Source organism: Oceanobacillus sp. M60 (genome assembly GCF_053839645.1).
In genome coordinates, this window is record NZ_JBSSNH010000006.1 from 346,028 (window position 1) to 392,262 (window position 46,235).

A 46,235-nucleotide genomic window follows, 5' to 3' on the forward strand; every position below is an offset into this window, starting at 1 on the left:
TATGGACTCCCAAATGCATGCTACAACCATATTTGCGGTGCAGCATAATGGAAAATGTGCCATGAGCGGTGACGGCCAGGTGACACTTGGCAATGCCGTCATTATGAAGCAAACCGCAAAAAAAGTGAGAACTTTGTATAATGGAGAAGTTCTGGCTGGGTTTGCCGGATCTGTGGCAGATGCCTTCACATTATTTGAGAAATTTGAAGGTAAGCTACAAGCATTTAATGGCAATTTGACAAGAGCTGCTGTCGAATTAGCAAAAGAATGGCGTTCTGATAAAGTTCTCAGAAAGCTCGAAGCTATGCTGATAGTCATGAATAAAGAAAATATGTACCTTGTATCCGGCACAGGAGAAGTTATTGAGCCGGACGACGGGATACTTGCTATTGGTTCTGGAGGCAACTATGCGTTAAGCGCCGGCAGAGCATTGCTTCAAAAAGCACCGCAGTTATCTGCTGCTGAGATTGCGCAAACTGCGTTAGAAATTGCAGGAGATATTTGTGTGTTTACGAATGATCAGATTACGTTAGAAGTACTGGAATAATCGTTTCTTTCTTTTTGAATGAACGCTTTTAATGAAGTCTTGACAAAGGAGGATGCTTTTGATGACGGTGGATTTAACGCCAAAGCAAATAGTGAATCAATTAGACAGATATATTATAGGGCAAAAGCAAGCGAAAAAATCGGTGGCAGTAGCTCTGAGAAATCGCTATAGGCGAATGAAGCTTGATGAAGAATTTCAAGATGAGGTCGTGCCCAAAAATATTTTAATGATTGGTCCGACTGGTGTAGGTAAAACAGAAATTGCCAGACGGCTTGCAAAGCTGGTCGGTGCACCGTTTGTTAAAGTAGAAGCTACAAAATTCACAGAAGTTGGTTATGTCGGCAGAGACGTGGAATCAATGGTTCGTGATTTAGTGGAAAAAGCTGTACGAATGGTGAAAGAAGAAAAGATGGAAGATGTCATGGAGCGGGCGGAGCAGGAAGCAAATCAAAAACTTGTTAAACTGCTTGTACCACAGACAAAAACTAAAAACTCCGTGAAAAACCCTTTTGAAATGTTGTTTCAAGGCTCTGATTCAGATGAAGATCAAGAAGATGATGCTTCGAATGAAGAATCAGAGATAAGGACCAAAAGAAAACGAACAGCTCATCAGCTGGCATTAGGTGAGTTAGAAGACCATTATGTTTCTATTGAAGTAGAAGAAATTCCGCCTTCAATGTTTGACATGCTGCAAGGTTCGGGAATGGAACAAATGGGGATGAACATGCAGGATGCTTTTGGTCAGTTCATGCCCAAAAAGAAGAAGAAAAGGAAACTAACCGTTTCTGAGGCAAGAAAAGTGTTGACCCAGCAAGAGGCGCAAAAGCTTGTCGATATGGATGAGGTCACTCAAGAAGCGATTAACCGCTCTGAACGAACAGGTATCATTTTCATTGACGAAATTGATAAAGTAGCAGGCAAACAAGAAGGCTCTGCAAATGTTTCCAGAGAAGGTGTACAAAGGGATATTCTGCCGATTGTGGAAGGATCAACGATTGTCACCAAGCATGGAACCTTGAAGACGGATCATATCCTATTTATCGCTGCAGGAGCTTTTCATATGTCGAAACCTTCTGATTTGATTCCTGAGCTGCAAGGCAGGTTTCCAATTCGCGTAGAGTTGGAGAAGCTTACAATCAATGAATTTAAGCAAATTTTAACAGAGCCTTCCAATGCCTTATTAAAACAATATAAGCAAATGCTAGAAACAGAAGGTATAAAACTTAAATTTACGGACGAAGCTATAGAGAGACTTGCGCAAATTGCTTATGATGTGAACCAGGAGACCGACAACATTGGGGCTCGCAGATTACACACAATCTTGGAAAAATTATTAGAGGACCTATCCTATGAAGCTCCTGATATTTCAATGACAGAAGTTGAAATTACAAAAGGGTATGTTAATGATAAGCTTTCGACAATTGCTCAAAACAAGGATCTCAGTCAATTTATATTATAATTTAAAATACCAAAATGGAGGAATATCAAATGGATTTATTAACGAGAGCAAGAAAAATTAATGCAATGTTACAAACGGCAACAGGAAAGTCAGTGAATTTCAATGAAATGTCAGCATCATTGCGTGATGTGATTCGCGGGAATGTATATATTGTCAGCAGACGCGGAAAATTATTAGGTGTCGCAGTGAACCAAGAGGTTGAAAATGACCGTATGAAATCTATGCTTGAAGAAAAACAATTTCCTGTAGAATATACAGAAGGATTACAAGAAATCCGTGAAACAACTGCAAACTTGGATATTGAAAACAAACACACAGTATTCCCTGTAGAAAATAAAGAGTTATTCAAAGACGGCTATACGACTATTGTTCCAATTATCGGCGGAGGAGAACGCTTAGGAACGTTAATCATCGGCCGTGTGAACGAAACATTTAATGATGATGATTTATTGTTGGCTGAATACGGTGCAACGGTAGTAGGCATGGAGATTCTTCATGAAAAAACGGAAGAAATTGAAATGGAAGCTCGAAGCAAAGCTGTTGTACAAATGGCAATCAGCTCTCTGTCTTACAGTGAACTGGAAGCAATCGATCATATTTTTGAAGAGTTAAATGGAAAAGAAGGCTTATTAGTAGCAAGTAAAATTGCTGACCGTGTAGGAATTACCCGTTCTGTTATTGTTAACGCACTTCGCAAGCTGGAAAGTGCAGGAGTTATCGAATCTCGTTCTCTAGGTATGAAAGGAACGTATATTAAAGTATTAAATGATAAATTCTTAGTAGAATTAGAAAAAATCCGTACACGCTAAAAAGTAAATAAACTTAAAAATGCTGTGAGGGAAATATTTCTTCACAGTTTTTTTTATGTGCGAATAAGGAAGGATATTGCGTTTTATAACATATTTTCTGTCGGTGACTAACTAAAGTCCCGATTTTTTATGTTCAGTAATAATAGCAACGGAAAGTCTGCGGTTCTAGCAGGCTAATTTTATTTTGGCGACTTTTTGAACAAGAACGATTAGTAAATTATATTTAATAAATATTTTTAATGAGTATATTGAATTCCTTTATTTTAAAAGGTAGAATGGAAATAAGGTCTAATGACCTGTTTTTCTATGTATATTTGGTTATGGAGAATGTATTATAGAATTTGCAGCTGATACAAAGCTTGCGAGGGCATTTGTGGAAAACAACAAATAAAAATCATTTATAGGGCCTTTTGGTCTAGTAAAAATGAATGATTTTTTAATTTGTCAATAATAATGTAGAAATTGCATAGACTTTGTCTATCACTTAATTTAAAATTAATTCGTATAAACAATGTAATTTATGGGTGTTTATGAAAAAAAAGAGGTGTAAAGAATAAAATGGATTTATTTAGCGGCACGATTGGTAACTTAGAAAATTCGATACAGTACGCTTCTGCAAAAAATAATGTTATTTCTAATAATATTTCAAATGCTGATACACCAAATTATAAAGCTGATAAAGTAAGTTTTAAATCCGCTTTAGAAAATGAGATGTCTGGACTTCAAGCTAGAACAACCAATGAACGTCATTTGAACTTTGGTGAAGAAGAGAACCGTCCGTACCGTATTGTGAAGGACGCGTCAACTACATATAATCACAATGGGAATAATGTCGATATTGATAGAGAAATGTCAGAACTGGCTAAAAATCAAATTTATTACAATAGCCTTATCGATCGTATGAATGGAAAATTCAGCAGCTTACAATCTGTCATTCGAGGAGGTAATTAAAATTGTCTATCTTTCAATCAATGGATGCCAGCGCAAGCGGTTTGACCTCACAGAGATTACGTATGGATCTGGTGTCCTCTAACTTGGCAAATGCACAGACAACCAGAGCAACCCAAAATGCTGATGGAGAGTTTGAACCGTATCGCCGGAAAATGGCAACATTTGGCACAGGGCAGCCTTCCTTTAAGCAGATGTTAAAGCATGCAGAAGGAAATAATGCCTCTGGCGGCGGTGTGCGTGCAACTGGAATAGTAGAGGATCAGACACCGTTTGAACTTGTATATAATCCGGAGCACCCCGATGCAAATGAAGACGGCTATGTAGAAATGCCCAATGTAGACCCGTTAAAAGAAATGGTTGATTTAATGAGTGCTTCCCGCTCCTATGAAGCAAATGTAACTGCTTTTAATGCGAGTAAGGGAATGCTTATGAAAACATTAGAAATTGGACAATAAAAAGGTAAAGGTGGTAGAACAAAATGAATACGATTGGAACTTATCTCCCTCCAGTAAACCCGGTTGAAGAAGGGCAATCTTCGCGGTTAACTCCAAGTCAAGCACAAAGTAATTTCTCTTCCATGTTAAAAAATGCTATAGAGGATTTAAATCATATTCAATTAGAATCTGATAATAAAACGAATGGATTAGCAAATGGCAGTGTGGAGAATCTGCATGATGTGATGATAACTGCTCAAAAAGCAAGCGTCACACTGGAAACAGGTGTCCAAGTACAGAGTAAAGTAATCGATGCCTACAATGAGATTATGCGGATGCAGGTATAATGATAATAATTAAGCTGAAAATGTTTGTTCAAAAAAGTACAAACAAAGAATCAGCTTACGGCTTGGATAGGGTGATGCATTATATCCGAAAAATATTCCAATGCAGGAATTACATGATGCAGCTGCTCTTAACATAGAAAGTTTTTATGATAAGTTATTTTAATTGGACTTTTTGAACAATCTTAAGTGTACAGAGAATAGTTTTGAATTTAGTGAGGGTAGTGTATATGAAAGAGAAATTACAAAAATGGAGAGAATCCACTTTTACTTTTTGGAAATCCAGATCGAAGGGGCAAAAAGGGACGATGATCGGCGGAGCAGTATTAATCGTTTTGTTAATTGCTGCGGTAACTTTTTTTAGTTCCAATTCAAACTATGTTCCTTTGTATAATAATTTGTCCATGCAGGAAGCCGGCCAAATTACAACGGAGTTAGATACCAGAACAGTGCCATATGAGCTTGAAAATGGCGGAACTACCATTCTGGTGCCTGAGGAGCAGGTTGATTCGTTATTATTAGAATTTGCTTCTATGGGGCTTCCAAACAGCGGGAGTATAGATTATTCTTTTTTTAGTGAAAATGCCTCATGGGGTATTACGGAGAATGAATTCAGTGTCATGAAACTAGATGCGATGCAAACAGAGCTCGGGAATTTAATTTCAGGAATTGAAGGTATACAAGATGCAAATGTCATGATAAACATGCCTGAACAGCCTGTGTTTGCCGATGAAGCAACAGGAGAAGCCAGTGTTGCTATTATGTTACATACACAGCCGGGATATCAATTTGAGGGAAATCAAGTAGACGGTCTATATCATCTGGTGTCAAAGGCAATCCCTAATTTAGATGCAGAAGATATTATTATTATGAATCAGTACTTTGAATATTATGACCAGGAAACGCAATTAGCCGGCGGTCAGGATACATACTCAAATCAGCAAACCATTAAAAAAGATGTAGAACGTGATATTCAGCGCAGGCTGCAGCAAATGCTCGGAACAATGGTAGGAAATGAAAATATTGTTGTTTCCGTTACGGCAGATATTGATTTTTCACAAGAAAACCGTACAGAAGAATTAGTGGAGCCTGTTGATCTTGAAGCAATGGAAGGAATACCGGTCAGTCTGGAGACGATTCAAGAATCTTACACTGGTCAAGGAGCCCCGGATGGCGTTGCAGGAGCCGGGGAAGAAGATGTTGCGAACTTTCCTGCTGAAGAAGGGGACAATGACGGGGACTATGAATTAGATAGAGAAACAATCAATTATGAATTTAACCGTATCCGCCGTGAGATAGTGGAAAGCCCTTATCAAATCAGAGACCTTGGCATACAGGTGGCAGTTAACAGCACAAGACAAGGAGAAGATGGAGAAATAGAATTTTTAAACCAGCAGGAACAGACAGATGTGGAAGAAGGTGTGGAATCCATTTTGAATTCCATCATAGAAACATCGGTTGACGGAGATTTACAGGATATGGAGGAAGAAGCTGAACCGAATACCTCGATTGTGTTTCAGGAATTCAGCACTTCAGTCGGGGAGCAGGAAGAACCGTCAGGAGCAGGAATCCCTATATGGCTTTATATTGTTGGCGGAATTTTACTAATTGTCATCATTATTTTACTCTTTATGCTCAGAAGGAACCGTACAGAGGAAGAATGGCTGGAAGAGGAAATTGAGGAAGAGCAGCCGTTAGCTTCTGTAGCAGATAATGAAGAACCAATTATTCCTGAACTTCCTAGAGAAGATACAGAAGAAGTTATCAGGAGAAAACAATTGGAGAAAATTGCAAACGAAAAACCAGAAGAATTTGCGAAATTATTACGCAGCTGGATGAATGAGGATTAGGAGGTTTTATTTATGGCAAGAAAAAATACACTGACAGGCAGACAAAAAGCAGCCATTCTTTTAATCTCATTAGGTCCGGATGTATCAGCACAAGTGTATAAGTATCTATCAGAGGAAGAAATTGAAAAGCTGAGCTTAGATATTTCCTCTGTTAAAAAGGTAGATTCTAATTTAAAAGAAGATATATTAAATCAGTTCCATCAAATTGCTGTGGCACAAGACTATATCTCTCAGGGAGGGATTGGATATGCTAAAACGGTGTTGGAAAAAGCATTCGGGAAGCAGGAGGCATCCAGTATTATTAATCGCCTGACTTCTTCCTTGCAGGTGAGACCGTTTGATTTTGCGAGAAAAGCAGACCCGCAGCAGGTTTTGAATTATATTCAGGGAGAGCATCCGCAAACTATTGCACTGATCCTCTCTTATCTGGATGCGGAACAGAGCGGTCAAATCCTTTCTGCACTGCCCAAAAATGTACAGGCGGAGGTGGCCAGCAGAATTGCTACGATGGACTCCACCTCTCCAGAGATTATCAGTCAAATAGAGCAGGTGCTGGAGAAAAATATATCTTCATCCATGACAGAAGATTATACACAGACGGGCGGTATCCAAACGGTGGTAGAAGTACTGAATGGAGTCGATCGTTCTACAGAAAGAACGATATTAGAAGCTCTGGAGTCACAGGACCCGGATTTGGCGGAAGAGATCAAGAAAAGAATGTTTGTATTTGAAGATATTGTTACATTGGATAACCGGGCGATTCAGCGTGTTATCAGAGAAGTTGACAATGATGACCTGCGATTATCTCTCAAAGTAGCAAGCAATGAAGTGAAGGACATTGTGTTCCAAAATATGTCTGAACGGATGGTGACCACCTTTAAAGAGGAAATGGAATTTATGGGGCCGGTGCGTCTAAAAGATGTGGAAGAGGCACAAACAAGAATTGTCAATGTGATACGCGGTCTGGAAGAAAAAGGAGAAATTGTTGTGGCACGAGGCGGAGGAGACGATATTATTGTCTGATGTAAAAAAACAAATATCGATTAAACCAATTGAGTCTATTGTTACACGAGCCAATGCTCCTCAAGATGACGCAAAAGAAGTACACCAGCAATTAACGGAGGCGATTTCCTGCCAAAAACAGGAATTAGCTTCCATTGAAGAAAAGCAGAAAAAGCGGGTAGAAGAAGCGGATAACCAGATAGAGGAAGCACGGAAAAAATGGGAAACAGAAAAGCAAGAGCTAATAGAGCTTGCCCGGAAACAAGGATTCCACAAGGGTTATGAGGATGGAAAACAAGAAGCTTATACACAGTTTGAATACAAACTGCAGGAGGCAAATCATATCGTTGATATAGCGAAAGAGGACTATCATCAAACATTGGAAAAGCAATCAGAAAGTATTGTAGAAATAGCCATGGCGACAGCGAATAAAGTTTTACATAATGAGCTGAAGGAGCAGCCGGATTATATTAGAACATTAATAAAGGATGCACTTGATGAAGTGAAATCTCAGCCAATTATTAGCATTGTTATCCACCCGGATTATTATGAGGAGGTTCATTCCTATCAGGAAGAACTGCAGCGCATAATCGGGGATGAAACGAAACTTTCTATCCACGCTGATATGAACATTCAGCCGACAGACTGTATTATCCAATACCCGCACGGTCAGATAGAAACAAGTGTGAATACACAGCTTGAAAAAATCCGGGAAGCATTAATGGATTATGTCATGGAGGATGCCGAATGAATAAAGAGGCCTTGATTTCAGTCATAGAGAAGACCATTCCATATAAACGGTATGGGAAAGTGATTCGTGTTGTAGGTTTGATGATTGAATCGGAAGGACCTGCAGCAAACATCGGCGAGGTTTGTTACATTCATACGAGCTCTGATAAGGGAGAGCCTATTTTAGCAGAAGTGGTAGGGTTTCAAAATGAAAAAATCATTTTAATGCCTTATCGGGAAGTAAACGAAGTGGGTTCAGGCTGTTTAGTAGAAGCTACTGGAAATCCATTAAACGTAAAAGTTGGCCGGAGCTTGATAGGACATGTGCTGGATCCGTTGGGAAAACCACTTTTAGACGGCGAAGCACTGCCTAAAGGCTTAACAGGATATCAGACGGAGAGAAAGCCGCCGAATCCTCTTTCCAGGCCGACAATCAGGCAGCCGCTACAGGTTGGCGTCCGGGCAATTGATGGTTTTTTATCAATGGGTATAGGACAGCGTGTCGGTTTGTTTGCCGGGAGCGGAGTAGGAAAAAGTACATTGCTGGGAATGATTGCAAGGAATAGCAATGCGGATGTGAACATTATTGCTCTTATCGGTGAACGAGGAAGAGAGGTCCGGGAATTTATTGAGCATGATTTAGGAGAAGAAGGACTGAAAAAATCCATTATTGTTGCAGCAACCTCTGATCAGCCTGCACTTATGCGGATTCGCGGGGCATATACAGCAACGGCAATCAGTGAATACTTCAGAGAACAGGGATTTAATGTGAATTTAATGATGGATTCTGTCACCCGTGTTGCAATGGCACAAAGGGAAATTGGTTTGGCTGTTGGAGAGCCGCCAACGACAAAGGGGTATACTCCGAGTGTGTTCTCAATCTTACCCAAGCTTTTAGAGCGGGCTGGGACAGATGAAAATGGTTCGATTACGGGTTTTTATACCGTGCTCGTTGACGGCGATGATATGAACGAGCCAATTGCTGATGCAGTAAGAGGAATATTGGATGGCCATATTGTTCTGGATCGGAAAATCGCAGAAAGAGGCCAGTATCCTGCAATCAATGTGTTGAAGTCAATCAGTAGGGTCATGAATGTGATTACAACAGATGAGCATCAGCAAATTGCTACAAAATTAAGGACGCTTCTCGCTGTCTACGAAGAAAATAACGAATTAATCTCTATCGGCGCATATAAAAAAGGAACAAACCCTGAAGTGGACTTAGCTGTGGCATCATATCCAAATATTGTTTCTTTTTTAAAACAAGGGGTCTATGAACAAGTTAGTTTTGAAGAAACCGTACAGATGATGAAAAACCTGGTTCAATAAAGGAGTTGTTTTAAATGGCTAAGATATCCAGTTTAGCTAAAATACGGGATTTGCATGATAATGAGAAGCAAGTAGCTCAGCGGGCTTATGCGGAATCCCAAGAAACATTTGAGAAAATTGCCAGAGAATTATACAGCTTATTGAAGAAAAAAGAAATGGCAGAAAGTACCTTTGAAAATGCGATTCAAGCATCTACATCTATTGAAAAAATAAAAGAACAGTCTGCTTATATAGAAAAATTGACCAATCAAATTCAAACGGTGCAGCTGCTAGTACAGAGAGCAAGAAATGACATGAATTCCAAGCAAACGAAATTATCGGAAGCTTATATTGAGTATAAAAAATACGATAAGATGATTGATTTAAAAAAAGAGGAAGCTAAAGCCGTATTAAAAAAGCAGGAAGCTGCGTTTATGGATGAAATGTCCATGCAACAATATCTGAGACAAAATCAAAGGTGAAAATAATGAAAAATAAAAATAAAAAACAAAGTGAAACGGAACCGGAAGTTAAGAAGTCTCCAGGTATCTTTATGAAGCTGTTTTTAATAGCTATGCCACTTTTTATCCTGGCTGTTATTGTCGTCTTTGTTTTACATATTGCCGGATTTAATACATTAGATTGGCTGAAGGAACGAGGTCAATCCATTCCGGTTGTCGGAGAAATGTTCACAGACGAATCAAATGAAGAAATAAGTGAATTGAATGATTTACAGGCATTGCAAAATCAATTGGAAAGCAGAAATGAAATCATCAATAATAAAGATGAACAAATCCAAGAGCTTGAAGAAACAATTGCTGATTTAGAAAGCGAGATTAGCAGTTTGGAAGAAGAACAGGAAGAAAACGAAAATAACGAGGATACAGAACAAAGCGATGAGCAGCAAGGCGGGGAGCAAGCGCAAGCTGAGGCTGGTGCCGTTTCAGAAAAAAGTTCGATGACAAGAACATTGGAAGGTATGAAGAGTAAGGAAGCAGCTGCTATTCTAGAAAACCTGGAAGCTGATTTAGCCGTAACTATTTTAGAAGAAATGTCTACTGGGGACCGCGGTGATATATTACAGCAAATGAATGTGGAAGCGGCGACGACCTATACGCAAATGTTAATGGAGTAACAATATAAGAAACTTGAAAGGAGGTGAAAAAGTGAATGCGATGAGGCTGAATATAGCTGATCTTATGTTTTCCAATCAGGCGAGTATCAAGTCAAGAACACAGCAAGGCTCCCGTTTTGGTGATTTATTATTACAGCAATCAGGGTCACTACCTGCCAGGGGGGATATAAAAACCCCGCTTCAGCAAAATCAGAAGCAGCAGTTAGCAGATGTGTTTGAACAGGTAGGAGAATCACTTCCTGATGAAGTACTTGCTATTTTGAAAGATAATGATGTTTTGCAGGAAGAAATCGTTGCTTTGTTAATGGAAAATGCAGTAACTCAGCAAGAGAGTTCTTTAGAAAAAAATGGTGATCAGCAAAGATTACAGATAGAGAATCTGCTTAGCCAATATCTATCTTCAGCGCTTGCGGAGCACCCAGAAATATCCTCAATGGCAGATTTACAGCCTGCGATAGACATTTATAACGAAATAACCAAGCAGCTGCAAGGAATAGAACAAACTGCAGATATACATGATACATCCAGCTTATTAGCGCAATTGCTGCAGGATTGGGAGCAGTTTTTTAAAGAAAATCCTGAGATAGATAAACAGGAAGTGCTGGACGGTATTTACCAGCAAATGCAACATGCTGATTCCTCCATTTTTGAACAGACTGTACGTCAAATGGCGTATCAAATGCTTGAAGCTGGCTTGCGGGAAGAAGAAATAAATGATGCTGACGACTTTGAAAATGTGGAAGTAATCAAGGCTTTGCAAGATTTTAATGAATTTATGCTGAGGGCCGATGGGGCAACAGCGGAGCAAATAGAAAAAAAGATAGATGATTTATTGATTGAAGCCGGTTTAATGACTGAAGAGCAGATGAAAGGCAGTTGGGTTGAGGCTGAACAAGCAGAGCAGCAAGCCAGAATACAACAATTCATCCAAGGTATAAGCCAGCAGCTCCAAATAGCAGATTCCTCCGTTTCTAGTCAGATAGTAAATCAAATTGCACATCAATTGCTGGCCGCCAACTTGCCAGAAGAACAAATGCTAAACAACCGTAAAGCAAATTCTGCGGTGGTCGAACAGACCGATAAAACCGGACTAGATGCAGAAGGATTACAGCGTGTGGAGGCTAGAATTGCAGGGTGGCTGCAATCCATTTTTAAAGAAGTATCTCCTGGAGTTATCAAGCAGAATAACGATGTCCAATTAGTCAGGCAGACAGCTAATGAAACAGGTTACCACCAGCCAGTAAAAGCGGAAGCTGAAGTTGTTCCTCGGATCGAGCCGAAAATGGCAGCCTGGCTGCAAACGTCATTCCAAGATGCATCGCCGGCTGTTTTTAAGCAGGATAGTCTTCCTATCTCCAAGATAGAACAATTTATTGTTCAGATGGGGCAGACAGATTCATCAAAAGGCCTATCAGGTAAAGAGCTGATCGAGAAAATTGAAACAATTGTACAAAGTCAGCGCCTGCAAAATTTTGTGCGGGGACAAAATCCCATCTCCATCCAATTGAGACCGGAGAACCTAGGTGATATGACGATACGTTTTATACAGACAAATGGAGAGTTGACAGTACAGATGCTTGTTTCTTCTAAAGCGGTGAAGGAAGTATTGGAATCGAATCTGCACCAGCTGAGAAATGTGTTTTCACCGCATCAGGTATCGGTTGAGAGGCAGGATAATGTGAATGCTTCGCAGACAGATGCATCGAAAAATGCGAAAGAAAATCAAAGTGAGCAGCATTCAGAGCACCAGGAAACAGCTTCTGACTCCAATGAACAGGATTCGTCTTCTGAAACAGAATCCTTTGAATCATTTATGGAGAAACTGCTATCGCAAAATATAGAGGAGCAAGTTTAATAATAACCACAGCTGCACAAAAACGTAGCCGGAATTTGAAAGGCGGTGACAACGATCACTTCTATAGATCCATCTTTATACTTAAGTAATCAGCCAAAAACAAGAGAGCCTTCTTCTGAACTGGGAAAAGACGAATTCTTAAAATTATTGATTGCCCAAATGCAAAACCAGAATCCGATGAATACGATGGATGAATCAGAATTTATAGCGCAAATGGCATCATTTTCTTCCCTGGAGCAAATGACGAATATGTCTAATTCGATGGAACTCTTAGTAAATAATCAGCTCGTATCTCCGGCTATTCAATATAGCCATATGATTGGAGAAACGGTAAATTATAGAACCTTTGATAAAGAGACCGGAAGAGAAACAGGTGTGGAATCAGGCAAAATTATTTCTGTATCTCAACAGGATGGATGGGCTGTTTTTCATTTAGAAAATGGCCAAAAAATCTATGCTGATACCGTTATTGAAGTAGGAGCATCCGGAGAAGAAACTGATAATGAATCAGAAAATGAGGTGACAGACCCTTCGGAAAATGAGGAGGGAGAAGAATAATGGTTCGCCCCATCCAACCAATCGTACCACCTATATCACAGGAACAGCATATACAAAAAGCGGCACCGAAAAAAGGAGCAATTTCCTTTAGAGATATTCTTCAAAACCAGCAAGAGCTGACAATCAGTAAGCATGCCGCAGAACGGATGCAAGAGCGGAATATCCAGCTTAGCAATCAAGAATGGCAGTCTATTCAAGAGAAAGTAAAAGAAGCAAAACAAAAAGGTGTAAAAGATGCATTGGTCGTAATTGATGGCAATGCAATGGTAGTCAGTGTCAAAAATAATACAGTGATTACAGCGCTAAACCAATCAGAAGCAGATAAAAAAGTATTTACCAATATTGATGGAACAATTTTATTGTAAAAAAGGCCGGACCCTTTATGGGAAGCCTATTGCCGCGGAATGACAGAAGCGGTCAAATGAAAATAAAAAGGGGAAATAATCATGTTACGTTCAATGTACGCAGGTATTTCAGGAATGAAAAATTCACAAACAAAATTAGATGTTATCGGTAATAATATTGCAAACGTGAATACATCAGGCTATAAGAAATCGAATATTAATTTTCAGGATATGCTGAGTCAGACAACCTCAGCAGCACAAGGACCGGGAAATGGACGTGGCGGGATTAATGCATCTCAAGTTGGTCTTGGTTCACAGGAAGGTGCCATTTCAAATACACATACTCCAGGTTCCAGACAAACAACGAATAATCCATTAGATTTTGCGATCCAAGGAGATGGGATGTTTGTCGTACAGGAGGGTGATACAAATTACTATACCCGCGCAGGCAACTTTTACTTAGACGCTGGCGGGAATATCGTTAATGCAAACGGATATTATTTACAGGCTGAAGGAGGAGGAAATCTTACCATTCCGGAAAATGCCGAGAGTTTCAGTGTGCAGCCGGATGGAACGGTCACCTATACGGATGCTAATGAGAATACAGAAGAAGTAGGACGAATCGCATTAGCGAAGTTTTCCAACCCAGCTGGATTGGAAAAAGTTGGTGGCAGCTTGTACGCCGCTACAAATAATGCTGGACTAGTTGGTACAGGTCTAGAAGGTCCGGGAGCAAATGGAACTGGTGAAATAATCAGCGGTGCATTGGAAATGTCCAACGTTGACTTATCCGAAGAGTTCACAGAAATGATTACAGCACAGCGTTCATTCCAGGCAAACACGAGAATAATTACAACGTCTGATGAAATTTTACAAGAGCTTGTTAATCTAAAACGATAAGCAAAGGGGGAAGGGGACTGACCTGAATGGACATCAGGTTAGTCCCGATAACGTATGATTCGATTAACCCGATTAAATAATGAACCTTTTGTTCTGAATGCTATCATGATTGAGCAGGTACAGGCATATGCCGATACAAGCATTTCTCTATTAAACGGAAAAAAGGTGTTTGTCAAAGAAAGCGAAGAAGAAATTATTGAAAAGGTAACAGCCTTTTATCACCAGATTGGGTTTCCCGCACTCCCGTTAAAGGCAGGTGAAAAGAATGAGTAAAATAGTAAAAATAGCTATGACATCTATTATTACATTACTTGTTGGCGTTGTAGCAACGCTTATTATCGTTATCTATGTTAATGAGCCGGAAGAAACTTCTGGAGAGCAATCGATTGATGAGATGGTAAGCCATTCTTATGAAACGCCAGAGGTGACTACAGATATTAAGGACGACCGATATGTCCAGGTTCAATTTCAAGTTATTACAGATGATAATAAAGCAGTGGAAGAATTAGAAAAACGGGGCTTTCAAATTACGAATTTATTAATTAAAGAATTGGCCGTTATGGAAGTGGATGATTTTCAAACAGGTCTGGACGAGCTCGAGGATACATTGAAAACAGATTTAAATGAAATGATGACAGAAGGAACGGTTACCGAAGTATATACCATTAAGAAAATACTTCAATAGATTCTATCATGTCAGGAGGTGACCAATGTTTATGGATGAGGTATTATCGCAAAATGAAATTGATGCCTTGCTTTCAGCGATAACATCAGGAGAAATGGATGCGGAAGAATTGAAAAAAGAAGAAGATGAAAAACGCATTCGTGTTTATGATTTTAAGAGAGCGTTACGTTTTTCAAAAGACCAGATACGCAGCATTTCAAGACTGCATGAGAATTATGCAAGGTTGCTGACAACTTTTTTTGCTACACAGCTCAGGACATACGTGAATATTAATGTTACCTCTGTCGATCAAGTGCCTTATGAGGAATTTATACGCTCTGTACCGAAGCCGACCGTACTTAATATTTATAGTTTGGAGCCATTAGATGGCAATTTAATCATGGAAATCAATCCCAATGTAGCATTTGCATTATTGGAACGATTACTTGGAGGAAAAGGTTCTACTGGTTCGAAAACAAGCAGTTTGACAGAAATTGAAAAGATTTTGCTCACACAATTATTTGAGAAAGCAGAAGTCAGCTTAAAGGAAGCTTGGTCATCTGTTACAGATATCGAACCCATTTTAGAAGAATTCGAGGAGAATCCCCAATTTATGCAAATCGTTGCACCCACAGAAACGGTGGTAGTTGTTTCGTTAACCGCTATGATTGGAGAGGTATCCGGGATGATTAATATATGTATTCCGCATATTATCTTGGAGCCGATTATACCAAAGCTTTCTGCAAGCTATTGGATGCAGACGAATAAAAACAAAGATGAAAAAAGTCTGCAAAGAATGTCGAAGTATCTTCAAAATACCGATGTAGAAGTAAAAACTGTTCTGGGGGAAGCATCCATCAATATTGATGAATTTTTGAAGTTCTCTGTCGGCGATGTGATTGCGTTGGATCAAGCAATTGATGCACCATTAAAAATGGCTGTAAATGATGAATTTAAGTTTCTTGTACAGCCGGGAAAGTATCGGCATAAAATGTCTGTCCAAGTATTAGAGGAATTGAATGGGGTGATGGAAAATGATGAATGACGGCAAGCTGTCACAAGAAGAAATAGATGCCCTGCTTAAGGTGCCTGCAGATGAACAGGAGGATGACCAGCAGGAGCAGACGGCGGACGAAGCATTTTTAACAAGTATCGAAAAGGATGCTTTGGGGGAAATCGGTAATATTTCCTTTGGAAGCTCTGCTACTACACTGTCTACACTGTTAAACCAGAAGGTAGAAATTACTACACCGGCTGTCACGGTGATTGGCAAGGATCAATTAGAAGAAGAAGTTACATTTAAACCTGTGAGTGTTCAAGTTAATTACATAGAAGGCTTTACTGGCAATAATGTGTTTTTCATTAAATCAGAGGATGCGGCAGTAATCGCAGATATCATGCTTGGCGGAGACGGGACAAACCCGGATAAAGAACTGAACGAAATGCACCTAAGTGCCGTTCAAGAAGCCATGAATCAGATGATGGGAGCAGCTGCTACCAGCATGTCTACTGTATTTAATAAGAAAATAGATATTTCACCGCCTGAGATTATTCATGGACTGGAAAATCAAAAAAAAGAAGGTTTATTTAAAGACGAAGTGTACGTTAAAGTATTTTTCAAGTTAATGGTTGGAGATTTAATAGATTCCAATATGGTACAGCTGGTTCCGTTGGATTTTGCTAAAGAATTAGTACACCAATTAATGAATCCGGCTCCTGAAGCTAAAGAAGAGCCTTCTGTCAAAGAGGAACCAGAAACAGCAGTAAGTCAGACTGCAGCAAGTGTAAATACGCATTCAGCAGTTGCTGCTGCGCCGGTAACTGAAGAGAAACAGGCTGAACAAGAACAACCTGTCAGGCCTGCTGGAAATACAGGAACTACGAATCAAAAAAATGATGAGATTTTAGGAAGACCAAGCTCCCAGGAAGCGGATGTCCAGGAAGCAGCATTTTCTGAATTCGAGCAGGCTCCGCTCAATTATCAAGGGCAGCGGAATTTAGATATGTTAATGGATATTCCATTAAGAGTCACTGTGGAATTGGGCAGGACAAAGCAGTCTATCAAGGAAATATTAGAACTGGGAGCCGGCTCTATTATTGAATTAGATAAACTGGCGGGAGAACCTGTAGATATTCTGGTAAATGAAAAATTAGTTGCTGAAGGAGAAGTCGTAGTTATTGACGAAAACTTTGGGGTTCGTGTAACAGATATCGTCAGTCAGCATGATAGAATCCAGCATTTAAGAAAATAGATATGCATAATTAGGTATATTGAAGGAGAGAGAAAAAATGGGCCAAAAGATTTTAATAGTAGATGATGCAGCTTTTATGAGAATGATGATCAAGGATATTTTAACAAAGAATGATTTTGAAGTGGTTGGAGAAGCACAGGACGGCAACGAAGCTGTTGAAAAATATAAGGAACTTCAGCCTGATTTAGTAACAATGGATATTACGATGCCGGAAAAAGATGGATTAGCAGCATTAAAAGAAATTCTTCAGGTTAATTCAAATGCAAAAGTCATTATGTGTTCAGCTATGGGACAGCAGGCAATGGTTATTGATGCTATCCAGGCCGGAGCAAAAGACTTTATTGTTAAACCATTCCAAGCAGATCGTGTCATTGAAGCAATTCAAAAAGCACTCGGCTAAATAGACTTCAATTTAAAAAGTGAGTTGACGAGATTGAAGAAGCAATTATGGCGTATATATGCGTTGGGGGCAGGGATTCTATTATTTCTGCTGCTCCCAATCAGCGTAGGCGCAGAAGCAAATGTGTTAGACTGCCTCGAAAATGAAGAGGAGTGTAATGAAGAAGAAGTAAATTTAAATAATGAACAGCCGGATGTAAACGATGAAGATACAATCATAGACAATAACAATGAATTTTTAGTGGAGGACGAAGCTTCTAATTCATCCATGGGCTGGCAGATTGTGCGTCTGGTTATTGGTCTGGCACTCGTATTAGGTTTAGTTTATGTCGTATTAAAGTTTTTAGGAAAGAGAAACGGGTTTAATCAGCAGCCGGGTCTCTTAAGAAATGTAGGCGGAGTATCTGTCGGAGCAAATAAATCTGTTCAAATTATCCGTGCAGGAAACAAATATTATCTTATTGGCGTTGGAGATAATGTGGAGCTTTTAGAGGAAATCGATGATCCAGAAACAATAGAACAGTTACTTGATCAGTCAGCAGAGAAGGGTTCAGATCCATTATCATTCTTTTCAAGAGAAAAAAATGATAATGGGAAGAAAGCGTCTGGCAAGTCTTTTGATCAATTACTTACCAGAGAGCTGAAATCGATTCGTAAAAATCGCCAGAATCTAATTAATAAGCATAAGGACGATTCAAATGAATGATTTTATAGATATCTTTTCTAGCTCTGACCCGACGAATATAGCCACCTCTGTGAGGCTCCTGTTATTATTAACGATTTTTTCCTTAGCTCCGGGAATTTTAATTTTAATGACGAGCTTTACACGGATTATTATTGTTTTATCCTTTGTACGTACATCATTAGCTACGCAGCAGATGCCCCCAAATCAGGTACTCATCGGTATTGCTTTGTTTATGACGTTCTTTATCATGGCTCCTACCTTTTCGGAAGTCTATGAACAAGGATTATCTCCGCTTTTTGAAGAGGAGATAACGTTGGATGAAGCATATGAAAATGCAAGTGTTCCGTTAAAAGAATTTATGGCGCAGCATACAAGGCAGAAGGATTTGCAATTATTCTTGAGTTATACAGAGGCAGAACCGCCGGAAACGGTACAGGATATTCCGTTAACCACTTTAGTCCCTGCATTTGCAATCAGTGAATTAAAGACGGCATTTCAGATGGGCTTTATGATTTTTATTCCATTTTTAATTATTGATATGGCTGTCGCAAGTATCTTAATGTCCATGGGGATGATGATGCTGCCGCCGGTAATGATTTCATTGCCATTTAAAATATTATTATTTGTGTTGGTTGATGGGTGGTATTTGATTACGCAGTCACTGCTCGGTGGTTTCTAGTAGAGCCGTATTGAAAGTGGTATTGGAAGTGGAAGGAGTATAATTAATGAGTAGTGAATTAGTATTAACCCTGGCTGAACGGGGAATCTTTACAATTTTATTAATAACGGTTCCTGTATTGCTGCTGGCTTTGGCCGTAGGTTTACTTGTAAGTATTTTTCAGGCAACAACACAAATTCAAGAACAGACACTTGCATTTATTCCAAAAATTTTGGCGGTACTACTTGGTCTCGTATTTTTTGGACCTTGGATGTTAACAACCATTGTTGAATTTACTTCCAGTCTATATATGAATATTAACCAATACATAGGGTAGATCTGATGATTGAAATGATAAATTGGAACCTTGTTCCTGCGTTCATGTTAATATTTGTCCGGATTATGGCTTTCTTTGTCATTATGCCTCTATTCTCTTATCGGTCTGTTCCTGTTCAATTTAAAATAGGAATCAGTTTTTTTCTGACATTCATTTTAATTTCTACGGTAGATATCAGTAATGTTGCGCTGAATGATTTATATTTATTCCTGCTGTTTAAGGAAGCTCTCATTGGAATTTGTATCGGATTGATTGCTTTTATTCTTGTTTCAGCTATTCAGGTTGCCGGGGGATTTGTTGATTTTCAAATGGGATTTGCGATTGCCAATGTGATAGATCCGCAAACTGGGGCGCAAAGTCCGTTGACAGGCCAGTATTTCTATATTATTGCTCTGTTATTTCTATTATCCGTAGATGGCCATCATATGATTTTGAATGGGATGATGAACAGTTTCACATATATCCCTTTAGATCAATTTATTCCATTTGGAGAGGAAAGCATTGTTGAACTTGTGCTGACAACGTTTAACACAATGTTTCTGATTGCTTTCCAAATCGCAGTTCCCATTGTAGGCTGTTTGTTTTTAGTGGATGTTGCCTTAGGGATTGTGGCTCGGACAGTACCGCAGATGAATGTGTTTGTCGTTGGGCTGCCATTAAAAATCCTTGTCAGCTTTGTAGCAATTCTTGTATTTCTAGCACTTTACATCGGCTTGCTGCAATCTGTTTTTGAAGCAATGTTCCGTGTAATGGAGCAGTTAATGGCTTTATTTGGAGGTGTTTAATGTGAAATTGACATTAGACTTACAATTTTTTGCAGGGGAAAAAACAGAAAAAGCAACTCCAAAGAAAAGGCAGGACGAACGTAAAAAAGGACGTGTTGCCAAAAGTCAGGATATCAATACAGCTATCCTGCTGCTCGGCTGCTTTATCGGATTGTTTGTTTTTGGCGGTTATATTCTGGAATATATGACGAGCTTTTACAGAAAATCATTTACAGAATACATTCATTGGGATGTGACGAATCACTCGGTTCAAATGATGTTTAATGATTCGTTCCTTCAAGCGGTTTTAATGGTTGCCCCAATTATGGTGATAGCCGTTATTTCCGGTGTAGCAGCAAATCTGCTTCAGGTCAAATTTCTGTTTTCAACAGAGCCGTTAAAGTTTGATTTGAAAAAAATTGACCCGATTAAGGGAGCTAAGCGGATTTTTTCTATTCGGGCATTAGTGGAATTTTTGAAATCATTATTGAAGATCGCCTTGGTTGGGACGGTCACATTTACCGTCATTTGGATGAATAAAGATCAGATGCTGATGACTGCATTTTTAGATGCTGAAGGAGCGTTGGGCTTTTTTGCACGGGTTACTACCATCATGGCATTCTCGGCTATTGCTTTATTGATTTTTTTAGGAGTGCTAGATTATTTATATCAAAAATACGATTTTGAAAAAAACATTCGGATGTCCAAGCAAGACATTAAAGACGAGTATAAAAATGTCGAAGGGGATCCGTTAATTAAATCAAAAATGAAAGAAAAACAAAGACAGATAGCAACCCGAAGAATGATGAGCGAGGTTCCGGGAGCGGATGTCATTATTACCAACCCGACCCACTATGCCATTGCCATTAAATATGATGAAGCAAAGGCAGAAGCACCATTTGTTATTGCGAAAGGGACGGACAGCATTGCACAGCGCATCAAGGAAATTGCGAAAGAACATCATGTTCAAATGGTAGAGAATCGTTCATTGGCAAGAGCGCTGTATGCTGCAACTGAAATCGGCGAAGTTATTCCGGAAGAATACTTTCAGCCTGTAGCAGAGGTTCTTGCATATGTATATCAAATGGAGAAAAAAGCGTAAGAAGTTAGGAGAGAATGGAAATGAAATTCCGGGATATTGCGGTTCTCATAGGCGTTATACTGGTTATTGTTATGCTGGTTATCCCGTTGCCTGGAGAATTTTTAAGTCTTCTCATATTAATTAATATAATACTTGCATTGGTTGTTATTTTAGTAGCCATGAATACCACGGAACCATTGCAATTTTCCGTATTTCCAACACTGATTTTGTTGTTGACATTATTTCGGTTAGCTTTAAATGTGTCCACAACCCGTGCCATTCTCTCGGAAGGTAATGCAGGAGGAGTTGTAGAAACATTCGGCTCCTTTGTAATTGGAAATAACCCTTTAGTCGGGTTTGTTGTATTTATTATTTTAGTTATTATCAATTTTATTGTTATTACCAAAGGGGCAGAACGTGTATCGGAAGTTGCTGCCAGGTTCTCCCTCGATGGGATGCCCGGGAAGCAGATGAGTGTCGATGCGGATTTAAATGCCGGTTTAATTACAGAGAGCCAGGCGAAAGAACGGCGGGAAAAAATTGAAAATGAAGCCGACTTTCATGGATCCATGGACGGGGCAAGTAAATTCGTTAAAGGAGATGCTATCGCCGGGATTGTCATCGTTCTGATCAATGTACTTTTCGGAATGATTATCGGGGTGGCTCAAATGGGCTTGTCTTTGTCAGAGTCCGTTGAATTATTTACACGTCTTACTGTTGGGGACGGACTGGTCAGTCAAATACCTGCTTTGCTTATTTCAACGGCAACAGGGATTGTCGTTACAAGGTCTGCCCGGGGAAGTAATTTAAGTTCGGATGTAACAGGTCAGCTGCTGCAATTTCCGAAGCTTTTATATATCGCAGCAGGAACAATCTTTCTGCTTGGTCTGACTCCAATCAACTTTTTCTTAACGACGCTTCTGGCCGCTTTTTTAGCCTTCAGCGGGTACTGGATGGAGAAGAAAAGTGTGGAGCCGGAACAAGTTACTGAGGAAGAGGAAGAAGAAACCGAATCGACCGCTCTCAAACAGCAGGAAAATGTGGTCAGCCTCTTGAATATGGATCCGATTGAATTTGAATTTGGCTATGGATTAATTCCTTTAGCGGATACATCCCAGGGAGGAGACTTGCTGGACAGGGTCATTATGATACGGAGACAGCTGGCGATTGAGCTTGGACTCGTAATACCTGTAGTAAGAATCAGGGATAATATCCAGCTGCAGCCGAATGAATATCAATTAAAGATAAAAGGAGACAAGGTTGCCAGCGGTGAATTAATGCTGGATCATTATTTGGCGATGGCTCCCGACTTTTTAGAGGATGATATAGAAGGAATTGATACAAAAGAGCCTGCATTTGGGCTGCCTGCAAAATGGATAAGTGAAAATGTAAAAGACGAAGCGGAATTATCCGGTTATACGGTCGTTGATCCTCCTTCTGTTGTATCGACTCACCTGACAGAAGTGATTAAAAAACATGCATTTGAGCTCTTGGGAAGAGAGGAAACAAAACAGCTGATTGATCACTTAAAAGAAACAAATCCGATTTTAGTCGAGGAAGTAACCCCGGAACCATTGTCCGTCGGCGATGTTCAAAAAGTACTGTCGAAGCTTTTAAGAGAAGGTGTATCTATCCGGAATCTGCCGGTAATCTTTGAAACATTAGCTGATTTTGCCAGATTGACTAATGATACAGATGTGCTGGGAGAATACGTCAGACAAGGGTTAGCATCACAAATCACAAAAAGCTTTGTAAAAGATGATAATGCGTTGAAGGTGATTACGATATCCGGAAAGATTGAAAAAGCAATTGCTGACCATGTTCAACAGACAGAGCACGGCAATTACTTAGCGTTAGACCCGGATCAGCAGCAGGAAATTGTGCAGGCGATTCATAAGGAAGCGGAAAAAGTATCCCTTCAGGAAGAAACAACGATTATTATATGCTCGCCGGCAGTGCGGATGTATTTAAAACAATTGTTAGACAGGTTCTTACCTCAAGTTGTTGTATTATCATACAATGAACTAGAACCGACTGTGGAGGTACAAAGTGTTGGGGTGGTGAATATCGCATGAAGATAAAGAAATATAAAGCGCCGTCTATGCCGGAAGTAATGAAGCAGGTAAGGAAAGATTTTGGCACAGACGCAGTTATTTTACAATCCAGGCAAATTAAATCAGGCGGCATGTTGGGGCTTTTTAAAAAGAATTATATAGAGGTAGTTGCCGGCTATGATCCGGAACCGGTTCAGCCTGTTAAAAAAGCAACTGTCAAAAAAGAAGCTCCTGCACTGCAAAAGGAGAAGACTCCGGAAGCGGCAGCAGATGTTTCTTATTCTAAAGAACTGGAACAGGTTTATAAACTCCTGGAAGCGCAGAACAGACAGCTCCAGCTCAGGTTAACGCCGGATGAACAGCTGATATATGACCGCCTGACAGCGCAGGAGGTTCTTCCTGATATTGCTTTGGAGCTCATCAAGGAAGGGGGGAATCAGACTGCTGCCCTCCAGCAAAGAATCCATGAAGAAATAGAAAAGCGCTTGGAAGGGCTGCAATTAGGCTTTACATATCACCATAAAGTGATTCAATTTGTCGGCCCGACTGGTGTAGGAAAAACAACTACGATTGCAAAAATCGCCGCCCGCATGCAGCTGACAGAAAATAAAAGAATTGCGTTTATCACACTGGATACGTACCGGATAGCAGCAGTTGAGCAGCTGAAAACATATGCAAAGATTCTTCATATACCTGTACATGTAGCGTATAACAAGCAGGAATACCATCAGTATATCGCGGAGCTGCAGGATTATGATGTGATTTTAGTAGATACAGCCGGAAGAAATTATCGGGATGAAACTTACTTGAAAGATATGGCGGACTGGATAAGCCCTGGAGAAGTAACAAATTATCTCGTATTATCAATGACGGCAAAACCGAAAGATTTTCTGGATATTTACGGAAAGTTTACAGCAATCGGTGTTCATGGGCTTATCTTGACAAAATTAGATGAGACAGAGCAATACGGAAATATTTTGAATGCTGCATTTCATTATCCTGACATCCGGATTGGCTATATGACAAATGGGCAGGATGTTCCCGAGGACATGCTGAGTCCAACCTTAAATCAGCTTAGCCGTTATATAATAGGTGATGAACAATGAGCTATGACCAGGCTGAACAGCTCCGAAACCGGCTATCCCCTGAAAGGACAGCAAAAACGATTGCTGTTTGCAGCGGAAAAGGCGGTGTAGGAAAATCAAATTTCACACTTAATTTTTCGATGAAACTTGCACAGGAGAATCATAAAATCCTGGTATTTGATTTAGATGTAGGAATGGGAAATATCGATTTACTCCTTGGTATGCAGACAGACTATTCTATTGCCGATGTTTTAAATAATAAAATTTCCATTCAGGACGCCATTGTAAAAAGTCCTTATGGCATAGATTATATTCCCGGAGGCTCTGGCCTGCACGATTTCTTAGAAATTAATGAGCATAAGAAAGCTATTTTTTATCAAGGGCTGGAAAAGGTATGGCGAGAATATGATTATGTGTTATTTGATATGGGTGCTGGTGTGACAGAGACTTCATTATTTTTTATTTTGGCAGCAGATGAATGTTTTATTGTAACTACGCCTGAACCGACGTCCATTACGGATGCATATGGAATGGTGAAGCATATATTATCTAATCAGCCGGATATGCCAATCTATACTATTTTAAATCGTTCAAGGAATAAAACAGAGGGCAGCAATATTCTCGATAATTTCCACACGGTTATTCGCCGCTTTCTGGACGCAGAGGCTCGAAGATTAGGTTGTATTCCAGAAGACGAAAATATAATGAAAGCTGTCATGCATCAAAAACCGTATACCAAGTTATATCCGAAAACGAAGGCTTCCAAAGCAATGGAGTCGATCCTGCAAATGTACGTAAATGACACAAACAAAACGGTACGTAAATCTGGCAGTTTCATAGAACGGATAAAACATTTCATGAAGGGGTGAAGAAATGACTCTAATTAATGTTCTTGTCGTAGATGATTCTGCATTTATGAGAAAAATGATTTCTGAGATTTTAACAGAGGATGGCAGATTTCATGTAGTTGGAACTGCCGTACATGGCGAAGATGGGGTAAATAAAGTAAAAAAGCTGCATCCGGATGTCGTAACCATGGATGTCCAAATGCCGAAGCTGGATGGTTTAGGAGCTTTAAAACAGATTATGGAGGAATGTCCTGTTCCTGTGCTCATGCTGTCCAGTGAAACAAGAAAAGGCGCTGATTATACCATCCAGGCTATTTCGACAGGTGCGGTTGACTTTATTACAAAGCCGTCCGGAGCGATTTCATTAGATATAAAAAAGGTAGAAAAAGAAATATGCGACAAGGTCTATACAGCAGCAACCGTAAAAGTACATAAAAAAATAAATGGAGCAGCGCAGCATGTGCCGATAGAACGTATACAGCAGCCATTGACAATGCCTGCGAAGCCCTCTCTTTCCTCCAAAAAAATGGTTGCCATCGGAACGTCTACTGGAGGCCCGAGAGCGCTGCAGAAAGTCATTACCGCTTTACCGAAAGATCTTGGTGTTCCTGTTGCTGTTGTACAGCATATGCCTCCTGGATTTACTGCGTCTCTGGCAGAACGGTTAAATCAAATTAGCCGGTTGACTGTTAAAGAAGCGGAACATGGAGAATTAATGAAAAAGGGAACGGTCTACATCGCGCCGGGCGGATACCATATGGAAGTGAAAAGCAGCGGCATGGCATTAATGATTTCATTAAATCAACAACCGCTGGATAATGGTCATCGTCCGTCCGTCAATACATTATTCCGCTCTCTGTGTTCTCTTAAGAATTATCAGATTGTAACCTGCGTCTTAACAGGGATGGGGAATGACGGTACGCTTGGCTTAAAAGCATTGAAAAAAGCAAATTCTCATGTCGTTTCACTTGCAGAGACAGAAGAGACAGCTATTGTATATGGAATGCCGAAGTCTATTATCAATGAGGGGCTAGCTGATTATCAAGTGCCATTAAATCAAATGGCTAGCCAGCTGAGCAATCTTGTTAAATAACAAATAACCGGAAGGGAAAGATTGGCATGACACAAGAACAGTTAACTCCAGAAAGATTAGAAAAAACAATCATTTTTGATTTGAATGGCAGTGAGTATGGGTTGCCGGTGAACTTTGTAGAGTCTATTGAAACATCCTTGCCTATTACACGCGTCCCGCACGAAAAAAATTATATTAAAGGTGTGATTAATCTTAGAGGGAAGATTATTCCTGTCATTGATTTGCGCATTCGGCTGGAAGAAGAGCCGGAGCATAACAAGGAAGAAGATCAGATAATCATCACCAAGATTGATGAGACACAAGTTGGGTTGATTATAGACAATGCAAATGATGTGCTAGACATCCCGGTTGATCTTTTGGAAAATCCTCCGGAAACCATTGGCACTGTAAAAAAAGAATACATCCATTCTATTGCTCATCTGGATAATCGGCTGATTGTATTATTAGATATTTATAAATTATTAAATTTAGAAGAAATAAAAACAAAAGAATTGGATGATCAATGATGGATGTTTTCCAATTAACGAGCTTTCAGAAGGATATTTTGAAAGAAATAGGGAATATAGGTGCTGGAAACGCTGCAACCTCCTTATCACAGCTGTTGGGTCATAAAATAGATATGCTGGTTCCTAATGTGGAGATTGCTGATTTTAACGAAGTCATTGAATTGGTTGGCGGACCGGAACAGCCTATTGTCGGATTGATGTTTCAGGTGGAAGGGGAAATAACGGGTGTAATGGCTATTGTCGTTGATATTGAAGAAGCAGAGTATCTGGTACAAAAGCTGACGCATAATCCGGAATTTCGATTATCAGAAGAGACGGATGGAATAGAATTAGAGATTGCTATGTCTGCATTAAGTGAAATAGGAAATATTTTGACCGGGTCGTATCTTACCGCGCTTTCTGACTTTACTGGTATGAATCTGCAGCCTTCTGTTCCACATCTGGGAATCGATATGGCTGGTGCTATTATGACAATGGGCTTATTAGAAATTTCTCAGGTAACAGATTATGCAATTATTATTGATACGGAAATAAGGCAAGAGGAACGAGGCCATGAACAGATTAGAGGGAATTTCCTTTTTATTCCTGATCCAGAATCTTTTCAAAAGCTCTTTGCCAAATTAGGATGGTCTTAAGATGAGTATAACGAAAACAATTGTAAATGTCGGTATTGCAGATACGAAAATTGTTCGATCCCCTAATACGATTCGAACGCTGGGGCTTGGCTCTTGTATTGGAACGGTATTATACGATGAAAGGCGTGGAATAGCTGGATTGTCTCATATTTTATTGCCTGACTCCAGCCAAGCAAAAGCCGGCAGTATAAGTGAGATGAAATATGCAGATACAGCCATCCCGCAGCTGTTAGAAATGCTTCAGGAACAGGGAGCCAGAAATATGAAAGCAAAAATGGCCGGGGGAGCGCAAATGTTTCAGGTTGGTAAAGGAACAAGCTTTATGCGGATTGGTGATAAGAATATAGAAGCAGTCCAGGACGCGCTTCGAAAATTAAATATTAAAGTTGTTTCCTCAGATGTAGGCGGTAATTTGGGGAGAACGATTGAGTTTGATCCAGTAACGTCCAAGCTTTCCATCAGAAAACGTAATCAGAATGTCTTTACAATTTAACCGATTTGAAAGGAGTGTGTCATCGTGAGTTCATTAGAGCCTTCACAAGAACAAATTTTATGGAAGCATTGGATGACCAGTCAAGATAATGAAGCAGCAAATCTACTCATTGAGAACTACATGTATCTTGTTTCCTTTCATACGGAAAGAATTGTAAGTCAATTGCCTAATCGTGTGGATCGTGAAGAAATCCGCAGCTATGGCTTGCTAGGTCTGTATGATGCATTGCACAAATTTGAGCTGAAACGTGATTTGAAATTTGATACATATGCCTCATTTCGAATTAAAGGTTCGATCATGGATGGATTAAGAAAAGAAGATTGGCTGCCACGTTCGATTCGTGAGAAAACAAAAAAGGTGGAGCAGGCAAGTGAGATTTTTGAGCAAAAAAATCAACGGGAAGCACAGCCGGAGGATATTGCCGAAATGACAGGAATGCCTATTCAGGACGTCGAAATAACATTACGGGATATGGTACTGAGCAACATGCTTTCTATTGAAGATAAACCAAAGGGGCAGGAGAATGACCTGAAAGAAGGTATTGGCTACAATGTATCAGATAAACCGGAGCTCAGGCCGGAAGAAAGGCTTATCCAAGAAGAGTGGAAGGACGAATTAATAGAAGGAATCAAGTCATTAAATGAAAAAGAACAGCTTGTTATCAGTCTTTTTTATCAAGAGGAATTAACCTTTACAGAGATTGGACAAGTATTGGAATTAACGACTTCCCGTATTTCACAAATCCATAAGCGAAGCATTGTAAAATTACGCTCAACGCTGCAAAAAATCACCCAGGTTTAATATGAGCATGTATGGAAGGGAAAAAATATGTCAACATTACTATGGATGATCAGCTTTTTACTACATGGCATTTCAATATTAGCTATTTATTTATTATTAAAGAACAGGCAGAATGCTAATGGTAATAAACAAGCAGAAAATGTACTGAAAGAGACTTTGGAAGAAATAAGGAAAGAGAACAGAATGCTGCAAAGACTTCTGGAAGAGGATAAACAGCCTGACAAAAGTCCTGTAAAGCATGACAGCATAAAAAAGTATCCTCCTTTCCCCCCTGCAGAGAAGAAGAAAGAGGGAGCTGCGATGACAGAGAAAGAAACGCAGCCTATAGAGGATTTTCAACCTGCTGCTTATCAAGATGAAGTAGAAACATCCTTGGAAGCCAAAATACTGCAGCTTCACACAAACGGAGAAACAATAGACGATATAGCTAAAAAGTTAAACTGTGGAAAAACAGAAGCTGAAATAATTATCAAAATGCATCAAAAAAAGTCGTAGAAATCACTTGCCTCCTTGGAGAGGTTGTGGTATAGTAACCTTTGGTGTAAATAGTCTATCTATGATTAGTTAGCTAAAAATCACACGCATTTGGATTTATAAGGTTGGTGCTGATATACAGTGTTCTTATAAAGAAGATAAATGCGGAGGAATAAAACCAATTAGGAGGAATTTATTATGGCAGCAATTTCAATGAAACAATTGCTAGAAGCTGGTGTACACTTTGGTCACCAAACACGTCGTTGGAACCCGAAAATGAAAAAATACATTTTTACGGAGCGTAACGGCATCTACATCATCGACTTACAAAAAACAGTTAAAAAAGTGGATGAAGCATATAACTACGTGAAGGAAATCGCAGCAAACGGCGGTACAGTACTTTTCGTAGGTACAAAAAAACAAGCTCAAGATTCTGTACGTGACGAAGCAGTGCGTTCAGGCATGTACTATGTTAACCAACGCTGGTTAGGTGGAACATTAACAAACTTCCAAACAATCCGCAAACGTATTAACCGTTTGAAAGATATTGAGAAAATGGAAGAAGACGGTACTTTCGAAGTACTTCCTAAAAAAGAAGTAGTAAACTTATTAAAAGAAAAAGATCGTCTTGTTAAATTCTTAGGCGGAATCAAAGAAATGAAAAAACTTCCAGATGCATTATTTGTAATCGATCCTCGTAAAGAGCGTATCGCAATTGCAGAAGCACACAAACTAAACATTCCGATTATCGGAATCGTTGATACAAACTGTGATCCGGATGAAATCGATTATGTAATCCCTGCAAACGATGATGCAATCCGTGCAGTAAAACTTCTTACTTCAAAAATGGCAGATGCTATTCTAGAAGTAAAACAAGGTGAAGAAACAGAAGAACCTGTTTCTGAACAAGACCAATTAGAAGCAGAAGTTGCTGAAGAAGCTGCTTCCCAAGAGTAATCTTTTAAAAGGTGAGGGTGATAAGAGGATAGAAGCCTTTTATCACCCTTTTTTCAGGAAAGAAGAAGGAATAACAAAAATTAACGTTTTTTAGGAGGAATTAACATGGCAGTAACTGCTAAAATGGTTAAAGAATTACGTGAAAAAACAGGTGCTGGAATGATGGATTGTAAAAAAGCACTGACAGAAACAAATGGAGATATGGAGCAGGCAATTGATTTTCTACGTGAAAAAGGAATGGCGAAAGCTGCTAAAAAAGCGGATCGTGTTGCTGCAGAAGGATTAACGCATATTGAATTAGACGGAAACAGAGCTGCAATTATTGAAGTAAACTGTGAAACAGACTTCGTTACAAAGAACGATCAGTTCAAGCAATTGCTTTCTGACCTTGGAAAACACATTGTGAAAAATAATCCTGAAACTGTTGAAGAAGCTTTACAACAGCCATTTTTAGATGGTTCTGAAACAGTTGACGCAGCAATCACTACAGTGGTTTCTAAAATTGGAGAAAAAATCTCACTTCGCCGCTTCACTGTATTAGAAAAAACAGATAATGATGCTTTTGGTGCATACCTTCATATGGGCGGACGTATCGGCGTGCTTTCATTGTTAGAAGGTACAACAGACGAAGAAGTAGCGAAAGATGTTGCAATGCATGTAGCAGCTATCAACCCTCGTTATGTATCCCGTGATGAAGTTGCTGAAGAAGAAGTGAACAGCGAGCGTGAAGTGCTTAAAACACAAGCATTAAACGAAGGAAAACCAGAAAACATCGTTGAAAAAATGGTAGAAGGCCGTCTAGGTAAATTCTTCGAAGAAATCGTTCTTTTAGAACAAAGCTTTGTAAAAGATCCAGACCAAAAAGTGAAAAAATATGTTGGAGATAAAGGTGCTTCTGTAAAAGCATTTATTCGCTATGAAGTAGGCGAAGGAATGGAAAAACGTGAAGATAACTTCGCGGAAGAAGTAATGAGCCAAATCAAAAAATAAGTTGTGCAAATTAGGGGACATTAATTTGTTCCCTTCTTTGTAGGGGTTTTTCAAAAGGCCGAGTGAAAACTGAAAAGTTTAATTCGTCCTTTTGAGTATCCTCTTATAGCTATATATTGTAAATATATTTTTTCTCTGGAGGTTATTATGACGACAGCACATTATAATAGAGTTGTGTTAAAATTAAGTGGAGAGGCATTAAGTGGAGAAGAAGGATACGGAATCTCACCTAAAATCATTCATTCCATTTCAGAACAGGTTAAAGAAATTGTAGAGCTTGGTGTAGAGGTTGCTGTAGTAGTCGGCGGCGGTAACATCTGGCGTGGTAAAGTAGGATCAGAAATGGGCATGGATAGAGCTTCAGCTGATTATATGGGGATGCTTGCAACAATTATGAATTCTCTTGCTTTACAGGACGGTCTGGAAACGATTGGTGTACAGACCAGAGTACAGACATCCATTGAAATGAGACAGGTTGCTGAACCATACATACGGCGGAAAGCGATTCGCCATCTGGAGAAAAAGCGTGTTGTTATTTTTGCTGCTGGTACTGGAAATCCTTATTTTTCTACAGATACAACAGCTGCATTACGGGCTGCAGAAATTGAAGCAGAAGTGATTTTAATGGCTAAAAACAACGTGGACGGCGTTTATACAGATGACCCTAAAATCAACAAAGAAGCAAAGAAATATGATTCACTCACTTATTTAGAAATGTTAAATGAAGGATTAGGTGTAATGGATTCTACCGCTTCTTCATTATGTATGGATAATGACCTGCCGCTGATTGTCTTCTCTATTATGGAAGAAGGTAATATTAAACGAGTTGTGCAAGGTGAAAATATCGGAACAACGATAAGGGGGAACTAAACATGTCAGAATCAGTGATAAAAGATACGAAGGAAAAAATGGAACAGGCTGTTCAAGCTTTCTCAAGAAATCTAGCCTCTGTTCGTGCTGGACGTGCCAATCCAAGTCTATTAGATACGGTTTATGTTGATTATTATGGTGCTTCTACACCGCTGAACCAACTAGCTCAGGTAGGTGCTCCAGAAGCAAGACTGCTGACCGTTACTCCATACGATAAGTCAGCAATTGGTGATATTGATAAAGCAATTCAAAAAGCGGACTTGGGACTTTCACCATCAAATGATGGAAACATCATCCGCATCAATATTCCTGCTCTTACCCAAGAAAGAAGAAAAGACTTGGTTAAAGTAGTAGGGAAATATGCAGAAGAAGCTCGTGTACAAATTAGAAATCTTCGCCGCCAGGCAAATGACCAGCTTAAAAAAGCTGAAAAAAATGGTGATATGACAGAAGACGATTTAAGAGCATTTCAAGACGATGTTCAAGAAACAACAGACGCGTATATTAAGCAAATTGAAGATTTAGCAAAAACCAAAGAAAATGAAATTATGGAAGTGTGATAGGGGATACATGCCTTCTATCTATCTTAACAGCACAAACCCTGGCAAAATATATTTTGTTTAAAGGTGACAGTTTTCTGCTAACGTAGTAAGATGCCATTAAGCCCTCTTATTAAAGGGGGTTTTTGTATTAATGTTACTGGCTATCATGCACTTATATATGAGTGGATAAAAAAGACTTCCGCATCCGCTGTATGTCGCGGTTAACGGAAAATCCTTTTCTAAATGTGTCATGTTATCATATTTAAAAAAACAGTCGATTTCATACATGTTAAACGAAATACAGTCATATTATTTATTGGCATGGTCATGCCTTTCATCCCTTGTTCTTCGAAAAAAGATGAAGAGGGTTATGAACAAACAACCATTCGGGGGACGGAAAATGTCTATTAAAATTCCTTTTTTATCAAAACAACCAAAAGAATCGGATTCACTTTCTGAAGAGAATGCTCCCAATCATGTTGCTATTATCATGGATGGGAATGGCAGATGGGCACAAAAACGGGGATTACCCAGGTTTGCTGGTCATAAAGAGGGTGTATCTACGGTGAATAAAATCGTTAAAACCGCTGTGAAAGCAAATGTGAAGGTTTTAACGCTTTATACTTTTTCAACAGAAAACTGGAAACGGCCAAAACAAGAAGTGGAATATATTTTAAAACTTCCAAAAGAGTTTTTGCATGTATATTTACCAAGCTTAATGGAAAATAATGTTCGTATCCAAACGATAGGCGATTTTCAGGCATTGCCGAGCCACACACAGGAAGCAGTAAACTATGCAAAAGAAAAAACAAAGCATAATGATGGTCTTATTTTAAACTTTGCCCTTAATTACGGCGGCCGATACGAGATTTTAAAAGCAGTCAAGCAAATCATAACGGAAGTAAAAGAAGATGATATCGATATGAGCAGCTTAGATGAAGAAACCTTTTCAAAATATTTATATACAACAGGTGTCTCTGACCCGGACCTGTTAATACGTACTGGCGGCGAATGCCGTTTAAGTAATTTTATGCTTTGGCAAATGGCGTATACAGAGTTTTGGTTTACAGATAAACTATGGCCGGAGTTTACAGAAGAAACATTCTATGAAGCATTACTTGCATATCAGCATCGGAAAAGACGATATGGAGGTATATAAGGTGATGATGATTTAATGAAGCAACGAACGATAACAGCAATTATAGCTCTGCTTGTATTTGTGCCGATTATTATTATTGGCGGTTTGCCATTTACTATTTTTGTCTATTTGCTAGCGACGATTGGGATAGTTGAATTAATGCGGATGCGCCATCCTGATAAGAATTTTTTTCCGTATGTTTTATCAGCTTTACTGACGTGGGTTATTTTACTGCCTAATGAATTACTGGCTGATATTGAATGGCTGACGAAGTATGAATTGATTTCTATCTTTATTTTTGTTTTATTGGCGTATACCGTGCTTGTAAAAAATGAGTTTACTTTTGATCAGGTGGGCTTTGTTGTTCTTGCGGCGTTTTATGTTGGTTTAGGATTCTTTTATTTGCTGCAGACTAGAGATGGAGAAAATGCGCTGAGAAATATTTTATTTGCATTTTGCATTATTTGGGCAACGGATACAGGAGCCTATTTATTTGGACGCAAACTGGGAAAACATAAATTATGGCCGACTATCAGCCCGAAAAAGACCGTTGAAGGCGCGCTGGGAGGTATTTTTGTAGCTGTAGTTGTAGCTGTGATTTTTCACCTGATAGCACCATTTGAGCAATCCTGGTTGACATTGATTATTGTTACGATGATAGCTTCTGCCTTTGGACAAATCGGTGATTTGGTTGAATCTGCCTTTAAACGTGTGTATCATGTAAAGGATTCCGGGAATATTCTTCCTGGACACGGCGGCATTTTAGATCGCTTTGACAGCATGCTTTTTGTTTTTCCATTACTGCATTTTATTCACTTTTTTTAACAAATAGAAGCGAATATTGTAGAATTGGTAAAGTAAGCTGACTTATTGAATATACTAGGTGAAGAGCTTTCTTTTGGCTAATACATAACAAAATTACATTATCGGACAAGTTAGCATATACGTTATTCTTGTCCCGGCACATACATGTATAGTTCCTGCTGAAGGATACTATATGAATGAGAAATAAATGATTGTTATGTGAACTTGTTGCGGAGAATCAAATGGTTAAATACTCCCTAACAACCTCTTTCTACCTTTATAAAAAAGGAAGGTGCTGTCATGACAACGGTTATTGCGTTTATATTGATGTTTGGTTTGCTCGTTTCCATCCATGAGTGGGGCCACCTGATTTTTGCAAAAAGAGCGGGCATGCTTGTCCGTGAATTTGCAATTGGCTTCGGGCCCAAAATATTGTCATTCACAAAAAATGAGACACTTTATACAATCCGGTTAATTCCGGCGGGCGGATATGTCCGTGTTGCTGGAGATGACCCGGAAATTGTGGAGTTAAAACCAGGGCATCATATTGCGCTTGATTTTAACAGAGATGGAAAAGTATCTAAAATTATTGTAAATAACAAATCAAAGCATCCAAATGCCCGCACGATTGAAGTAGAGAAGGTCGACCTTGATCATAAGCTGTATATCGAAGGCTATGAATTGGATGACGAAGAGACAAAGCTACATTTCGATGTCGATCCGAAAGCGATGTTTATCGTGGATGAGCAGGAAACACAGATTGCTCCTTTCGATAGACAATTTGCATCTAAAACGGTCGGACAGCGTGCCATGCAGCTTTTTGCCGGTCCAATGATGAACTTTGTCCTTGCTATCTTTATCTTCCTGCTTATGGGGATGATTCAAGGCGTTCCGGTAGAGGAAGCACAAATGGGTGAGGTTCAACCGGAAAGCCCGGCAGAAGAAGCGGGGCTGCAGGAAAATGATGTTATTACACAAATAGGAGACCAATCTGTCTCAACATGGGATCAGTTTACGGATATTGTCCGTGAAAACCCGGATGAGGAATTAGATTTGGTTATATCCAGAGGTGACACAGAGGAAGAATTGACGGTTGTCCCAGCTGAAGTGGAGACCGTGGACGATAAAGGGGACCCAATTCATATCGGACAAATCGGTGTAACTCCGGCTTATGAAAAAAATATCCTTGGAACATTAGCATTTGGATTTGAGACAACTTATGAAACGTCGAAGCTTATACTTAACAATTTGGTCATGTTAGTTACGGGCCAGCTTTCCATTGATGTGCTATCAGGACCCGTAGGAATTTATGATGCGACAGATCAGGTTGTTCAATCTGGCTTTACAAACTTTTTAATGTGGACAGCGATGTTGAGTATTAATTTAGGAATTATTAATTTAGTTCCTCTGCCAGCATTAGATGGCGGCCGTTTAATGTTTGTCGGACTGGAAGCCGTCAGAGGAAAACCGATAGCTCCAGAAAAAGAAGGAGTCTTCCATTTTGTCGGGTTTGCCCTCTTGATGCTCTTAATGATTGTTGTCACATGGAATGACATTCAGCGATTATTCTTGTAAAATAAAATAGTAAATCCAATAGGTTACCCTTGTCGGTTTATAGACAAGGGTTTCGTGTTTTTAATTAATAGAGGAGGTTCGAAAAGTCCAATAAAAATGACACTGCGATTAAAGAAACTTCTGCTAAAACCGCCCACGTTCTGTGAGCAACGTAGAAGTCACCACATCCTGTGAAAGTCCGTACGTAAAAAGCTCGTCGCCTTGAACTTTCAACGCACAAATGTTTTCGATGGAACGAGTAACCGCAGTCCCAGGACGTGGCGTTCTTAGCCGGCTAGTCCTGTTTATTGGACTTTTTGAACACACACTAAATAGGAGAAAATTTCTTCCTGTGTAGTCAAATATCTATCTACAATTGGAGGGGTAGAGATGAGTATTTCCAAGCAAGAAAAAATGAGATTACTGCTTGAGCAAATTCAGCTGTCTGACACATCAATTCAAACGTATTTTGCTTCAAGTTATTTAGAAAAAGTAGAGGTTTATAAGCAAGAGAAGAAATGGCATTTTTATATTCATTTAGAGGATGTTCTTCCATTCGATGAATATTTATATTTCCAACAGTCTTTGCAAAAAAGCTTCTCATCCATCGCCGAGAAGGTCGAGCTGACATTACATACAGATAATAAGCAATGTAATGAAAAAGATATTGGTGTATATTGGAAACATTTTTTAGCAACAACTTCCATTTCACCTGCATATCAGGAAATGGTAATGCAGCAAACGCCTCAAATTGTGGAAAATAAGATAATCTTAACTTCAAGAAATGAAGCAGAATCAAATATTTTGAAGAAAAGACTTGAACCAGCATTCAGTCAATTCTGTTATCAAATTGGTTCCAGACCTTACTCCATTGATTTGGAAGTAAATGCTGATCAAAGTGAAATGCAAGCATTCCAAGACAATAAGGCGAAGGAAGATCAGGCGCTTGTCCAAAAAACCGTACAGGAAAAAGAAAAGCGGGATAAAGAAAAGGATACGCCTGTCAGCCAGCCGCTGGCGATCGGTTATAAGATTCAGGACGATCCGGCAGAGATGAATCAAATCCTGGAAGAAGAAAGACGGATTACTGTACAAGGCTATGTATTTGATTCAGAAATCAGAGAGCTGCGGTCTGGAAGAAGCCTTTTGATTATTAAAGCAACAGATTATACCGATTCCCTGCAAATAAAAATGTTCTCCAAAGGGGATGAGGATGTCAATAAGTTTCAATCTGTTAAAAAAGGGATGTGGGTAAAAGCTCGCGGCAGCATCCAAACGGATATGTATACTAATGAATTGGCAATGATGGCAAAGGATATTCATGAGGTACAAGTAAGAGAAAAACAAGATGAGGCGCCTGAGGATGAAAAAAGAGCTGAGCTGCACGCACATACGACAATGAGCCAAATGGATGCGGTCGTTTCTCCGGACGCATTGGTTGAACAGGCTGCCAAATGGGGACATCCAGCTGTAGCAATTACAGATCATGCTGGTGTACAAGGATTCCCAGACGCTTACTATGCAGGTAAGAAACATGGCATTAAAGTGCTTTATGGGGTAGAAGCAAATTTAGTCGATGACGGCGTTCCGATTGCCTACAATGAGAGTGACCGTTTATTAAAAGATGCAAACTATATTGTATTTGACGTGGAAACAACAGGGCTTTCTGCTGTGTACGATACGATCATCGAATTAGCCGCGGTAAAGGTACATGATGGTGAAATCATTGACCGATTTGAATCGTTTGCTAATCCGCATCATCCGCTGTCTGAGACAACGACGAATTTAACGGGGATTACGGATGATATGGTTAAGGATGCTCCTGAAGTCGGCGATGTCTTAAAAGATTTTCATGCCTGGATGGGAGAAGATATTTTAGTAGCGCATAATGCAAGCTTTGATATGGGCTTCTTAAATCAAGGATTTAAACGGATTGGCTATGAAAAAGCAGCCAACCCAGTCATCGATACACTAGAATTAGCAAGGTTTTTAATTACAGAGCTTAAAAATCATCGTTTAAATACATTATGTAAGCATTTAGGAATTGAATTGACACAGCACCACCGTGCCATTTATGATGCGGAAGCTACAGGCTATTTATTGTGGAACCTGGTCCAGAAATTAATGGAAAGAGAAATCACCAATCATCAGGACTTAAATAATCATATGGGAGAAAACAATGCTTATCAGCGCTCCAGACCTTTTCACTGTACGATTATAGCGCAGACGCAGGAAGGCTTAAAAAATCTATATAAAATTGTATCCCATGCGCATATTGATTATTTCTATCGTGAGCCGAGACTGCCACGGTCTATTTTGAAAAAATACCGTAAAGGTCTCTTGATCGGGACAGCTTGTGACAGAGGAGAAGTCTTTGAAACGATGATGCAAAAATCCGAGGAAGAGGCGGAGCAGGTTGCTGAGTTTTATGATTATATTGAAGTGCAGCCACCTAAAAACTATGTCCATTTGGTAGATAAAGATTTAGTGCAGAACGAAGCACAGATAGTAGATATATTACGAAAGCTTGTCAATCTTGGGGAACGCATGGGGAAATTAGTAACTGCGACCGGGAATGTGCATTATTTGCAAGATATTGATAAGCAGTACCGGCAAATCCTGATTGCATCGCAGGCTGGTAATCCATTAAACAGGCAGACACTGCCGGATACACCATTCCGGACGACAGGTGAAATGCTTGGTGCTTTCTCCTTTTTAGGAAAAGAAAAAGCAAAAGAAATTGTGGTTCAAAATACGCAGCAGTTAGCTGACAGTATAGAGGATATCTCTCCTATTCAGGATGGCTTGTTTACGCCGAATATCGAAGGCGCGGAACAGGAAATGCGTGATTTATGCTATGATATGGCGAAAAAAGTATATGGTGAGCCGATACCGGAAATTGTTACCAAACGGTTGGAGACAGAATTAGAAAGTATTATCGGAAACGGATTCGCGGTAATTTATTTGATTTCCCATAAACTGGTTAAAAAATCCTTGGATGATGGCTACCTTGTAGGTTCACGGGGCTCAGTCGGATCCTCCTTTGTTGCTACGATGACCGAAATTACAGAGGTTAACCCGCTTCCGCCGCATTATGTCTGTCCAAGCTGTAAGCACTCTGAGTTCTTTACAGACGGATCTGTAGCGAGCGGTTTTGACCTGGAAGATAAAAATTGTCCAGAGTGCGGTGCTGCACTTGTAAAGGATGGACAGGATATTCCTTTTGAAACGTTCTTAGGCTTTAAAGGAGATAAGGTTCCGGATATTGACTTGAACTTCTCCGGAGATTATCAGCCGCGTGCCCATAACTATACGAAAGAACTGTTTGGTATAGATAGTGTGTACCGGGCTGGAACAATTGGAACTGTAGCTGAAAAAACTGCCTATGGTTATGTAAAAGGCTATGCTTCCGATCATCAGCTTGTTTATAAAAATGCAGAGATTGACCGTCTTGTACAAGGCTGTACCGGGGTGAAAAGAACAACCGGACAGCACCCCGGGGGAATTATTGTTGTTCCCGATGATAAGGAAATTTATGATTTTACACCGATACAGTTCCCGGCGGATGACCGGAACAGTGAATGGCGGACAACACATTTTGATTTCCACTCGATTCATGATAATCTGCTGAAGCTGGATATACTTGGACACGATGATCCGACTGTTATCCGCATGCTGCAGGATTTAAGCGGAATTGATCCTAAAACCATTCCGACCGATGATGAAGAAGTGATGAAAATCTTTGGCGGAACAGAGTCTTTAGGAGTTACTCCAGAGCAAATCCAGTGTAAAACTGGCACGCTGGGAGTACCTGAATTTGGTACAAAATTTGTGCGGCAGATGCTTGAGGATACGAAGCCAAATACCTTTGCAGAACTGTTAATTATATCAGGTCTGTCCCACGGTACCGACGTGTGGCTTGGCAATGCACAGGAGCTGATTAATAACGGCACGTGTAAGCTTCCGGATGTTATCGGCTGCCGTGATGATATTATGGTCTATTTAATGCATAAAGGCTTAGAGCCTTCCTTGGCATTTAATATCATGGAGTTTGTCCGTAAAGGTAAAGGGTTGAAGGATGAATGGATTGAGGAAATGAAGAAAAACAATGTACCTGACTGGTATATTGAATCTTGTAAGAAAATCAAATACATGTTCCCGAAAGCCCATGCGGCAGCTTATGTTTTAATGGCTGTACGAATCGCTTATTTCAAAGTGCATCACCCGATTCTTTTCTATGCGGCATATTTCACCGTTCGTGCGGATGATTTTGAGTTAGATACGATGATTAAAGGTTCGGATGCTATCCGTAAACGTATGGAAGAGATTAATTATAAGGGCAATGATGCATCGCCAAAAGAGAAGAACTTATTGACTGTGCTTGAGCTTTCATTAGAAATGTGTGAACGCGGCTTATCTTTAAAAAAGGTAGATTTATATAAATCAAGCGCAACCGAATTTATCGTTGACGGTGATTCGCTGCTTCCTCCTTTCAATGCTGTGGACGGCTTAGGCACCAATGCGGCATTAAATATTGTGAAGGCCCGTGAAGAAGGAGAATTTCTTTCTAAAGAAGATTTAAGAGAAAGAAGTAAAATTTCCAAAACCGTGCTGGAATATTTAGATACACACGGATGCTTAGAAGGTATGGAAGAAAAAAACCAGCTTTCCTTATTCTAAATGTGAAAGACATACGCATAAATCCGTTTGTTTTTGGAGAAACTAAAAGAAATTAGTTGAGGGTAAAAAGCGCTGTAGTATTGATTTGGAGGTTTGCAAAGGGGTATAGAATATGCTATACTATTTTTGTTTAGAATGTTCGATACGTACGAATGTAAAGAGTGGGTGCACACCCACTCTTTATTCATACCTCGCCTAAACAAGACTCTCTGCTTCCCCCGCCGTATTTTAGGCAGGGGTTTTATATTGATTGAAGGCGTGAGGACATGGTTAAAGGAGGTTTACACTTGAGTTCCAAGATAATTGAGATAACAACCGAATTAGTTCATCCGATTTTAGAAGAGAAAAATTTAGAATTAGTTGATATCGAGTATGTGAAAGAAGGGAAAAACTGGTTTCTACGGGTTTATATTGATAAAGAAGGTGGTATTGACATTGTAGAATGCGGTGAGGTCTCTGAACAGTTAAGTGAAAAACTGGATAAAGCTGACCCGATAAAAGAAGCTTATTTTCTAGAAGTATCTTCCCCGGGAGTTGAAAAACCGTTAAAAACACTGGATGACTTTAAAAAGAATATTGGAAACAATGTTTTTGTGAAGTTATATGAAAAAATTGATGGTGAAAAAACGTATGAAGGCATTTTACAAAATGTAGAGAACGATACCCTTTCTATTGAATACAAAATAAAAACGAGAAAGAAAATCGTAGAAATACCTTATGATAAGGTAGCAAAAGCAAGACTGGCAGTCTTGTTTTAATGAAGAGTACGAGAACAACATCCAAAAGGGGGAAAAGAAAAAGTGAGCACGCAGTTGTTTGATGCGATTGATCATTTAGCAAAAGAAAAAGGGATAGACAAGGATATATTGATGGAGGCTTTGGAAGCAGCGCTTATTTCTGCTTATAAAAAGAATTTTAAGTCCGCATCGAATGTTCGGGTAGAGTTGAATGAAACTACTGGAAAGATGGCTGTTTACGCAAGAAAAACAATTGTCGAAAATGTAGAAGACTCGCAGCTGGAAATATCTCTTGATGAAGCAAAAAGTATTAATCCGAATTATGATGTAGATGATGTGATTGAAGTGGAAGTAACACCGAAAGATTTTGGACGTATTGCTGCCCAGGCTGCTAAACAAGTAGTCACCCAGCGAGTGCGTGAAGCAGAACGAGGCGTTATCTTCTCGGAGTATATTGATAGAGAAGAAGATGTCATGACTGGAATTATTCAGCGTAAAGATTCACGTTTTGTCTATGTGAACCTTGGCAAAATTGAAGCCAAGCTGGCAGAGGCAGAACAGATGCCTACAGAAGAATACCATATTCATGACCGGCTGAAGGTTTACGTGACAAAGGTCGAGAATACAAGCAAGGGGCCGCAAATCTATATTTCCCGGTCACACCCTGGTTTGTTAAAGCGGTTATTTGAAATGGAAGTTCCTGAAATTTATGATGGAATTGTTGAAATTAAATCTGTTTCCCGTGAAGCTGGCGACCGCTCTAAAATTTCTGTACATGCACCAGACCCGGAAATTGATCCGGTGGGATCTTGTGTGGGACAAAAAGGACAGCGTGTGCAAGCCATCGTAACAGAATTAAAAGGTGAAAAAATCGATATTGTAGAGTGGTCTGAGGATCCTGTCGTTTATGTATCGAACGCATTAAGTCCTTCTAAAGTATTGAAAGTATTTGTTGATGAGGAAGAAAAAGCAACGACGGTTGTTGTTCCAGATTATCAACTGTCTCTGGCAATCGGTAAAAGAGGACAAAATGCACGTTTAGCCGCTAAACTTACAGGCTGGAAAATAGATATCAAAAGTGAAACGGATGCAAGAGCAGAAGGTTTGCTGGATGATGCAGAAATAGAAGAAGCTTATTCTGACAACGATGAAGATTTGTTTGAATAAGGAGGTATTTTAACTTGGCTAAGAAGAAAAAGATACCAGAGAGAAAATGTGTTATGACAAATGAAATGAAGCCTAAAAAAGAATTGATCCGCATTGTCCGGAATAAAGAAGGGGAAGTGTTCGTTGACGAAACTGGCAAGAAAAACGGACGAGGAGCTTACCTTTCCAAGAATAAGTCTGTGATAGAACAGGCTCGGAAAACCAATGCGCTTAACAAAATCTTGAACGCAGAAGTAAGTCCAACAATCTACGATGAGTTAGAAGCTTTAGTAGAGGGAGAATGACATGAATCCTAATTATTTGAACATCATTGGTCTCGCTGTCCGGGCAGGGAAATGCTCAACAGGAGAAGACACTATTTTAAAGGATATTCGTAAAGGTCGTGCAAAGCTTGTTTTATTGGCAGAAGATATTGGACCGCAAACCAAAAAGAAACTTTCGGATAAATGTACCTCGTACAATGTTCCGTATCGACTTGTTGATAACCGGGATATCTTATCGCAGGCAATCGGGAAAGAACAGCGAGTAGCTATAGCAATACTAGATTCAGGCTTTGCAAAAAAACTCCTTACTCTAGTTGGATAAATAAATCCGGGGGTGAACGCATGAGCAAAATACGTGTATATGAATATGCAAAGAAAAATAAGGTAGCGAGTAAAGAAGTCATTCAATTTTTAAAAGAAAAGAATGTGGAGGTTTCCAACCATATGTCTACGATTTCTGACAATGAAATCAAACAGTTGGATGAAAAATTTAACCCGCAGCCAAAACAAGATAAAAAGAAAAACGATCAAGTAAATACGAATAAACAGCAAAAGAATAAAAATACTGGAAATAAACCAAATACAAATCGGAATCCTAAAAAAGATAATCCGAAAAATAAAAAACAAAAAACCTCTAACAAAGGTAAACAACATCAACCACAAAAGGAGCAGTCGTTAGTGAAAGAGACTCCAAGTAAAATTACGTACCACGGTATATTGACCGTACAAGATTTAGCAGAAAAACTTCATAAAGAACCTGCAGAAATCATCAAGAAATTAATGTTTATGGGTATCATGGCTACAAAAAACCAAGACCTTGAAGATGACGCTGTAGAGCTGATTTGTGATGAATATAATGTAGAAGTCGAAAAAGAAATTATTTTAGAAGATACAGACCTTGATAAATATATTGAAGAAGATGACAGTGAAAAATTGCAGGAGCGTCCTGCTGTTGTTACCATTATGGGACATGTTGACCATGGGAAAACAACGTTATTAGATGCTATACGCCATACGAAGGTTACTGCTGGTGAAGCTGGTGGAATTACACAGCATATTGGCGCTTACCAAGTTGAAAATGAGGGCAAGAAAGTTACATTTTTAGATACACCGGGTCACGCAGCGTTTACAAGTATGCGTTCGCGCGGTGCACAAGTAACAGATATTGCTATTTTAGTTGTCGCAGCAGATGATGGCGTGATGCCGCAGACAGTGGAAGCAATCAACCATGCGAAAGCTGCTGGAGTACCAATTATTGTTGCTGTTAATAAAATGGATAAAGAAGGCGCTAATCCGGACCGCGTGATGCAGGAATTAACAGAGCATGAACTGATTCCTGAAGATTGGGGCGGAAGCACCATCTTTGTTAATCTTGCTGCACTTAAAGGGGAAGGTATTGACGATCTGCTGGAAATGATTTTATTAGTTGCAGAGGTAGAAGAATTAAAAGCAAACCCGGATGCGAAAGCTTTCGGTACAGTAATCGATGCGCAGTTAGATAAAGGCAGAGGTTCTGTAGCAACACTGCTTGTGCAAAACGGTACTCTGCATGTAGGAGATCCGCTTGTTGTCGGCAGTACGTATGGTAAAGTTCGTGCTATGGTAAATGATTTGGGACAACGTGTGAACCAAGTAGGACCGTCAGCTCCAGTTGAAATTACAGGGTTACAGGATGTTCCGCAGGCAGGAGACCAGTTCCTTGCATTTTCTGATGAGAAAAAAGCGCGTCAAATTGGGATTGCACGTCAACAGAAGCGGATCGATGAAAACCGCGGCGGTCAATCAACTGTCAGTCTGGATGATTTATTTGAACAAATCAAGCAGGGTGAAATGAAAGAATTAAATATCATTGTGAAAGCGGACGTACAAGGTTCTGTGGAAGCATTAGCCGCTTCTTTACGCAAGATAGAAGTAGAAGGCGTCAATGTTAAAATCATTCATACAGGCGTAGGAGCGATTACAGAATCCGATATTATCTTAGCTTCTGCATCCAATGCAATCGTTATTGGTTTCAATGTCCGCCCTGATGTCAATGCAAAAAGAGCTGCAGAATCCGAAAAAATCGATTTACGTCTGCATCGTGTTATTTACAGTGCGATTGAAGAAATTGAAGCAGCAATGAAAGGTCTGCTTGATCCAGAATATGAAGAAAAAGTTATTGGTCAGGCGGAAGTACGTGAAACATTCAAGGTATCACGTATCGGTACCATTGCAGGAAGCTATGTAACAGACGGAAAAATTACCAGAGATTCGAGCGTTCGTCTTATTCGTGACGGTGTGGTTCTTTATGAAGGTGAATTACAAGCATTGAAACGGTTTAAAGATGACGTAAAAGAGGTACAACAGAATTATGAATGTGGAATTACATTGGCTAACTTTAATGATATTAAAGAAGGCGATATTATCGAAGCCTATGTAATGGAAGAAATGGAACGAAAATGATTCTCTATGCAGAAGTAGAGTGTATGTTGTATGAAGGGAATTCCTTAAAAGCAAAGCGCTCCGTGTTGAAGCGGGTTATGAATAAACTGCGCCAATCGTTTAATGTTTCTGTAACTGAGCTTGAATTTCACGATTTATGGCAACGAACCAAACTTGGGATAGTTATTATTTCGACGGATTATGTGCATGCTGAAAAAGTAATACAACAAGCTTTACACACAATAGATTCTTTTTCTGAATTAGAAAGAACTATAACGAATATCGAACGATTATAACGAAAATGCATAGAGCTATGTGAGGTGAGATAAATGGCTGAATTAAGAGCTCATCGAGTTGCAGAACAGATGAAAAAAGAACTGGGTGATATTTTATCCAGAAAAATCAAAGACCCCCGCGTTGGTTTTGTGACGGTTACCGATGTAGAAGTAACCGGTGATCTGCAGCAGGCGAAGATTTTTATTTCTGTATTAGGTGATGAGAAGAAAAAGCAGGAAACATTATTGGGGCTTGCAAAAGCAAAAGGGTTTATCCGTTCAGAAATTGGCAAGCGAATTCGTTTGCGCAAAACCCCTGAACTTACCTTTGAATTTGACGAAGCAATCGAGCAAGGTAACCGAATTGACTCTATCTTAAGAGATCTTAATAAGTAATGCTAAAAAACTGATCCCTCTGCTCCTTGGCAAGGATCAGTTTTTTTACAAGAATAAGAAAGTATATAAAAAATGCTGAATATAGCCGCTCCAACGGGTTTCATGGGGTGAGTAATCGCAACCCCAGAAATACACTCCGCTTTCCGTGGGCTTGAGCTCAGCCTCCTCGAAAAAAAGAAGTTCGCTTTTTTCCTGCGGGGTCTTCCCACTGCGCATTCCCACAGGAGTCTCCGTGTATTTCTTCTGGGACTGGGACTGCGATTACTCGCCCCATCAAAACCGTCGCTAGAATTTGCGTTATTTCCTTGTGAAAAAGCAAATAAAACATAATTCCACTTAGATGGGAGCGGATGTTGTCTACTCCTGCGGGAAAAGCAACAGGTAGAC

The 46,235-nt window shown here is 39.6% G+C and carries 51 protein-coding genes; 50 read left to right on the top strand and 1 reads right to left on the bottom strand.

Going from position 1 to position 46,235, the window contains the following annotated elements; translation table 11 throughout:
* The first annotated feature begins 1 nt into the window (after position 1).
* The 50 genes from hslV to rbfA all read left to right on the top strand — a co-directional run bounded on the left by hslV (position 2) and on the right by rbfA (position 45,848).
* Entirely contained in the window at positions 2-547 is a 546-nt protein-coding gene (hslV, locus tag ACW0TQ_RS16590) for an ATP-dependent protease subunit HslV (protein WP_042535046.1), read from the top strand.
* Positions 548-608: 61 nt separating this feature from the next.
* The gene (gene hslU, locus ACW0TQ_RS16595; RefSeq protein WP_042535044.1) at positions 609-2,006 is read left to right on the top strand and encodes an ATP-dependent protease ATPase subunit HslU; all 1,398 of its coding nucleotides are present in this window, start codon (positions 609-611) and stop codon (positions 2,004-2,006) included.
* 29 nt (positions 2,007-2,035) lie between these two features.
* Entirely contained in the window at positions 2,036-2,815 is a 780-nt protein-coding gene (codY, locus tag ACW0TQ_RS16600) for a GTP-sensing pleiotropic transcriptional regulator CodY (RefSeq protein ID WP_042535043.1), read from the top strand.
* A gap of 558 nt (positions 2,816-3,373) precedes the next feature.
* A complete protein-coding gene (flgB, locus tag ACW0TQ_RS16605; RefSeq protein WP_042535041.1) occupies positions 3,374-3,766 on the top strand; it encodes a flagellar basal body rod protein FlgB in 393 nt (130 codons plus the stop codon).
* 2 nt (positions 3,767-3,768) lie between these two features.
* On the top strand, positions 3,769-4,221 hold the full coding sequence (gene flgC, locus ACW0TQ_RS16610; RefSeq protein ID WP_042535039.1) for a flagellar basal body rod protein FlgC: 453 nt from the start codon (positions 3,769-3,771) through the stop codon (positions 4,219-4,221).
* A 23-nt stretch (positions 4,222-4,244) separates the two neighbouring features.
* A complete protein-coding gene (fliE, locus tag ACW0TQ_RS16615; RefSeq protein ID WP_042535038.1) occupies positions 4,245-4,547 on the top strand; it encodes a flagellar hook-basal body complex protein FliE in 303 nt (100 codons plus the stop codon).
* A 227-nt stretch (positions 4,548-4,774) separates the two neighbouring features.
* Positions 4,775-6,394, top strand: coding sequence for a flagellar basal-body MS-ring/collar protein FliF (gene fliF / locus ACW0TQ_RS16620; RefSeq protein ID WP_256704846.1), 1,620 nt, complete (start codon positions 4,775-4,777; stop codon positions 6,392-6,394).
* 12 nt (positions 6,395-6,406) lie between these two features.
* Positions 6,407-7,417 carry a flagellar motor switch protein FliG gene (fliG, locus tag ACW0TQ_RS16625; protein WP_042535034.1) on the top strand — a complete coding sequence of 337 codons (1,011 nt, stop codon included), beginning with the start codon at positions 6,407-6,409 and terminating at the stop codon, positions 7,415-7,417.
* On the top strand, positions 7,410-8,147 hold the full coding sequence (gene fliH, locus ACW0TQ_RS16630) for a flagellar assembly protein FliH (RefSeq protein WP_042535032.1): 738 nt from the start codon (positions 7,410-7,412) through the stop codon (positions 8,145-8,147). The genes fliG and fliH overlap by 8 nt, the downstream gene beginning before the upstream one ends.
* On the top strand, positions 8,144-9,454 hold the full coding sequence (gene fliI / locus ACW0TQ_RS16635) for a flagellar protein export ATPase FliI (protein ID WP_212928507.1): 1,311 nt from the start codon (positions 8,144-8,146) through the stop codon (positions 9,452-9,454). The genes fliH and fliI overlap by 4 nt, the downstream gene beginning before the upstream one ends.
* A gap of 14 nt (positions 9,455-9,468) precedes the next feature.
* Positions 9,469-9,915 carry a flagellar export protein FliJ gene (gene fliJ, locus ACW0TQ_RS16640; RefSeq protein ID WP_042535030.1) on the top strand — a complete coding sequence of 149 codons (447 nt, stop codon included), beginning with the start codon at positions 9,469-9,471 and terminating at the stop codon, positions 9,913-9,915.
* Positions 9,916-9,920: 5 nt separating this feature from the next.
* Positions 9,921-10,568, top strand: coding sequence for a magnesium transporter MgtE N-terminal domain-containing protein (locus tag ACW0TQ_RS16645; RefSeq protein ID WP_042535028.1), 648 nt, complete (start codon positions 9,921-9,923; stop codon positions 10,566-10,568).
* Between the two features lie 40 nt (positions 10,569-10,608).
* The gene (locus tag ACW0TQ_RS16650; RefSeq protein WP_455725848.1) at positions 10,609-12,423 is read left to right on the top strand and encodes a flagellar hook-length control protein FliK; all 1,815 of its coding nucleotides are present in this window, start codon (positions 10,609-10,611) and stop codon (positions 12,421-12,423) included.
* 45 nt (positions 12,424-12,468) lie between these two features.
* The gene (gene flgD / locus ACW0TQ_RS16655) at positions 12,469-12,981 is read left to right on the top strand and encodes a flagellar hook assembly protein FlgD (RefSeq protein ID WP_319022576.1); all 513 of its coding nucleotides are present in this window, start codon (positions 12,469-12,471) and stop codon (positions 12,979-12,981) included.
* A complete protein-coding gene (locus tag ACW0TQ_RS16660) occupies positions 12,981-13,346 on the top strand; it encodes a TIGR02530 family flagellar biosynthesis protein (RefSeq protein WP_042535026.1) in 366 nt (121 codons plus the stop codon). Before flgD ends, ACW0TQ_RS16660 begins: the two co-directional genes overlap by 1 nt.
* 81 nt (positions 13,347-13,427) lie before the next feature.
* Positions 13,428-14,225, top strand: a complete 798-nt coding sequence (gene flgG, locus ACW0TQ_RS16665) for a flagellar basal body rod protein FlgG (RefSeq protein ID WP_042535024.1) — start codon at positions 13,428-13,430, stop codon at positions 14,223-14,225.
* A gap of 54 nt (positions 14,226-14,279) precedes the next feature.
* Positions 14,280-14,498 carry a flagellar FlbD family protein gene (locus tag ACW0TQ_RS16670; RefSeq protein WP_040980122.1) on the top strand — a complete coding sequence of 73 codons (219 nt, stop codon included), beginning with the start codon at positions 14,280-14,282 and terminating at the stop codon, positions 14,496-14,498.
* Entirely contained in the window at positions 14,491-14,910 is a 420-nt protein-coding gene (fliL, locus tag ACW0TQ_RS16675; RefSeq protein WP_193064966.1) for a flagellar basal body-associated protein FliL, read from the top strand. The genes ACW0TQ_RS16670 and fliL overlap by 8 nt, the downstream gene beginning before the upstream one ends.
* A 31-nt stretch (positions 14,911-14,941) precedes the next feature.
* Positions 14,942-15,934, top strand: a complete 993-nt coding sequence (gene fliM / locus ACW0TQ_RS16680) for a flagellar motor switch protein FliM (RefSeq protein ID WP_193064967.1) — start codon at positions 14,942-14,944, stop codon at positions 15,932-15,934.
* On the top strand, positions 15,924-17,141 hold the full coding sequence (fliY, locus tag ACW0TQ_RS16685; RefSeq protein ID WP_042535019.1) for a flagellar motor switch phosphatase FliY: 1,218 nt from the start codon (positions 15,924-15,926) through the stop codon (positions 17,139-17,141). Before fliM ends, fliY begins: the two co-directional genes overlap by 11 nt.
* A 37-nt stretch (positions 17,142-17,178) precedes the next feature.
* Positions 17,179-17,541, top strand: coding sequence for a response regulator (locus ACW0TQ_RS16690; protein WP_042535016.1), 363 nt, complete (start codon positions 17,179-17,181; stop codon positions 17,539-17,541).
* A 33-nt stretch (positions 17,542-17,574) separates the two neighbouring features.
* Positions 17,575-18,246, top strand: a complete 672-nt coding sequence (gene fliO / locus ACW0TQ_RS16695; protein WP_052485095.1) for a flagellar biosynthetic protein FliO — start codon at positions 17,575-17,577, stop codon at positions 18,244-18,246.
* Positions 18,239-18,904 carry a flagellar type III secretion system pore protein FliP gene (gene fliP / locus ACW0TQ_RS16700; RefSeq protein WP_042535014.1) on the top strand — a complete coding sequence of 222 codons (666 nt, stop codon included), beginning with the start codon at positions 18,239-18,241 and terminating at the stop codon, positions 18,902-18,904. The genes fliO and fliP overlap by 8 nt, the downstream gene beginning before the upstream one ends.
* Before the next feature lie 46 nt (positions 18,905-18,950).
* Positions 18,951-19,220, top strand: coding sequence for a flagellar biosynthesis protein FliQ (fliQ, locus tag ACW0TQ_RS16705; RefSeq protein WP_042535012.1), 270 nt, complete (start codon positions 18,951-18,953; stop codon positions 19,218-19,220).
* A 5-nt stretch (positions 19,221-19,225) separates the two neighbouring features.
* The gene (gene fliR / locus ACW0TQ_RS16710) at positions 19,226-20,005 is read left to right on the top strand and encodes a flagellar biosynthetic protein FliR (protein WP_455725843.1); all 780 of its coding nucleotides are present in this window, start codon (positions 19,226-19,228) and stop codon (positions 20,003-20,005) included.
* A gap of 1 nt (position 20,006) precedes the next feature.
* Positions 20,007-21,086 (top strand): flagellar biosynthesis protein FlhB, encoded by a 1,080-nt coding sequence (gene flhB / locus ACW0TQ_RS16715; RefSeq protein WP_042535008.1) that lies wholly within the window; start codon positions 20,007-20,009, stop codon positions 21,084-21,086.
* A 20-nt stretch (positions 21,087-21,106) separates the two neighbouring features.
* Positions 21,107-23,140, top strand: coding sequence for a flagellar biosynthesis protein FlhA (flhA, locus tag ACW0TQ_RS16720; protein ID WP_042535006.1), 2,034 nt, complete (start codon positions 21,107-21,109; stop codon positions 23,138-23,140).
* Complete coding sequence (gene flhF / locus ACW0TQ_RS16725) at positions 23,137-24,225, top strand: flagellar biosynthesis GTPase FlhF (RefSeq protein ID WP_193064973.1); 1,089 nt, start codon at positions 23,137-23,139, stop codon at positions 24,223-24,225. The genes flhA and flhF overlap by 4 nt, the downstream gene beginning before the upstream one ends.
* The gene (locus ACW0TQ_RS16730) at positions 24,222-25,073 is read left to right on the top strand and encodes a MinD/ParA family protein (RefSeq protein ID WP_455725844.1); all 852 of its coding nucleotides are present in this window, start codon (positions 24,222-24,224) and stop codon (positions 25,071-25,073) included. Before flhF ends, ACW0TQ_RS16730 begins: the two co-directional genes overlap by 4 nt.
* Positions 25,074-25,077: 4 nt before the next feature.
* Positions 25,078-26,145 carry a protein-glutamate methylesterase/protein-glutamine glutaminase gene (locus tag ACW0TQ_RS16735; RefSeq protein ID WP_455725845.1) on the top strand — a complete coding sequence of 356 codons (1,068 nt, stop codon included), beginning with the start codon at positions 25,078-25,080 and terminating at the stop codon, positions 26,143-26,145.
* A 26-nt stretch (positions 26,146-26,171) separates the two neighbouring features.
* Positions 26,172-26,651: a chemotaxis protein CheW gene (locus ACW0TQ_RS16740; RefSeq protein ID WP_042535000.1), complete on the top strand. Its 480-nt coding sequence runs from the start codon at positions 26,172-26,174 to the stop codon at positions 26,649-26,651.
* Positions 26,648-27,286: a chemotaxis protein CheC gene (locus ACW0TQ_RS16745; protein ID WP_042534999.1), complete on the top strand. Its 639-nt coding sequence runs from the start codon at positions 26,648-26,650 to the stop codon at positions 27,284-27,286. The genes ACW0TQ_RS16740 and ACW0TQ_RS16745 overlap by 4 nt, the downstream gene beginning before the upstream one ends.
* Position 27,287: 1 nt before the next feature.
* Positions 27,288-27,779 carry a chemotaxis protein CheD gene (locus ACW0TQ_RS16750; RefSeq protein ID WP_193064976.1) on the top strand — a complete coding sequence of 164 codons (492 nt, stop codon included), beginning with the start codon at positions 27,288-27,290 and terminating at the stop codon, positions 27,777-27,779.
* Positions 27,780-27,803: 24 nt separating this feature from the next.
* Positions 27,804-28,580: a FliA/WhiG family RNA polymerase sigma factor gene (locus tag ACW0TQ_RS16755; protein WP_256704841.1), complete on the top strand. Its 777-nt coding sequence runs from the start codon at positions 27,804-27,806 to the stop codon at positions 28,578-28,580.
* Between the two features lie 27 nt (positions 28,581-28,607).
* Positions 28,608-29,075, top strand: coding sequence for a DUF6115 domain-containing protein (locus tag ACW0TQ_RS16760; RefSeq protein WP_042534996.1), 468 nt, complete (start codon positions 28,608-28,610; stop codon positions 29,073-29,075).
* Positions 29,076-29,252: 177 nt separating this feature from the next.
* Entirely contained in the window at positions 29,253-30,011 is a 759-nt protein-coding gene (gene rpsB, locus ACW0TQ_RS16765; RefSeq protein WP_042534995.1) for a 30S ribosomal protein S2, read from the top strand.
* A 105-nt stretch (positions 30,012-30,116) separates the two neighbouring features.
* Entirely contained in the window at positions 30,117-31,001 is an 885-nt protein-coding gene (gene tsf, locus ACW0TQ_RS16770) for a translation elongation factor Ts (protein WP_042534994.1), read from the top strand.
* Between the two features lie 147 nt (positions 31,002-31,148).
* Positions 31,149-31,871 (top strand): UMP kinase, encoded by a 723-nt coding sequence (gene pyrH, locus ACW0TQ_RS16775; protein ID WP_042534993.1) that lies wholly within the window; start codon positions 31,149-31,151, stop codon positions 31,869-31,871.
* 2 nt (positions 31,872-31,873) lie between these two features.
* Entirely contained in the window at positions 31,874-32,431 is a 558-nt protein-coding gene (frr, locus tag ACW0TQ_RS16780) for a ribosome recycling factor (protein ID WP_042534992.1), read from the top strand.
* 382 nt (positions 32,432-32,813) lie between these two features.
* Positions 32,814-33,572, top strand: coding sequence for an undecaprenyl pyrophosphate synthase (uppS, locus tag ACW0TQ_RS16785; protein WP_455725846.1), 759 nt, complete (start codon positions 32,814-32,816; stop codon positions 33,570-33,572).
* A gap of 15 nt (positions 33,573-33,587) precedes the next feature.
* Positions 33,588-34,376, top strand: a complete 789-nt coding sequence (locus tag ACW0TQ_RS16790) for a phosphatidate cytidylyltransferase (RefSeq protein WP_042534988.1) — start codon at positions 33,588-33,590, stop codon at positions 34,374-34,376.
* Positions 34,377-34,655: 279 nt separating this feature from the next.
* Positions 34,656-35,930 (top strand): RIP metalloprotease RseP, encoded by a 1,275-nt coding sequence (gene rseP / locus ACW0TQ_RS16795; protein WP_289584568.1) that lies wholly within the window; start codon positions 34,656-34,658, stop codon positions 35,928-35,930.
* A 369-nt stretch (positions 35,931-36,299) separates the two neighbouring features.
* Positions 36,300-40,589 (top strand): PolC-type DNA polymerase III, encoded by a 4,290-nt coding sequence (locus ACW0TQ_RS16800; protein WP_289584569.1) that lies wholly within the window; start codon positions 36,300-36,302, stop codon positions 40,587-40,589.
* Between the two features lie 266 nt (positions 40,590-40,855).
* Positions 40,856-41,347: a ribosome maturation factor RimP gene (gene rimP, locus ACW0TQ_RS16805; RefSeq protein ID WP_042534981.1), complete on the top strand. Its 492-nt coding sequence runs from the start codon at positions 40,856-40,858 to the stop codon at positions 41,345-41,347.
* A gap of 42 nt (positions 41,348-41,389) precedes the next feature.
* Positions 41,390-42,493 (top strand): transcription termination factor NusA, encoded by a 1,104-nt coding sequence (gene nusA / locus ACW0TQ_RS16810; protein WP_042534979.1) that lies wholly within the window; start codon positions 41,390-41,392, stop codon positions 42,491-42,493.
* A 14-nt stretch (positions 42,494-42,507) separates the two neighbouring features.
* Positions 42,508-42,777 carry an RNase P modulator RnpM gene (rnpM, locus tag ACW0TQ_RS16815; protein ID WP_042534976.1) on the top strand — a complete coding sequence of 90 codons (270 nt, stop codon included), beginning with the start codon at positions 42,508-42,510 and terminating at the stop codon, positions 42,775-42,777.
* A gap of 1 nt (position 42,778) precedes the next feature.
* Complete coding sequence (locus ACW0TQ_RS16820) at positions 42,779-43,078, top strand: YlxQ family RNA-binding protein (RefSeq protein WP_042534974.1); 300 nt, start codon at positions 42,779-42,781, stop codon at positions 43,076-43,078.
* A 20-nt stretch (positions 43,079-43,098) separates the two neighbouring features.
* Positions 43,099-45,198 carry a translation initiation factor IF-2 gene (gene infB / locus ACW0TQ_RS16825; RefSeq protein WP_042534972.1) on the top strand — a complete coding sequence of 700 codons (2,100 nt, stop codon included), beginning with the start codon at positions 43,099-43,101 and terminating at the stop codon, positions 45,196-45,198.
* Positions 45,195-45,473 (top strand): DUF503 domain-containing protein, encoded by a 279-nt coding sequence (locus ACW0TQ_RS16830; protein ID WP_042534970.1) that lies wholly within the window; start codon positions 45,195-45,197, stop codon positions 45,471-45,473. Before infB ends, ACW0TQ_RS16830 begins: the two co-directional genes overlap by 4 nt.
* Before the next feature lie 33 nt (positions 45,474-45,506).
* Entirely contained in the window at positions 45,507-45,848 is a 342-nt protein-coding gene (gene rbfA, locus ACW0TQ_RS16835; protein ID WP_042534967.1) for a 30S ribosome-binding factor RbfA, read from the top strand.
* A gap of 157 nt (positions 45,849-46,005) precedes the next feature.
* Here rbfA and ACW0TQ_RS16840 read toward each other — a convergent pair.
* Positions 46,006-46,235, bottom strand: a 230-nt coding sequence (locus tag ACW0TQ_RS16840; protein WP_455725847.1) for a hypothetical protein, incomplete at its 5' end; no start/stop codon positions are given.

Excerpts from the sequence above, each read along its gene's own strand:
- hslV (WP_042535046.1), top strand. The coding sequence starts at position 2 with ATGGACTCCCAAATGCATGCTACAACCATATTTGCGGTGCAGCATAAT.
- hslU (WP_042535044.1), top strand. The coding sequence starts at position 609 with ATGACGGTGGATTTAACGCCAAAGCAAATAGTGAATCAATTAGACAGA.
- codY (WP_042535043.1), top strand. The coding sequence starts at position 2,036 with ATGGATTTATTAACGAGAGCAAGAAAAATTAATGCAATGTTACAAACG.
- flgB (WP_042535041.1), top strand. The coding sequence starts at position 3,374 with ATGGATTTATTTAGCGGCACGATTGGTAACTTAGAAAATTCGATACAG.
- fliE (WP_042535038.1), top strand. The coding sequence starts at position 4,245 with ATGAATACGATTGGAACTTATCTCCCTCCAGTAAACCCGGTTGAAGAA.
- fliF (WP_256704846.1), top strand. The coding sequence starts at position 4,775 with ATGAAAGAGAAATTACAAAAATGGAGAGAATCCACTTTTACTTTTTGG.
- fliG (WP_042535034.1), top strand. The coding sequence starts at position 6,407 with ATGGCAAGAAAAAATACACTGACAGGCAGACAAAAAGCAGCCATTCTT.
- fliI (WP_212928507.1), top strand. The coding sequence starts at position 8,144 with ATGAATAAAGAGGCCTTGATTTCAGTCATAGAGAAGACCATTCCATAT.
- fliJ (WP_042535030.1), top strand. The coding sequence starts at position 9,469 with ATGGCTAAGATATCCAGTTTAGCTAAAATACGGGATTTGCATGATAAT.
- ACW0TQ_RS16645 (WP_042535028.1), top strand. The coding sequence starts at position 9,921 with ATGAAAAATAAAAATAAAAAACAAAGTGAAACGGAACCGGAAGTTAAG.
- ACW0TQ_RS16650 (WP_455725848.1), top strand. The coding sequence starts at position 10,609 with ATGAGGCTGAATATAGCTGATCTTATGTTTTCCAATCAGGCGAGTATC.
- ACW0TQ_RS16660 (WP_042535026.1), top strand. The coding sequence starts at position 12,981 with ATGGTTCGCCCCATCCAACCAATCGTACCACCTATATCACAGGAACAG.
- flgG (WP_042535024.1), top strand. The coding sequence starts at position 13,428 with ATGTTACGTTCAATGTACGCAGGTATTTCAGGAATGAAAAATTCACAA.
- ACW0TQ_RS16670 (WP_040980122.1), top strand. The coding sequence starts at position 14,280 with ATGATTCGATTAACCCGATTAAATAATGAACCTTTTGTTCTGAATGCT.
- fliL (WP_193064966.1), top strand. The coding sequence starts at position 14,491 with ATGAGTAAAATAGTAAAAATAGCTATGACATCTATTATTACATTACTT.
- fliM (WP_193064967.1), top strand. The coding sequence starts at position 14,942 with ATGGATGAGGTATTATCGCAAAATGAAATTGATGCCTTGCTTTCAGCG.
- fliY (WP_042535019.1), top strand. The coding sequence starts at position 15,924 with ATGATGAATGACGGCAAGCTGTCACAAGAAGAAATAGATGCCCTGCTT.
- ACW0TQ_RS16690 (WP_042535016.1), top strand. The coding sequence starts at position 17,179 with ATGGGCCAAAAGATTTTAATAGTAGATGATGCAGCTTTTATGAGAATG.
- fliP (WP_042535014.1), top strand. The coding sequence starts at position 18,239 with ATGAATGATTTTATAGATATCTTTTCTAGCTCTGACCCGACGAATATA.
- fliQ (WP_042535012.1), top strand. The coding sequence starts at position 18,951 with ATGAGTAGTGAATTAGTATTAACCCTGGCTGAACGGGGAATCTTTACA.
- fliR (WP_455725843.1), top strand. The coding sequence starts at position 19,226 with ATGATTGAAATGATAAATTGGAACCTTGTTCCTGCGTTCATGTTAATA.
- flhA (WP_042535006.1), top strand. The coding sequence starts at position 21,107 with ATGAAATTCCGGGATATTGCGGTTCTCATAGGCGTTATACTGGTTATT.
- flhF (WP_193064973.1), top strand. The coding sequence starts at position 23,137 with ATGAAGATAAAGAAATATAAAGCGCCGTCTATGCCGGAAGTAATGAAG.
- ACW0TQ_RS16730 (WP_455725844.1), top strand. The coding sequence starts at position 24,222 with ATGAGCTATGACCAGGCTGAACAGCTCCGAAACCGGCTATCCCCTGAA.
- ACW0TQ_RS16735 (WP_455725845.1), top strand. The coding sequence starts at position 25,078 with ATGACTCTAATTAATGTTCTTGTCGTAGATGATTCTGCATTTATGAGA.
- ACW0TQ_RS16740 (WP_042535000.1), top strand. The coding sequence starts at position 26,172 with ATGACACAAGAACAGTTAACTCCAGAAAGATTAGAAAAAACAATCATT.
- ACW0TQ_RS16745 (WP_042534999.1), top strand. The coding sequence starts at position 26,648 with ATGATGGATGTTTTCCAATTAACGAGCTTTCAGAAGGATATTTTGAAA.
- ACW0TQ_RS16750 (WP_193064976.1), top strand. The coding sequence starts at position 27,288 with ATGAGTATAACGAAAACAATTGTAAATGTCGGTATTGCAGATACGAAA.
- ACW0TQ_RS16760 (WP_042534996.1), top strand. The coding sequence starts at position 28,608 with ATGTCAACATTACTATGGATGATCAGCTTTTTACTACATGGCATTTCA.
- rpsB (WP_042534995.1), top strand. The coding sequence starts at position 29,253 with ATGGCAGCAATTTCAATGAAACAATTGCTAGAAGCTGGTGTACACTTT.
- tsf (WP_042534994.1), top strand. The coding sequence starts at position 30,117 with ATGGCAGTAACTGCTAAAATGGTTAAAGAATTACGTGAAAAAACAGGT.
- pyrH (WP_042534993.1), top strand. The coding sequence starts at position 31,149 with ATGACGACAGCACATTATAATAGAGTTGTGTTAAAATTAAGTGGAGAG.
- frr (WP_042534992.1), top strand. The coding sequence starts at position 31,874 with ATGTCAGAATCAGTGATAAAAGATACGAAGGAAAAAATGGAACAGGCT.
- uppS (WP_455725846.1), top strand. The coding sequence starts at position 32,814 with ATGTCTATTAAAATTCCTTTTTTATCAAAACAACCAAAAGAATCGGAT.
- ACW0TQ_RS16790 (WP_042534988.1), top strand. The coding sequence starts at position 33,588 with ATGAAGCAACGAACGATAACAGCAATTATAGCTCTGCTTGTATTTGTG.
- rseP (WP_289584568.1), top strand. The coding sequence starts at position 34,656 with ATGACAACGGTTATTGCGTTTATATTGATGTTTGGTTTGCTCGTTTCC.
- ACW0TQ_RS16800 (WP_289584569.1), top strand. The coding sequence starts at position 36,300 with ATGAGTATTTCCAAGCAAGAAAAAATGAGATTACTGCTTGAGCAAATT.
- rimP (WP_042534981.1), top strand. The coding sequence starts at position 40,856 with ATGGTTAAAGGAGGTTTACACTTGAGTTCCAAGATAATTGAGATAACA.
- ACW0TQ_RS16820 (WP_042534974.1), top strand. The coding sequence starts at position 42,779 with ATGAATCCTAATTATTTGAACATCATTGGTCTCGCTGTCCGGGCAGGG.
- infB (WP_042534972.1), top strand. The coding sequence starts at position 43,099 with ATGAGCAAAATACGTGTATATGAATATGCAAAGAAAAATAAGGTAGCG.
- ACW0TQ_RS16830 (WP_042534970.1), top strand. The coding sequence starts at position 45,195 with ATGATTCTCTATGCAGAAGTAGAGTGTATGTTGTATGAAGGGAATTCC.
- rbfA (WP_042534967.1), top strand. The coding sequence starts at position 45,507 with ATGGCTGAATTAAGAGCTCATCGAGTTGCAGAACAGATGAAAAAAGAA.